This is a genomic window from Prosthecobacter sp. (assembly GCF_014879935.1).
Lineage (GTDB): Bacteria > Verrucomicrobiota > Verrucomicrobiia > Verrucomicrobiales > Verrucomicrobiaceae > Prosthecobacter.
Window position 1 is genome coordinate 57672 of the sequence record NZ_JACSRD010000241.1, and the last position, 57031, is coordinate 114702.

The following is a 57031-nucleotide window of genomic DNA, read 5'->3' on the forward strand; positions in this document are numbered from 1 at the left end:
CGCCGCCATGCTGCCAGGCACCGGGTCGGTGCCTTTCTGGTTCTCGTAGAAGTCCTTCATCAGAGGAGCGACACGGGCGAGGTCGAAGACCAGCGGTTTGCGGTCTTCAATGGTCTGCGCCTTCCAAAACTCGTCCAGCGTGGCCAGTGCGGCGGTCATGTCTTCTCCGCTTTCATTGAGGGGCAGTTCCTTGATGGAGGAGATCGCTGGCACGGGCGATTCACGCCGGGTCTCAGGGGCTCCAACCGGGGCCGAGGGGGTGCCGGCAGCAGGGGGATTGGAGACGGCTGGTGCCGGCGAGGCGATCTTTGGCAGGACTGACGCCGGTGCCGGCTCTGCTGCGGCCGCATCGACCGTGAGGCCGAGGTTTTCCAATTCGCGGGCACGAGTCTCGGCTTTCTGGGCGAGTGAAACCAGCGCCTTCCGGCTGGCGATGGAATCGAAATACCAGCGCCAGCCGACGAACAGGGTCAGCCCCAGGCACACGCAGAGCGTGAACGCCACGCCCATGAAGGCGCGATGGGAACCGATGGAGCCGGAGGACATTGGCATGACGGACGATTATTGAAAAAAGCAGGTCATCATGACGGGGAAACGATTGATTCTCAAGCACTTGGTTGCCCCACCCCGGACTCCGCTTACACTCGCCGGCCCATGAATTACCCGGAGAAGGCACGCCGCGTCATCCAGCTCGAAATTGACGAGCTGCAGCGGCTGCACGCACGGATCGACGACAGCTTCGCCCGGGCCATCGAGCTGATGCTGCCCTGTGTGCGGAACCGGGGGAAGCTGATCGTGTGCGGGGTGGGCAAAAGCGGGAATATCGGCCGGAAACTGGCCGCCACGCTGAACAGCACGGGTGCGACCACGGTGCTGCTCAACGTGGGCGACGCGCTGCATGGCGACCTGGGGGTCGTCGATCCTGGCGATCTGGCCATCCTGCTCAGCTACAGCGGGGAAACCTCCGAACTCCTGGACCTGCTGCCGCATCTGAAGCGATTCGACATTCCCATCGTCGCCATCACGGGTGGACTGCAGTCCACCCTGGCGAAAAATGCCGATGTCGTGCTCGATGTGCATGTCACCCAGGAGGCCTGCCCGCTGAATCTGGCCCCGACCTCCAGCACCACGACGATGCTGGTCCTGTGCGACGCGCTGGCGATGGCGCTCCTTGAAGCCCGCGGCTTCCAGTCGGAGGACTTTGCGAAATTACACCCGGGCGGCTCGCTCGGCCGGGCGCTGCTCACCCGGGTCAGCGACGTGATGCGCAGTGGCGACCAATTGGCGAAAATCACGCCGGACACGCACGTGCGCGAGGCGCTGGAGGCCATGACAAAGGCCCGCAGTGGGGCCGCGATCGTCGAAAACGACGACGGCACCCTGGCCGGCGTCTTCACGCATGGAGACTTTGTCCGCGCCTTCCAGAAAGACGACGCCATCGCGGCGAAAGCGGTGAGCGGTTTCATGACGCCGAGCCCCATCAGCATCCAGGCTGACAAACTCGCCGCCGAGGTGCTGGCGACACTCCAGAAGTATCGCATCGATGACGTGGTGGTGGTCGATGGAGATGGTAGAGCCGTCGGGATGATCGACACACAGGACCTGACACGCCTGCGGCTGATTTGAGGTTCCAAGTTTCAGGTTTCAGGCGGTGCGTGACGTGAAACTTGAGACCTGAAACCTGAAACGAACTCAGAAGTCCGTCACCTCGCGGTAGTGCCGCACGCGGTAGCCGCGTTGGCGGAAAAGCTCGATCAATCCCGTGTCCGAGGTGAAATGGCCGGTGCCGACGAGCACCATGACCTTTTCGCCATTCTTCAGCATCGGCTCCAGGTGCCCCATCCAGGCCAGGTTTCGTGCGACGAGGAAGAGATTCAGCAGGTCGGGATACTTCTCCGCCTCGCGATACAGCATGTCCTGCAGCGTCTCCAGATTGCCATGCCGCCAGGCCTGGATCAGCTTTTCATACTCCTGGGCCACGCCGCTGACCTCACCCAGCGTCTGCTCCAGGAGCTCGCGTTGCTGCTGGTCGGTCAGCGAGGCGAAAAGCTGGATCTGGAACTCCACGGTCTCCAGACCCTCCATCGGCTTGCCATCCTGCTTCGCCCGCTGCTCAAAGTGGGAGTCCACGCCCATGTCCGGCTTCGCACCCAGGTTCGCATACTCCACATTCGTCATCAGCAACGCCACGAACCAGGGGCGGTAGCGGTTCATGGATGACATGTCCAGACCGTGCTTCTCCGTCCACTTTTTGACAGCCTGCCAGGTTTCCTTGCTCACATGCGCCTGGAGGGAGGTGTCTGCGGAATACATGCCGAGCTGGGACATGCGGCTGGTCAGCTCCGCGCCGGAAGCCGCTCCTGGCGGCAGTTCCAGCACGAGCTTGTTGGAGTACATGTAGGCCGCCTCGTAGCCAGGGGCCAGCGGGTAATCCTTTTCGCGCAAGATGTGAATCGTGCCGCAGAGATAGAGACGGCCGCCGTTTGGCGCGTCCACCACCCACACGCTGCCGTCGCCATCGCCGTCTGGTACAAAAGCGGACGATTCGTCCATCCTGTCGGTCCTGGCCGCCTCACGTTCGCAGGCGCTCGCGCAAACGATGATTGCGAAGGTCAAAAGGAGGCGGAAGAAGGGCATTCGCGATCCAAACACGCGGCCAAGGAGGGTTGCAACTGGGATGTGAGTTAGCGATGCTTCTGATCGGACTCGTGAACGGCAGGGGTATAGAAAGGCCAGCGTGTGATCAGCACACTTTCCAGCGAACCGACGGTGATCAGGCGATTCTGGGTCCCTTCGTCATCCACATACTCGTACAGGTGCGCACTTTGCCAATGCTCATCAGTCCAGTCGGGGACGAGGGGGTGGGACAAGAATGGGGCTCGCTGGTGGTGAGGTTCCATCTTGAGCGCTTTTATAAGAGCCACAGTGCTCTGCTTCGAGCATCGGAAGGTAAACGCTTTGTTACCAGAGTACGCCAGTGTCGGCGCAGAGACATCCATTCCCTCTGCATCTGGCGGAATCTCGACTGCAAAGTATTCGACGAAGAGTTTCCGGATCCCGTCTTCCCTGGAATAGGTCGAGGCGTGGAACAGGGCTGAGACTAACATAAACGCCGATGGCAGCAGTCCTAGCCACGTCCGCCCATGCCATATGCGTCTCGACGCATAAACCAGCCACACGATCAACAACCAGATGCCAAGTATGAAAGCGGCCGGAATGGTGATAATCGCCGTCATGTAGCACGCAAACGCCAAGACTCCCTCGCTCGATGGGTAAAGGGTGAGATCCCAGAAACAACTGCCGATAAACGTCAACTGTGCCAGCACCACCACCCAGCCATAGTGGAGTCGTTTCGGGGCCTGTGAGGTGCTCATGCTGCTGTAATACAACGACCGAGCTTGTGAGATCAAGCCACCACCTGCCGCACCACATTCCCATGCACGTCCGTGAGCCGGAACTGGCGGCCTTGGAAGCGGAAGGTGAAGCGGTCGTGGTCGATGCCGAGCAGGTGCATCAGCGTGGCCTGAAAGTCGTGAACATGGACGCCGTCCTTCGCCACGTTGAAGCCGAATTCGTCGCTCTCGCCGTAGGTCATGCCGGGTTTTATGCCACCACCGGCCATCCAGATCGTGAACACATACGGATGATGATCGCGGCCCCACTGCTTCGTGTCCTCGATCTTGCCCTGCAGGAACGGCGTGCGGCCAAACTCACCGCCCCAGATGACCAGCGTATCCTCCAGCAGCCCGCGTTGCTTCAAATCCTTCACCAGCGCCGCGCTCGGCGCGTCCGTGTCGGTGGCTTGAATCTTGAGCTGCGTGTTCAGATTGCGATGCTGGTCCCAACCCGCATGCATGAGCTGCACGAAACGCACGCCGCGTTCTGCCAGACGCCGCGCCATGAGGCAGTTGTAGGCGTAGCTGCCCTGCCGCATCACGTCCGGGCCATACATGTCCAGGATGTGCTTCGGTTCGTTCGAAAAATCCGTCAGCTCCGGCACGCTGGCCTGCATCTTGTAGGCCATCTCGTATTGCGCGATGCGCGTGGCGATCTCCGGATCGCCGTAATCCTTCAGCTTCATCTCGTTCAGGCCGGCGATGCCGTCCAGAATGGTGCGCTTCATCTCGCGGCTCATGCCGTCGGGATTGCTCAGATACAAAACGGGATCGCCGCTGCCGCGGAACTTCACGCCCTGATACTTCGACGGCAGAAAGCCGCTGCCCCAGCAGAAGTCATAAAAAATCTGGCCACAGCTCGCCTCCTTGTCGCGCGAGGTCATCACCACGAAAGCCGGCAGATCGTCGCAATCGCTGCCCAGGCCGTAGCTCAGCCACGAACCGATCGCCGGACGCCCCGCCTGCTCGCTGCCCGTCATGAAAAACGTGATCGCCGGCGCGTGGTTCACCTGCGTCGTGTGCATCGACTTGATGAAGCACAAATCGTCAGAGATCGCCGCCGTATGCGGCATGAAATCGCTCACCGTCGCGCCACTGCGGCCGTGGCGGGAGAAATTCGTGATCTCGCCCAGCACCGGCCGCGCTGTCTGTCCGCCGGTCATCGTGCTGAAGCGCTTTCCTCCCACCACGCTGTCCGGAATCTGCGTGCCATGCATCTTCTTGAGCATCGGTTTATGATCAAAAAGGTCCACATGGGAAGGCGCACCGTTTTGCAGCAGGTAGATCACCCGTTTCGCCCTCGGTGCGAAATGCGGCAGCGCCGGAGCCATCGCATCCGCCATCTGCGCCGCGAATCCTTCCCGCGTCAGCAGCGATCCCAAGGCCGCTCCACCCAGCCCCATCGCCGTCTTCCCAAACAGGGCACGGCGGGTCAGATGCAGGCGGTTGGCGTCAAGCGGGTTCATGGAGTGGCGACGAATCGTCGCCATCCACACGGCTCTTTCAGCTCAAAGTGGTGCGCACAGTCCCCTGTGCGGCGCTCCGCCATCAAACTTCGCTCTTATCGTCCAAGAAGCGCCGGTCTCTGCGAGGTTCTGGTTCCGGAAGCGTGTCAGATGGCTGCGCACAACCGCACAGGGGACTGTGCGGGCCACTTTGCTGCCGCCTTTACGAAAAATGTGTTCCAACAGTGAGGTTTGATCCGCTACGATCTCCATCATCCATGAAATCGTTGCTCTTCCTCCTCACCGCGTTGCCCCTCAGTGCCGCCGAACCCATCGAGCTCAAGCTCTGGCCTGACGGCCCTCCGGGGAAAATGCAGCCGCATTCCAAGGCCACCGAGGACTTCATCCGCACCAAGGCCGGCAAAAGCACGATCACCGACATTCACGAACCAACGATCACCGTGTATCGCCCGGAAAAGCCGAACGGCACCGCCGTCATCGTCGCTCCCGGCGGAGGCTACGTCTTTCTCTCCGCCATTCATGAAGGCACGCAAGTCTGCGAATGGCTGAACACCCTCGGCGTCACCGGCATCCTGCTCAAATATCGAACTCCGACCCGCGATGAGGCCGCTCCGCATGAAAAACCGGTTCAGGATGCCGCCAAAGCCATCGCCCTGGTCCGCGAGCATGCCAAGGACTGGAGCCTCGATCCGAAGCGTGTCGGCCTGCTCGGTTTCAGCGCGGGTGGAAATCTGCTGGCTCATATCGCGTGTGATCGTCTGGCAAAGACCGAGTTGCCAGATTTTGGCGTCATGATCTACGGCGGCGGTTTTGTGGACTATAAAGAGCCGACCAAGCTGAAAGAAGGCTTCACCGTGCCTGGCGATGCGCCACCCATGTTTCTCGCTTGTGCCCACGACGACGGCCAGAATCCCACAGCGGCTACCGTGCTCTATCTCGAATACAAGAAGCACAAAATCCCCTGCGAACTCCATCTCTTCACCAAAGGCGGCCACGGCTTCGGGATGCGGGACAACAAGCAGCCCATCAATGCGTGGCCGCAACGTGCGGCTGATTGGATGAATTCGATGGGCTGGTTGCACAAGTGAAACGACCTCTGCTGTCATGAGCACCTCTTTGACTCATTCCGAATTCAGCCGCCGGCGTTTCATCGCTCTGGCTTCAGGAGCATTGATGTCAGGCTGTTCTCGTAACTCCGGCTCGTGGGTTCACACTCGAATCTCCTCAGCTCTCGGGGCTGCGGTGAAGATGACTGTCCTGCACGCGGACGAAGACATTGCCAATGCAGCGCTCGACGCGGCTTTCGCGGAACTGGAGCGTGTCGAGAGCGTGATGAGCCTCTACCGGCCTGAGAGCCAGATTTCGCGGCTGAACCGAGATGGAGCGCTCGAAATGCCGGACGCCTCCTTGGTCGAAGTGCTGCGATTCGCGGCCGAAGTGGCTGAAAAGTCGGATGGAGCCTTCGATGTGACGGTTCAGCCGCTGTGGAAGCTGAAAGGTGCGAAACCGGATGCTGACACACTCGCGCTCGTGGACTGGCGGAAGGTCGAACTCGATGCAAACCGCATCAAGCTCGCCCCCGGCATGGCGATCACGCTGAATGGCATCGCGCAGGGCTTCGCGGCGGATGCTGCGATGCGCGTGATGCGTGCGCACGGTGTGGAGCACGCATTGATCGACGCGGGCGAGTTCAGCGCACACGGAATGAACGCCGAGAACGCCCCTTGGCGCATCGGCATCCAGCATCCACGGCAGCGCAATGCCTTCGCGGCGCTCACACCGCTCGAAAACCGGTGTCTCGCGACCTCCGGCGATTACGAGACATCGTTCAGCCACGACTTCAGCCGCCACCACATCCTAGATCCTCACACGGGCGAATCACCTGGCGAACTGGCGAGCGTTTCAGTGCTTGCTCCAACGGCGATGGCCGCGGATGCGCTTTCCACGGCGCTGTTCGTGCTCGGTGCCGAACGTGGACTCGACTTGATTCACCGTTATCCGGACGCGGACGCTTTCTTGATCTTCAAAGATGGTCATGAGTTGCGGACAAAGAACTTCCCCGTCTGCGTTTAAGCCTTCATGAAATCCATTCTCGCCGCTCTTTTTGCCATTTCTCCGATCTTCGCCGCGGACGTGGCTTCGCTCGCGAAGGCCGAGCTGCCGTCGCTGGTCACGCTTTACAAGGAGCTGCATGGGAATCCGGAACTGTCCCTGCATGAGGTGGAGACTTCGGCCCGGGTCGCCAAGGAGCTGCGGGAGGCCGGATTCGAGGTCACGGAGAAGGTCGGCGGTCATGGAATCGTCGGCGTTTTGAAGAACGGCGACGGGCCGGTGATCCTGGTGCGCACGGATCTGGACGCCCTGTCGGTCAAGGAGCTCACAGGCGCCTCCTACGCGAGCACGAAGGTCGTGAAGGACGACCTGGGACGGGAGGTGAATGTCATGCACGCCTGCGGTCACGACATCCACATGAGCAGCTTCGTCGGCACGGCACGGGTGCTGTCCAGGACGCGTGATCAATGGAAGGGGACGGTTGTCATGATCGGGCAGCCGGCGGAGGAACGCGTGCTCGGGGCGCGGTTCATGCTGCGGGACGGCCTCTTCACCAAGTTTCCGAAGCCGGACAAGGCGGTGGCGTTGCATTGCTCCTCGGACATGGCGCACGGGCAGATCGGCATCGTGGAAGGGTTCGCTCTGGCGAATGTCGATTCGGTCGAGATCGTGGTGAAGGGCGTCGGAGGCCACGGCTCCATGCCGCACCTGTGCAGAGATCCGATCGTGCTCGCCTCGCACATCGTGCTGGCTTTGCAGACGATCGTCAGCCGCGAGGTCAGGCCCGGTGATCCTGCGGTGGTCACCGTGGGCAGCATTCATGGCGGCACGAAGAGCAACATCATCTCAGACGAGGTGCGCCTGCAGCTCACCCTCCGCAGCTACAGGAAGGAGACGCGGCAGCACCTCATCGATTCCATCAAACGCATCGTCAAAGCCCAGGCCGAATCCGCCAGCATGCCTGCCGACAAGATGCCAGAGGTCATTGTTTCCGATGACAGCGCCAATGCGCTCTACAACCAGCCGTCTCTCTGCGCCGAGGTGCGCACCCATGCCGGCGCGGCCATTGGCGAAGGCAACGTGCTCACCCGCGAGCCGGTGATGGGAGCCGAGGATTTCTCCGAATACGGCCTGACCAAGGAGAATGTGCCGCTGTGCATGTTCTGGCTGGGCACCCAGCCGCCCGAAGCCGTTGAGGAGGCGAAGGCCAAAGGCACGACGCTGCCGTCGCTGCATTCGCCGTTGTTCAAACCGGTGCCGGAACCGACCATCGAAACGGGAGTCAAGGCGATGGCCTCGGCTGTGATTGGCTTGTTAGGCAGACGATAGGTCCTGTTTGAAAGCTTGGTGTGACCGCTCATCAGCAGATCGCTGCCCGGAACAGCACGAAGCCCCTCCGGCAGCATGCCTCCGGAGGGAGAGGAGGGCTCCAACCACCTTCGAGAAGCCTTCACCAACAAGCACCTGGGCCTGGAGAGTGGCTCACTTCCGGCCCAGCTTGTAAAACAGCCAGCCACCGATGCCGAGGAAGAGTGCGTTTGGCAGCCACATCATGAGATGAGGCATCGCCGCCGGCTTGTCGTTGAAGTTGTCCGCCAGGATGATGAACACCATGTAAACCGTGGCTGTGCCGAGGCTCAGCGCGAAGCCTGAGGAGGTCTCACGTCGCTGGGCTGTCACCCCGAGTGGAATGCCGACCAGCGCGAAGGTGAGGCATGCCAGCGAGAAGCTGTAGCGCTTGTGCAGCTCCGTGCGGGAGAGCGAACGGGCCACTTCGGTCAGATGCTCGCCGGTGAATGTGTCCTTCCAGGTGCGCACCTCCTCATTCAGGGCCGCGGTGCTCTTCATGCTCGCATTCACCCGCACGGCGTCCTGCTGCATGTCGGAGAGCGGAAACTCGATGGGAAACTCGGTGAGGCTGGAAGGCTTCGGCACGATGGGCTGCCCCTCGGCTTTCGCGGCGGGAAGATGCTCGATGTGCACGTCTTTCAGCAGCATGTTGAAGTCGAGCTTTCCTTCCACCGTCTGGATCATGCCGCTGTCCGCGTGGATGTAGCTTTCGGCGTTGGCGGAGTTCCCAAGCTTGATGATGTGCAGATCCGTCAGCGCCTTGTCGTTCCGCTTGCCGGTGTAGATGCGGTAACCGGGCACACGCTCGAGCACCTGCCCCTCCTGGAACAGCGTTTCCGGATTCTTCACGGCCACCTGGTAAAACAGGCGCTTCATGTGGTCCTTCGCCGCCGGAGCCAGGATCACATTCACCCACAGGCAGATGCCGCTGAGCGCCACCGCCAGCACAAACACCGGAGCGCAGATGCGGGTCATCGACATGCCGGTCATCCGCAGGGACACCAGCTCGTTGTCGGCGGACAGACGGCCAAAGACCAGCAGGATCGCCGTCAGGAAAGCCCACGGAATGGTGAAGATGAGCGAGAAGGGGATCACCATCGCCACAAACTCCAGGATGACCGAGATCGGCAGTTCCGTGTTGCCGAGCAGTTCGTCGAGCTTCTTGTACACATTCCCCAGCACCATGACGCCGCTGAGCAACGCCACGCCGATCAGCGTGGCGGTTCCGACCTGGCGGCCGAGATAGCGGTCAAAAATGCGGGGAAACATGTCGTTTGGCGAGGCTAGCGAGATGTGAACGCCGGGCAAGTCGCGCGGGCAGTCCTGTCCGCGAAAGTACACCCTCACACAGGGGCAGGCTTGTCTGTGCTACACCACGGCCTTCTTCACCTTGCCGAAATCGGTGCCCAGGAAGCGTTTGGCCAGGTTCTCGGCCTGCTCGGAATGGTCGGTGAGGTAAATCTCGAGCGTGGGCTTCGATTTGGTCGTCCTCAGCAGGTTGTCCTGCTCCAGCTTCGCCTTCACATGCGCCGCACAAGTGCTGGCGGAGTCCACGAGGCGCACTTTTTGTCCGAGCATGCGTTTCAGCACCGGAACCAGCAGCGGATAGTGCGTGCAACCGAGCACGAGCGTGTCGATGCCTTTGTCGAGCATCGGCTTCAAATACTCCCGAAGCACCGATTTGAGCGCGGGATGATCCGTCCAGCCTTCCTCGACAAAGGGCACGAGCAGCGGCGTCGCTTTGGCCTCGATCATCACATCCGGGCGCCGCATCGCGATCTCATGCTGATACGCATGGCTCCGAATCGTCCCCGCCGTGCCGATGATGCCCACACGCTCGCAATTCGGCTCCGACAGCGTCGCCTCGACCCCGGGGCCGAGCACGCCGACCACCGGCACGCGAAACGTCGCCTGCAAAACCGGCAGCGCATGCGCCGTGGCCGTGTTGCACGCCACCACGACCGCCTTCACGCCATGCGAGACGAGGAACTGCGTGTCCTCCATCGAGAAGCGCCGGATGGTGTCCGGCGACTTTGAGCCATAGGGCACACGCGCCGTGTCGCCGAGATACACGATGGATTCGTTCGGCAGCAGATCCCGCAGCGCCCGCACGACCGTCAAACCACCCACGCCGGAGTCGAAGACGCCGAGAGGGCTATTGGCGCTGACGGAGGTGCTCATGAGATCGGTTTATGTTGGTATTGCCAAGGGTTGCAGTTCTTCACAGAATCGCGCAAGAAACCATCCGCCATCCATGACTGCAACGAAGTTCATCACCTTTGGCATCGGCTGCCTGCTGCTTCTCCCCTTTATCTGGTCGTTTGTCCTAATGGTATTGCCTCCATCAGAGCCCACGGAGGAAGCGAAGGCGATTTGGGAACACGAGAAAGCCAAAATGCTTCAAGAATCAGGCGATCAGAATGATCCTGACGGCATGGTGATCGGGGCGTCAGGTATGATCACTTATCGATGCGTAACCATTCATGAACGGTTGGCGGGTGTGTGGCTGTTGGCTCCACGCACTTGGGTAGGCGTGCTCGGGATAGCGTCTTGTGCGACCTTGCTTCTCTGCCTCTTTGTCAGCAGTTTCTATCATGTGGTTGATGACTCGTTTGGGGTCGAGATTCGCGTGCCGAAACCAGCTTCACATGAAGGGGATGCGCTGCTTCAGAGTGAGAGCAGCGACAATTCTTGGGTCAACCCGCCTCCAGCGAATACAAAAAGGAATCCCGAGTAGGTTCCATTAGGCCTTCCGCGTGATCTGCACGATCACCGCTTTCTGCGCATGGAGACGGTTTTCGGCTTGGTCGAAGATGACGTCGGCGTTGGCTTCCATGACTTCGTCGGTGATTTCCTTGCCGCGGTAGGCGGGGAGGCAGTGCATGACGATGGCGTTCGGTTTGGCGTGCTTGAGGAGCGCGTCGTTAATCTGCCAGGGCTTCAAAATTTCGATGCGGTCGGCGCTTTCGGCTTCTTTGCCCATGCTGACCCACACATCGGTGTAGAGCACGTCGCAGCCTTTCACGGCCTCGGCGGGATCATCGACGACGCGAATGGTTCCGGCGGGCACGTTGCGCATGAAGCTCTCCTGCGGCTGAAAAGCCTTCGGAGCACCGATGACGAGCTCGAAGCCGAGTCTGGCCGAGGCCCAGATCCACGAGCGGGCGACGTTGCAATCGCCATCGCCGAGGAAACAAACGCGTTTGCCCGCCCAGCCGCCGAGACGCTCCTGGATGGTCTGCAAATCGGCCAAAATCTGGCAGGGATGCTCGTCGTCGGTCAGTGCGTTGATCGTGGGGATGCCGCTGAGCTTGGCGAAATCGACCACGTCCTGCTGCGCGAAGGTGCGGATGACCGCGCCATGGATCATGCGGCCCAAAACGCGGGCGGTGTCCTTGATCGGCTCGCCACGGCCGAGCTGGATGTCGGCTCCCGAGAGGAACATGACCTGCCCGCCGAGCTCACGAATGCCGACCTCGAAGCTCACGCGGGTGCGCGTCGATGATTTCGTGAAGATGAGCGCCCACTGCTGCCCCGTGAGCACCTGTGGCGACGATTTGCGGTCCTTTTTCAGGACGCAGGCGAGATCGACGATCTTTTCGATCTGGTCCTTGCTGAGTTCTTCGATGGAAAGGAGATGATTCATATAGCGGAGGGCGGAGGGCTAAGAGCAGAGAGTCACAGCAACGAATCGAGCACGCCTTTGAAGATCGCGAGTCCTTCGTTGAGGTGAGCTTCGGTGATATTCAGCGGGGACAGCCAGCGGACGACGTTCGGACCGGCGGGCGTGACCATCATGCCGGCGTCGAGGAGCTTTTGCGCGAGGAAGATGGAGGCGGCTTTGTCACCTGCCTTGGCTTTGAAAGCCTCGGCGTTGAGTTCCCAGCCGATGAAGAGGCCGAGTTGGCGCACTTCTTGGATGAGCGGATGATTCCACGCACGACCGGCGGCAGAAATGGCTGCGCCGCGGGTCTTGGCGTTGTCACAGAGTTTTTCGTCGAGGATCGTGCGTAGCGTGGCAATGCCGACGGCGCAGGCGAGCGGCGAGCCGCCGTAAGTCGTGCCGTGCGTGCCTGGGCCGAGCACTTTGCCCGGTTCGCGGCGGTCGTTGATCCAGAAAGAGCCGAGCGGGAAGCCACTGCCGATGGCTTTGGCCCAACTGATGCCATCGGGCTGAATTTCATCGCCGGGAACGATGCTGCGCCAGCCGGCCATTTCGCCCGCACGGCCAAAACCGACCTGAACTTCGTCCAGGAGCAGCAGCAGATCCTTTTCGCGGCACAAGGCCTGCGCTCTGCGCAAAAACTCGGCGGTGACGGCATTCACACCGCTTTCGCCCTGCACGGGCTCGACGAGGATGGCGACGGTTTTGTCGGTGATCGCGGCTTTGAGGGCTTCGAGATCATTGAAGGGCACATAGACGAATCCGGGCGGCAGCGGGCCAAAGCCGCCGTGGATCTTCTCCTGCGCCGTGGCGGTCATCGCGCCGAAGGTGCGGCCGTGGAAGCTGCCGGTGAAGGTGATGATCTCGTAGCGACCGCCGGTCTGCTGGCCGTATTTGCGAGCGAATTTGATCAGGCCCTCATTCGCCTCCGCGCCGCTGTTGCAAAAGAAGCACTTGCCGGGAATCTCCACGCATTCCTCGACGATGAGACGCGCGAGCTCGGCCTGCTTGTCGATGCAATACCAGTTCGACACATGGATGAGCGTGCTCGCCTGCTCGGCGAGCGCCTTCACCACCGGCGGCGGGCAATGCCCGAGCGGGCAAACGGCCACACCGCCCGCGAAGTCGAGATACTTCTTCCCATCGCGATCCCACACATACGCGCCCTCACCTCGCACAGGCCACACGTCGTAACGGCCGTAGTTGCCGAGCACGTATTGCGAGAGCCATTGGGTTTCAGGGTGAGGAGTGGACATGGAGGGATGGAGTCTTGGAGTGGTGGTTTAGCGGTAGATGTCGCGACGGTGGCCGATTTTGAGCACAAGCACGATGAGCACTTGATCTTGGATACTGTAAATGACGCGGTAGTCACCCACTCGAATACGCCACGAGGTCGAACCAGACATTTTGATCGCTCCGGGCGGCCGGGGATTCGATGCGAGAGAATCGACGGCCTTTTGAATCCGTTTTTGCTCGGTTTGAGGCAATGATTCGAGTTCTTTCTCTGCCCGGCGATCAAAGATGACTTGATACGCTTTGCTCATCCCTCGAGTCCCAGGTTTCTTTTCACTTCCTCCCAAGGCACCGTCTCTGCCTCCCCGCGCTCGATCTCGCCAAGGATACGCTTCGCATCCTCGGCATCCTCAATGTCCTCCAGAGCCTCGTGAATCCCGAGCATGATCTCGCGCATCTCTTCGGGGGAGAGGGTGACGATGTCAGCAAGCTTTTCTTTGGCGATGGTGCTCATGGGAGCAAAGTAACGCTCTGTGCCGGGGTGAAAAGCAAATATTCACCCCAGTGCCTCCACCGCCCGCAGCGTGGCGGCGGTGCGGCTTTCGACGCCGAGTTTCTCGAAAATGTGGATCGTGTGCTTCTTCACGGTGGCGACGCTGAGGCCGAGAATCTCGGCGATTTCTTGATTGCCCTTCCCTTGTGCCACCCAGAGCAGCACCTCGGCCTCGCGGGGGGAGATGCCGAGTTTTTCGAGCGGCTTGGGATCGTCGAAGTTGGGTGTGAAGCGCTGCTGTTGCTTGGCGCGTTCCAGGCGCATGCGCACAGCTTTGAGCAGATCGTTTCGCGAGACGGGTTTCGGCAAATAGTCGTCGGCACCGAGATTCATGCCGGCGCGGATGTCTGGCGGTGTGCCTTTGGCGGTCAAAAAGATGAATGGCACGGCTTTCGTCGCCGCCGTGGCCCGCAAGCGCTGCAAGACCTCATGCCCATCCATGCCGGGCATCATGATGTCGCACAAAACGAGGTCAGGATGCTCGCGTGCGGCCAGTTCGAGGCCTGCGTGACCATTTTCGGCCGCCAGCACGCGAAAGCCCTCCAGCGCGAGCATCTCGCGTAAATTCTCACGCAGCGGCGCGTGGTCTTCGATGAGCAGAATAGTGGTCATACACGCAAAAAGATCGAAACATGCGTTCCTTGACCCTCTTCGCTCCAAAACGAGAATTCGCCTCCGCAAAGAGCCACACTCCTTTTGACGACTGTTAAGCCCAAACCTGTGCCAGACACGTCACCAACATTCGCTGCACGATGAAATGGCTCGCCAATTCGACTTTGATCAGCTTTTGGAATTCCGATGCCTTCATCGGCTACCAGAAATCTCAGCAAGTCACCCAAGTCTTGAGCGCCAAAAATGACTTTGGAGCCCGCATTCGAGTATTTGACCGCATTCGTGAGCAGATTCGTCAGCACGCTGCGCATCAAAGTCACATCAAACGTTCGCGTACCTTCGCATGGCTTCCATTCGATCTCGCAACGGTGCTGCGTGGCCGTTTGGACCTCTTCGACGATTTCGCGGCAAAACGCCGCGACATCGACAGGCTGCGGATTCGGCTTCATCGCGCCGGATTCGATGCGGCCGAGGAGGAGCACCTGCTCGACCATTTCGTTCATGCGGTTCGTCGAGGCTTTGATCTGCGTGAGCAGTTCGAGGCGGCGTGTTTCGCTCAAAGAGGCCGCGTGGGCCTCCAGCAGCTCGGCACTGGATAGGATGACACTCAGCGGCGTGCGGAACTCATGCGACACCGTGCTGACGAACTGATTTTTGAGCTGCTCGGCCTCCAGCGCCGCGCGGAGCTTTCCGGCGCGGGAGGCGAGCATGACGAGCAAGCTCAGCGGCACGACGCTCAAGCCGAGCGCGACGAAGCCGATCCAGGGCGTGGGCGTGCCGTATTCGCGGCTGAACTGCGGTCCGCGTGTGATCGTGGCAGCCCAGGTGACTTCGCCTTCGCCGCTGATTTCGACGCGATGGCCATCCGGGCCTTCGGTGGCGGCGTGGAGGATGTTTTGCGCGAGCAACGGCAGTGATTCGTCATGGCAGATCGAGTCCAGGTCGAGCCAGCCAATCATGAAGCCACGCATGCGTCGCAAATCGTCCGCACCAGGCACGAATTCGATGATGGCGATGCGGTTCACGCTGATGCGCGCGGCATAAGGCATGGGCGTGCCGATGCTGCGGGCACGTTCGAGCACGGGCGCGAGCGCAGGATCGGCGGCTAGGTTGTCGCCGGGCTGTTTTTGCAAGTCACGGCCTGCCTGCCAGCGCAGCAGGATGGTGCCTAGGCCTTCGTCACTGGCATAGGCGACGGCGAGGAGATGCGGAAGCCGCTTCGACCATCCCGAAGGCGGCAGCGCCGTGTCCGGCGGGTTCACAGGCGTGGTGACGGAGCGCCACTGATTGCGCAGCAGGCTGAGGAAGGAAACATGGCGGTAGGTGGCGAGCTTCAACTGCTCGCCAAGCACCTGCGTGGCGGTGTCGAAGAGTTTCGCATCGCGTTCACGCGCGGCCTTGAAGCTGATGAGCGCAAACGCCGCCGGCACGAGCGCAAACGCCAGCGTCAGCGCGGCGAGCGCACGCGGTTGTTCGAGCCAGCGCGGTGTTTTCATGCGGATTTGCGTTTCAGCCACAAAACGTAGCCGCTGAGGATTTGCAGCACCAGCGCCACACAGGTCAGAAAGGCCAGCCAGCGCCCCAACATGCCACCGATGCTGCCCATGTGCATCGCGAGCTGGTTTTTCTGATACACTTCGAGCAGCGAGCCTTCGCGCGAGCTGTTCATGCCTAGCACGCTGCCATCGAGTCGGCTGATGAAGACTACGCTGCGGCCCGCGGGCGATCCATCCTCCGGATAGGCGAGCTGCACGCGAAACACCGGCCTTTGCGGCGGCGGCATCTCCACGGCAGCGGCGCGTGCTCCTGGCAGCGCGGCTTCCGCTTTCACGATGGCTTCATCCACGCTGAGAAGCGGCTGATTGGGCTGCACGAACGGTACCTGCGGGTTTTGCGGGTGCTCACCATGCATGTAGCGCAGCGTGAGGCCGGTGATGCCGAGCACGAGAAGAAAAACGGACGAGTAGAGGCCGGCGACGCTGTGCAGATCGAGATTGAAGCGGCGGAAGTTTGAGCCGCGACGAATGCTAAAAATGCGCAGCGGCCACCACAGCCACAAACCCGTCAGTGCGAGCCCGAGCGTGATGCACGTCGCCACGACGATGATGGTGCCGCCGACGCTGCCTTGAAGCAGGTTGACGTGCAGTTTGAGCATCGTCTGCTCCCAGCCGCCCATGCGCTGACGCGTGCCGAGTTGCCTGCCATCACGCGGATCGAAGTGAACGGCCTGCGGTCCGGCAAAGAGCACCAGCGCATCGGTTTCATCGCGTGGAAGGCGGATGCCTTGTGCGCGGGGAAATTGCTGGAGCGCTATCGAGATGGGCGCACGCTCCGACTTCGCTGTGGCATGCTGCGGATACAATTCCGGCCGAAGCCAGCGCTGGATTGTGTTTTCAAACACCAGCGCACCGCCGGTGACAGCGATCACGAGCACGACGAGACCCGCGAGCACGCCAGCCCAACGGTGGAGCCACAAAAGAGCGCGTCGGAGATTCATTCGAGCATTTCAGCGTGGATGACCGCGATGGCAAGCTGGTGACGATGCACCGAAAGGAGCATCAGACCGCCGCGTGCCGAGGAATACATCCTCAGAGGTATTGGCGTCCGTGGCTGACGATGTAGGGTGCAGGTGATGAAAAAGGTCCGCTGGATCGAGCAGTCGCGTTTGCTGGCACTGCTGGCGCTCGTGTTTGCACTGGTGCCGGCATGGCTGGCTGTGCGGACGTATCGCGATGGGCGACAGAAGGATGCGCTGGTTTATCAGACGACCGTGAAGGTGCTGGCCGAGCAGCTCTTGCGCAGCTTTGAGCGCCACACCTACTTCCCCCGTGAGGTGCGGCAGCAGGCGCGGAATCTGGATGAGGCTGGTCTGCTGGTAGGAAAGATGCTTCCAGCGTTTTCCTGGCAGGAGCGACTGCCGCATCTTCTCGCCATGGGCTATGCACGAAGGGAGGAGGGACGCCTCATGTTGCGATGGCTGAGCGATCAGCGTATGCCGGTTGCGGCGTTGGGAGACGATCTGCGGCGACTGGACGGTGTCACTGACGCGCTCAAGGCTGCTCCACCGAGTGATCCGTTCGCGACCATGGGCTGCACGATTGATCACGACCGAATGTTGGTGTTGCTGACAATCCCGGGCGCTGCTCCAGCAAGTGAACCGCGTGGCTACATCGTGGCATGGGTTGATCTCGCCACGATGTGCCGAGATCGTGCTTTGGAATTGATCCGCGATGACGTGCTGGCGGCCACGCCTCAGGCGACGATGCTAGCCTCGTCTGACATCGCGAGTTTCGTGCCCATCAGCGATGGCGTGGCGACGTGGGTGGCCCGTATTCAGCGCGGCACAGGCTTTGACAAGTATGATGCCCCGACTCCGTGGCTGACCTTCATCGCGGTGGGTCTGAGCACGCTGCCGCTGCTGTTACTTGCATCACTGGCTGGCCGAGCCGCACGTCTCAACGCCTCACTAGAGGCCGAGCGCGAGGTGTTGCGGCAGCAGCGGTTCTTCACGCAGAGTGTGTCGCATGAGTTTCGCACACCGCTGGGCATCATCCAATCAGGCGCGGACTTGCTGGATCAATACGCGGGACATCTGACGACTGAGCGACGTCGCGAAGTGCTCGATGAGATCCGTGACAACACCCGGCAGATGACGGCGATGGTGGAGCAGGTGCTGCTGCTCGGACGCATGGAGGCCGGTGGAACGACGTGCCAGAGGGAGCGAGTGAGTCTTTTCGCCGTCTGTGAAGCAGCTGCGCAACGCGTGTCCAAGGCAGCCGGTGGTGAGCGCCGCATCGAGGTCCGTGCTCCAAAGTGCGAGGTGATGCTCGATCCGTTGTTGATCGGCAGCGTGCTCGAGAACGTGTTGGGCAATGCGGTCAAATACTCTGAGCCAGACCAGCCGGTGACTCTGGAAGCTGCCGCCGATGATGAGCGCACGACGCTTGTCGTTCGCGACGAAGGCATCGGCATCCCCTCCGCCGATATTCCGCGAGTGTGTGATCCATTCCACCGCTGCACCAATGTGGGGGAAGCTCCGGGGACGGGGCTTGGGCTGGCGATTGCGAGTCGATGCGCTGCTTTGCACGGAGGCTCGCTGAACATCGAAAGCGCAGAGGGCCAAGGAACCACGGTGACCATTTCGATTCCCACCAAAGCTGTATCATGACCACGATTCTGCTCATCGAAGACAATGCGAGCCTGCGGCGAAACATCGCGCAGATCCTCACCATCGAGGGCTATCAGGTGCTGAGCGCAGCCGATGGGGCCACGGGATTGCAGATGCTGCGTGAGTCGAAGCCTGGGCTCATCCTGTGCGACATCATGATGCCGGGCATGGATGGCTACGACATCCTCGCGCAAGTGCGTGCTGATCCTGCTCTCGCCTCGCTGCCATTCATCTTCCTCACGGCGAAGGGAAGCATGCCGGACCTGCGCACCGGCATGGCGCTCGGTGCGGACGATTACCTGCCAAAGCCCGTCTCCAGTGCGGATCTGCTCGCTGCCGTGCTCACACGTTTGCAGCGTCACTCGCAGGTTCGCGCGTTCACGCCAAGCTTCGAGGACGCCACACCGCTGGAGAAGCTGGGCATCTCGCCGCGCGAGGCGGAGATCCTGCTCTGGATGGCTCAGGGCAAGAGCAATGGCGACATCGGCACACTTTGTGGCATCAGCGTCGGCACGGTGAAGAAGCATGCGAATCACATCTTCGAGAAGCTGGGGGTCGAAGGCAGAACGAGCGCGACGCTGTGTGCTCTGGAAGTGCTGGCGGAGTCGAGATGATCGCGACTGCACGTCGATTACCACCTTCGATCCATTGTGAGTTTCCCTGGCCACGCGAGCCTTGGCCCTGTTATGAGAAACCTTCACGCCTTCGTTCTTCTCCTCTTCATTTGCCTGACGAATCGTGCGCTCGCCGCGACTTATGATGTGGGTCCCGGCCGACCGCTGACCATGCTGCGCGATGTGGCGTGGGCCAATTTGCAACCTGGTGATGTCGTCAACATTCACTACAAGCCAGGCGGCTATCATGAGAAGATTCAAATCTCCGCGAGCGGCACGGCGGCGCAGCACATTATCATCCGTGGCATTCCTGATCCGACGACGCACGCACTGCCGATCATCGACGGCAAGGATGCCATCGAAGATCCCGCGTTTGATCCCCGGCATCCCAAGTTCACCGAGTGGAGCGTGATTTTGGTGAGCCCGCGCCAGAGCACCTACGTTTACGGCGCTTACAACATCAGCTTCGTGGACATCGAATCGCTCGACGTTCGCAACGGCAGCTACACTGGCGACGGCAGCATCACCTACACGGACAAGTCCGGCGCCGTGCGCGGCTACGGCGCATTTGCTGCGGGCATCTACATCGAGTGGGCGCACGATCTCGCCATTCGCGGCTGCGAGGTCAGCAACTGCGGCAACGGCATCTACGCTAACTCCAAGAATCCGGGTTTTCAGGTCACGCGCCGCCTGCTGATCGAAGGCTGCTACCTTCATGACAACTCGAACCCTCCGATTCCCAATCCGGCCGATCCCAATGGCGTGCCTTTGAGCAATGGATTCGGCGAGCATCACATCTACGTCGAGTGCGCTGGCAGCATCATTCAATACAACCGGTTTGGCGGCTTGCGCCCCAATGCGCATGGCACCGCGATCAAGAACCGCTCGTCAGGCATCGTCATCCGTTACAACGAATTCGTCATGGACGGCCAGTCGAACGTCATCGCCATGCCCAACGCCCAAGCGGGCACGGGCGAGATCGATCTCCAGCCTGATTACCGCGACGCCTACGTCTATGGGAACCTCATCACCATCAAGGACTACCCAGGCAGCATCACGGCCTTCATGTGGGGCGCGTTCGATGGAGCCACTCTCTACGATCCCGTGTATCGCGGCACGCTGCATCTTTATAACAACACGATCGTGAGCCATCATTCCGGCGTGACTCTTCTGCTGCTTCCGGGTAGCAGCTACACCTCCAATGCGTCCATCACCAACCCGACGCATGAGAATGTCGATTGCCGGAACAACATTTTCTACACTGATCCCGCGCTCCAGGCCGGCATTTATGATGCCTTCCGTTTCATCAACAGCGGCACCACCGATGGCGGCGGCGATATCACCCTCGGCAAGAATTGGATCAGCCCCGGATGGCGCAAAACCGCGCCTTCTCAAACCTGGTCCGGTGAACTGATCGGCACCGGGAACCTCATCGTCGGCGATGCGCTCGGCGCGAATGATCCGCACTTCATCGACATGAATGCGCGCGACTACCATGTGCTCACGCCGTCAAACATTCTGGATGCTGGTGAAGCGATTGCCGGTCTGCCACTCGATTTCACGGTGACGCGCGAGTATGTTTTCCCGCAGGGATCTCAGGCACGCACGTTGCAGGGCATCGCGATGGATTTGGGCGCGCTCGAGAGCACCGGCCTCGCCAGCGTGCCGCCGCCTGGAGGCGCATTGCAGTTCAGCGTCGCTAGTTTCAGCCGCAACGAGTCAGGCGGCACGGCCACCATCACGGTCACGCGTCTGGGAGGCACGTCGGGTGCTGTCGGCGTGAGTTTTGCCACCGTCGCTGGTGGAACGGCCGCTGACGGTGCGGACTATGCAGGCAGCGTCGGCACGCTGGCGTGGGCAGATGGCGACAGCGCTTCGAAGTCCTTCATGGTGCCCGTCTTGAATGACGCCGAGATCGAAAACGCCGAGACGATCAGCCTCGCGCTCTTCTCGCCTAGTGGTGGAGCCGTGATCGGAGTGATCGACACCGCGACGCTCACGATTCAAGACGATGACACGCCACCGTCCACGCTCATGTATGCGCTGGGCCACACGAGCAATGCGCTGTTCCTTTTCAGGACCAGCGCGCCCGGCTCGCCACTGAGTTTTACGATCCCAAGTGGACTCGTAGGCGGTGATTCGCTGCGCGCCCTCGCCATGCAACCGGTGACGGGCAAGCTTTTCGCCGTCGGCACCGCAGGCGTGCTCTACACGATCAATCCATTCACCGGCGTCGCGATGGCAGTCGGCCCGGCCTTTGCGCCGACTCCGACGGGCGAGACGATGGATCTCGCCTTTGATCGACTCACGGGCCACCTGCGGTTGTTCACTGCTGGCGGACAAAATTTCGTCATCAGTCCCGCCACGGGCGGGACGATTTCCTCCGATACAACACCCGCCTACGCCGCTGGCGACGCGAACGCCGCCACCACGCCGCAGGTTGTGGGGGCTGACTTCGCCTGGGTCGGCGGATCGCAGATGCTCTATGGCATCGAGGCCGTTCGGAATGCGCTTGTGAGCATCGGCTCGCCGGCTTCCGGCCAGCTCGCGACCGTTGGCGGGCTCGGGTTCGATACGGAGACACACTCAGCCTTGGAGATTCCGAGCGGAGCCTCTTACGGCTGGGCGTGTCTCAGTCTGCCCGGTGCCACAGGGGCGGGTCTGTATGCGGTGAACCTCAGCAAAGGCAACGCCATCTTTCAGGGCGACATTCGCACGGTGGAGAGAGTCCGAGACCTCGTCATCGCTCCGCCGCGCGATGTTTGGAAACAAGCACGCTTTGGTGCGAACGCAGGCAACCCGCTGATCGGTGGCGATGACGCTGATCCCGACGGCAATGGCGTCAGCAACTTGATGGAATACGCGTTAGGCGCAGTGGCAGGCAGTGCGCCGCCAACATTCATGCCCGTGGCGGACTACTTCGGGGGCCATCTGTCCCTGAGTTTCACGCGCGCCGCAGCGGCCAACGATTTGATTTACACCGTTCAGGTGTCCGACGATCTCAGCGTCTGGCAGGATGGCTCTGTTTACTCTCCGTATGGCGACACACCGTCAAACGCCTTCACCACCGAGTCCACGCGAACGATGCAGAATGGCAACGAATTCATCACCGTTCGCGACAATACGCCCATAAGCACCACAGCCCATCGTTTCATTCGACTTCGAGTTACAACACCATGATAGGCATCACTCCGTGAAGCTTCTTTTCCTGCTTTTTGCACTGCCCCTTTGCGTCTCGGCCAATGACACAGCGCTTCATGATGGTCGATTTGGTCCAGGGCCGTTGGATATGGACGATGGACGGGAAAGTCCTGTCCGCATGGAGCGCGAGCACCTTCAGGTTGATTTTGGCTATCAGTTCACCGCCATGCACGCCATCTTTACCTTCCGCAATTCTGCACCGCAGGGCACTGTGGAGCATCTGGTTGGCTTTCCTGACATCGGCGCTGCCAGTGTGGAGATGAAACGCCGGGATCCAGAGCACGCCAGGGTCATCAGCGAGCGGGTGAACACGGCTCCGCTTCTCGACCTTCGAACCCTCATCGACGGCAAGGAGCGGAAAGCAGCACTCAGGCTCGGGGAGGTGAAGCCAGGAGGGGATACGGATCGGACAACAGTTTGGTCATTCGACAAGGCTTCCGGGATTCGCGCGTGGCACGTTGTGCGCGTTCAATTCCCTGCCGGCAAAGAGGTGACCATCGAGCGATACTACCGCGTCCAGAATGGCACCAGCGCACTCGGGGTCGCATTTTTTCATTACACTACGGCCACCGGCGGCGTCTGGCAGGGGCGCATCGGACGCCTGCAAGTGGACGCAACGCTCAGTAACGGCCTTAAAGTCGGCGAGATTGTGTGGCCCGATACCAAGCTTGGGCGCGGCAAAACCCTTGATGCTGCCGATGCCATTTACGCGACTCAACCTGCCCGAAGTGAGTGGCAAGTGATCGGCGATACGCATCTCCGTCTCGTTTGGACAGACTTTGAACCGCGCACTGAGAAACAACGCCGTGGCTTCAAACTCTCCCGGCCCTTCCACGGTTGGTAAAGCCGGGTTGTGCGCGAGTGAGTGATCTCATCGTGGTCCAGGGACGTGGCTACATGCTCCCGGAGGTGCATTGTTGGTTCTGCAGTCGTGTCCGACGATCGGCACATGAAAGCCAAACATGCTTCTTCGTTCATCTTCCTCGTGCTCACCACCACCGCCATCGCTGGCCCGATCCAGAATGGCGGCTTTGACAACAATCCGGCGAACGTTGCTCTCATCTCGCCGTGGCAGCAAAGCGGCACGACCGTCGGACTCTCCGTCACTCGCACTGCGTCTGCTTTTACGTCGTCGCCGCTGTCGCTGCGCGTGGCAGGCCGCGGCACGGCCACGGATGGCCCGGTGCAGCAGCAAAACGTGCTCGCGGCACTGACGAATGGTGGGACGTATGTCACGCGCTTCCAGATCAAGCTCGATGCGCCCGCGCAGGTGCGCTGCCTCATGTTTGTGGCCTCCAGCATCGGCCAGTTGCCCATCCTCCTCGCGGAGACGGTGGTGCGCAGTGATCGAGTCGGCCAATGGATCACGGTGGAGGGAATCGCGCCCGTTTCCTGGACCGGCACGCCGACTGCGGCGCGCATGTATTTCGCGGTCGAGCAGCTTTACCCGAGCACCGCGCCCGCGAGCGCTTTTCCGTCCTACAACCTCGACGATGTCCTCATGGAACTCGACAGCGATGGTGATGGTCTGAGCAATGCCGAGGAGACCACGACGAATCCCAACGCGAAGGACAGCGATGGCGACACGTTGACCGACAAATGGGAACTCGCTCAGGGCTTCAATCCAAACTCCAGCGCCGATGCCGCTCTCGATGCGGACGGCGACGGTCACAGCAACAAGATCGAATACTGGGCGAACACGAATCCGCTCAGCGCCGCCTCTTATCCAGGAATCACGAGCGATCCGGTGGCCAGCACCGCCACAAAAGCGCTGCTGTATTATCTGCAAACACGCGGCGCACGCGGCAATGGCCGCTATCTCACCGGCACCAACGCGCAAGACGTGCCAGGCGGCGATTACACGAACTATGTGGAAGGTCTGAACACACTCATGACGCAGGCTGGCTATCCGAGCTGGGTGTCCATCCTCAGCATCGCTGCGGAAGGCAATGGCACCGCGCTGCAAATACCCAGCAGCGCACCGGTGGGGCGTGCCTACATGGATGCGGGCGGGCTCGTGGTCCTGCATTACGCACCGCGCAATCCATGGACGCTCGGCTTCAACGGCGACAAGACCGGCGTGAACATTCCCGACCTGCTCACACCCGGCACGGTGGCGAATTTGCGCATGATCGGCTGGATGGATACCATCGCGGCGGAGCTGGCGCTGTTTGGTCCAGATCGCCCGGTGATCTTCCGCCCGTTTTCGGAGCAAAATGGCTCGTGGAACTGGTATGGGCGGCTGCAGCAGGATGAGTTCGTCGCGCTCTATCGCTGGTTCCGCGACTACCTGGTGAACGTCAAAGGCCTGCACAACATCATCTGGACCATCGAAGGCCACCTCGGCGTGCATCGCCCCTCGGGCACTGCCAGCGCAGGCGCGGCGATGGATTACTACTACCCCGGCGATGACGCGATCGACCTCGTGGGCTTCAGCGCCTACATCAGCGGCTGGAATCCTGGCTTTGATGCCGATGAGCAGTCACGCCTGCATCCGAAAGCCTTCGCCATCACCGAAGGCGGCCCGCCACCGAACGAGGACGACGTGCCGAACGCCTACAACTCGCTCTACCTCCCTGCTCTCGACACTTGGTATCCGCGCAGCGCCTTCTTCGTCATCTGGAACAGTTGGCCCACCGGCCCCTTCGTCGCCATCAAAGACAACGCGAACTACGTCCCGCTGCTCACCGATCCGCGTGTGACAAACCGCGAGCAACTCAACTATCTCCACACGACGGCGTATTGGCAGGCCGCGAACGGATTGACGAATCAACCGCTCAACGCCGATCCCGACCAAGACGGCCTCTGCAACGCCCTCGAAGCCGCCATGGGCCTCAATCCGCTCATTCCGTCCGCCACCTCGCCCACGCAGGGCTTTGTCACGCTCAGCGGTCAGACCTACGCCACGATCACCTTCACCCACGATCCAGCGATCCTCGATCTCGTCACCACCGTCGAATGGTCTTCCGATCTCATCAACTGGAACACCGCTGCGGTCACCGAAGTGTCACGCGTGCCACAAAACGGCCTCGAAGTCGTCACTGTGCGCTCCAACTCGCCCACGAGCACCGGACCGCAATTTCTGCGCGTGCGTGTCGTGGGGCCATGAGGCTCAAAGATGAATCTCCGTGCCGATGCCGCCATCGGTGAAGATTTCGAGGATGAGCGCATGCGGCAGACGGCCGTCGATGAGGTGCACTTTGCCGACGCCGCCGCGGAGGGAGTCGAGGGAGCTGTCCACTTTCGGAATCATGCCGCCGCTGATGACCTTTTCGGCCTTCAGTTGGGCGATGCTGGCCTCGTCGAGGCTCGGGATAAGCGTGCTGTCGTCTTTCGGATCGCGCATAACGCCACGCACATCGCTGAGGAAGATGAGCTTGGTGGCTTTGAGGCGCTTCGCGAGGGCGCAGGCGGCGAGATCGGCGTTTACGTTGAGCGTTTTGCCGCTGGCGAGCTCGCGTGCGACGGGAGAGACGACCGGAACGAACTCACCGGCCACCGCAGCTTGGATGAGGCCGAGTTTGCAATCACTCACCTCGCCGACCCAGCCGAGATCGCCCTTCATTTTCTCGCCGAGGAAGACTTCCGTGCCGGGAATGCCGACCGCTTTGCCGCCGAAGGCATTGATCTTGTTCACGATCTCCGGGTTGATCACGCGGGCAAGGGTCTCTTCGACTATCTTGATCGTTTCGTCATCGGTGACGCGCATGCCGTTGATGAACTTGGCTTCGAGGCCGGACTCGACCATCGCTTTCGAGATCGCCTTACCGCCACCATGCACGATGACGGGATTGATGCCGACGGCTTCGAGGAAAACGACATCGCGCAGGAACGAATCGACCTGCACCGGGTCCTCCATGGCGCTGCCGCCAACTTTGATGAGAAAGGTGCAGCCACGGAAGGACTGCATGTAGGGCAGTGCTTCGAGCAGCACCGCGGATTTTTGGATTTGGTCGGTCATGCCAGTCCTTTTTGGCGTTTCGCGTGAATGGCGGCCGAGTACTCGGCGCTGTTGAAATCGACGTATTCCTCGGAGAGGTCGCTGGTGTAAACGGTGTAGCCGCTGGTGCCGCTGTTGAGGTCGATGGTGACGGTGAATTTGGGCTCCTTCACGACCTTCTCCATCTCGGTGACAGGCGTTTTGGTGGCGAGGCCGCCTTTGCAGGCCATGAGGCCGCCGAAATAGATGTCGATGAGTTCCTCTTTGATGCGAGCGCCGCTGTAGCCGACGGCGTGAATGATGCGGCCCCAGTTTGGGTCGCAGCCGTGGAAGCTGCACTTCACGAGCAGGCTCTTCGCGACCGTTTCAGCCACTTTGCGAGCGTCGGTGAGCGTGCGGGCGTTGCGCACGCGGATCTCGACGAACTTCGTCACGCGTTCGCCATCGCACACGATCATCTTCGCGAGTTCGAGCATGACCTTGTGCAAAGCGCAGCGGAAAAGCTCGGCTTCGGGCGTGTTGCGCTTGATGGTCGGCAGGCCGCTCTGACCGTTGCTCATCACGATGACAGTGTCGTTCGTGGAGGTGTCGCCGTCGATGGTGATGCAGTTGAAGCTCTTCTCGACCGCATAGCGCATGCTGCGCTTCATCTCGTCCTTGGCCACCTTGGCATCGGTGGTGATGAAGCAAAGCATCGTGGCCATGTTCGGGCAGATCATGCCGGCACCTTTGCAAATGCCACCGATGCGGAAGCTGCCGTTTTTACCCACGGGCACCTCGACGGCGAAGGTCTTCGGCCGCGTGTCGCTGGTCATGATGGCACGCATGGCGTCCTCGCTGCCTTTGTCGCTGAGTTTGGCCACGGCATCCGGCACCTTGGGAAGAATGCGCTCAATCGGTAGCGGCATGCCGATGATACCCGTGGAGCACACGAGCACCTGACGCATCTTGACGCCAATCTCCTCGGCGACGGCTTTGGTCATCGCTTTGGCGTCCTGGATGCCTTGTATGCCCGTGCAGGCGTTCGCATTGCCGCTGTTGGCAATGATGGCCCGCGTGTCGGTCTCCTTGATGTGCTGCTGGCAAACACGCACACAACCGGCACGCACCTTGTTTGTCGTGAAGACAGCATCGGTGACGGTCGGCGTGTCCGAAACGATGAGCGCTAGGTCGAGACGTGTGGCTTCGGGGTTTTTGATGCCGCAGGTGACCGCGGACGCACGGTAGCCTTTCGCGGCGGTGACTCCGCCTTCGACGATTTTAAACGGCACGCGGCATTCGCGCTCTTCGGTGACTTTGGCGGCCATAAGGATCAGATGTTGAGGAGTCCGGCGGTCGGTTCAAAACCGCAGATGAGATTCATGTTTTGCACCGCCTGTCCGGAGGCACCTTTGCCGATATTGTCCTCGGTGCTCATCAAAATGAGCTGTCCGGCGCGTGCATCGAAGGCCCAGCCGATATCGACGAAGTTGGTGCCGGTGACGTTTTTGGTATCGGGAGACTGATTTGGGCCGAGAAGGCGCACGAAGGGCTGCGCATCGTAAGCAGCGTGCAAAGCGGCACCGACTTGCTCGATCGTCGCTCCGGGCTTGAGCAGCGCAAACGTGGTCGTGCAGATGCCGGAATGCGTCGGCATGAGGTGCGGGACAAAGGAGAGCTTTACTTCGCGACCGGCAGCGAGAGCAAGTTCCTGGCCGATTTCGCTCAGATGGCGATGCACGGGCACGGAGTAGCTGCGCACGCTGTTTTGCACCTCGCAGAAGAGCAGCGGGATGCTTTCCTTGCGTCCCGCACCGCTCGCACCGCTCATGCTGGCGACGGCGAGAGGCGAATCAGCCAGCAAACCGGCCTTCAACAGCGGAATGAGCGGCAGGAGGATGCTCGTGGGATAGCAACCGGGGCAAGCGATCAGCCGTGCGGTCTTGATTTGATCCGCACGCACCTCAGGCAGGGCATAAACAGCCTCGTCGAGCAGCTCGGGCGCAGGATGCGCATGGCCGTAAAACTCTTCATACAGCGCGGCGCTGCGCAGACGAAAGTCAGCGCTGAGGTCGATGACCTTCAAGCCGAGTTCGAGCAACGGTTTCGCATATTCCGACGCCACGCCATGCGGCACCGCGAGAAAGGCGATCTCCGCACCGGCGGCTTTCAATGCATTCGCATCCGGGGCCGTGAACGTGAGCGAATCTGCCACGCCGACGCCGCGAAAGCGCGGAAACTCTTTCGACAGCGCCTTCCCCGCCAGCGAACGCGAAGTGACAGCGACGAGCTCCACATTCGGATGACGCAGCAGCAGGCGCAGAAGCTCGGCTCCTGAATAACCACTGGCTCCAACGACGGCGACTTTGACGGTAGCGGACATGATGCGGGGGGCGGAGTATGGGAGGTCGCGAGGGCAGCGCAACCGTGAAATGGGTCATTTCAATGCCGGGACAGCATGCATCGTGCCGCTTGTCAGGAGGGGCCAGCTTGGAAAGACTTCGATCAAGCCGTGCAGGGGCTGAAGACGTATCACTTCCGGGTCTCATCTGCCTTGTTGCAGAGTTTCCGCTGTGCACTACGCCTATCCCAATCCCCCATGAGCGATCCCACGCCAGAAACGCCAGATGCCGACAAGCCGAAGACTCCCGCCTCCCCGGAAGAGGTCACGCGGAAGCTGGAGGACTTCATCAAGAACACGCTGGGCGGCCAGGTGCTCTTCACCCGCATCGACGGACCCGGCGCGAAGAGGTCCCAGCCCGAAGGCGATGAGAAAGCCCCCGAGGAGCCGGCGGAAGACAACGGCAAGGCTTTCGAGTTCACCTACAAGCCGGCCGACATCAAGGCGCACCTCGACCGCTATGTGATCCGCCAGGATGAGGCGAAGAAGGTGCTCGCCACGGCTGTCTGCGATCACTACCACCACGCCCGCATGCTGCGTGAGCATCACGCGGCCGACGAGCCGGGGCCGCGTCTCGAATTCTCCAAGCAGAACGTCATCATCATCGGCCCGACCGGCGTCGGGAAGACCTACCTCGTCAAACACATCGCCGATCTCATCGGGGTGCCGTTTGTGAAGGCGGATGCGACGAAGTTCAGCGAAACCGGCTACGTCGGCGCGGATGTGGACGATTTGGTGCGTGATCTGGTGGCGAAGGCCAACGGCGACATCGAGCTGGCGGAGCATGGCATCATCTACCTGGATGAAATCGACAAGCTCAGCAGCGGGCCGGAGCGGCTGGGGCGTGACGTGAGCGGTCGTGGGGTGCAAACCGCGCTGCTGAAGCTCATGGAGGAGACCGAGGTGTCACTCTATGCGCCCAATGACATCCGCAGCCAGATGCAGATGATGTTCGACACGCGCAAAGGCCGCACCGGCCGCGAGGTGGTGAACACGCGCAACATCCTATTTATCGTCAGCGGTGCCTTCAGCGGGCTCGAAAAGATCATCGAAAAGCGCACGAACCGGAAATCGATCGGCTTTGTCTCCGCGGAGGCAAAGGCCGCCGCGTCGGAGCACCTCTTCCGCGAGGTGCGCACGAAGGACTTCATCGATTTCGGCTTTGAGGCCGAGTTCATCGGCCGCCTGCCGGTTCGTGTCGTGTGCGACCCGCTCAGCGCCGACGACATGTTCCAGATCATGAAACAATCCGAAGGCAGCCTCATCCGCCAGTATGAGCGCGAGTTCGCCGCCTACGGACTCAAAGCTGTGTTTGAAGACGATGCACTTCGCGAGATCGCCAGCCGCGCCGAGGAGGAGCAAACCGGTGCCCGCGGCCTTGTCACGGCATGGGAACGCGTCCTGCGCGATTTCAAATTCGAAATGCCCAGCCTCGGGCTGCCGGAGCTGCGCATTGATGGAGCCTTGGTGAAACATCCGGAGACGGCGCTGATGAAGTGCCGGAGTGCCGCCGCCAGCCTCGCCATGGAACTCGGCACAGCGCACGCTGGCGAGGTGAAGGCGTTCGCTGAGCGCTTCCAGCGCGATCACGGCTTCACGCTCGATTTTGACGCGGCGGCCATGGCGGCTGTCGCCGCACGAGCCCAGCGTGAAGGCATGAGCGTGGAGGCCATGTGCGCGAAGCTGTTCAAAGACTACCCCTTTGGCCTGAAACTGGTCACCCGCAGCACCGGGACGACCACGTTCGTCATCACCGCCGACGCAGTGGCCAATCCGGACAAATTCGTCAGCGACCTCGTCGTCAACGCCTGCCGTGGCAGCAACACGGAAGCCCAAGTCACGGGCGGAGAATGAACTTCTCTTGAGCCGCCGCCATTCTGCATTCTGATTCGTCGTCCGTCCTTTCACCCTCCTGAACTTCCCATCTATGAGTCGTAACCACGCAGCCGCCATGTTCATCGGAGTGTTCGTCTGCATTCCTCTGCTGGCCCTGTATCACTTTGGCTATTTCCAAAGCACCGCCGACTGGTTCGCCGCGTTGTATGCGCGTGGATTCATCCTGCCACAGGGCGGCCTGAAGCGGCTGGTGTGGCTGCAATACGGTTACTACACACTGATGGCCTTCGCTGGCGCCTGGGTGTGCATCGAAATGCTCTCACAGTGGCGTCGTTTCGCTTTCCTGCTCGGCGGCACCTTCCTCACGGCCACGTTTGGCTGTGTCATGGCGATGAGCGGTGTTCTGTTCGAGCCCGTCTCGGGGATTCTGGCCCTGTGGTTCGCCGGCATCGCTGGCATCGCTGTCGGTGGCACCGTCGATGGCTATCGCCGTCACGTGATGCGGGAATACTTCGTCGGCAGGCTGTCCACGCGGCTGTTTGAGGAGCTGGCGGACCAAAACAATCCCGGGAAGATGACCGAGCGCCGTGAGATCACCGTGCTGACCTGCCGCCTGCTCAATCATGTCGAGATCGCCACCAGTGTGGAGCCCAAGTACTTCGAGGAGCTGGCCACGCACTTCCAGCGCAGCGTGTCCGAGTTCCTCATCTCCCGGGGCGCTTACCTGGATGACTGCGATGCACGGCAGGTGCGGGTGTTTTTCGGCTTCCCGCTCACAGACGAGCATCATGCCCTGCACGCCGTGCAGGTGGCGGCGGTCCTCCGGGCGCATCTGGTGACCCTCGGACGGGAAATGGAGACACGATTCGGCAAGAAGGCGCAGTTTGGCGTCGCCTTCAGCAGCGGACCGGCTGTTTGCGGCCTTTTCGGCGTGAGCCACTTCGAAAGCTTCAGCGCGGTGGGGGATGTGATCGATTTCGCCACCCGCCTGTGCAATCTGAACGCCGACTATGGCAGCACGGTGCTGGTCAGCGCCCGCACTTACGCCCTGGTGAAGGAAAATGCCGAGGTCCGGCCCATGGAGATGGTCAGCGTCGCCGGCTCCACCCAGATGAGCGAGGTGTACGAGCTCCTGGCGGAGAAAGGCACGCTGTCCGAGCAGGAAGGCCGTGCCCGGGATGCCTTCTGGCAGGGAGTCGTGCAGTACCGCAAAGGAGATCTCAAGCAGGCCCTCGAAAGCTTCAAGAGCGCCACGATCGAGGATCGCGAGGATCTGCCGCTGAAGTATTTCACGGACCGCGTGGAGGCAGCGTTGAAGGAAAAAGCCGCGCCTGAGAAGGGCACGCCAAAACACGCCCGCAAGCTTCCGGCTTCCTGATTCACGCGAGGTGCCACGGCTCCTCGACACTCGTTCTTTTCATCGTGCGCATCGACTACCCACCCGCGATCCAGCGTCTCGTGGCCCAGCTCAAGGTCCTGCCCGGCCTGGGGCCCCGCAGCGCGGAGCGTCTCATGCTGTGGCTGCTGCAGATGCGTGACGAGCGCATCTCGTCGCTCATGGCTTCGCTGGGCGAGGCAAAGGAGCGCATCGTGTCCTGCCCCGACTGCGGCTTCTTCATCGAAAGTGACAGCGCCTGCCTGCTCTGCCACGATCCACGACGCCAGCAGAGGCTGCTCTGCGTCGTCGAGCAGGCTGCTGATGTCCTGCGTCTGGAGCGCAGCGGTGCGTTTCAAGGTTTGTATCATGTCCTTGGCGGACGTCTCTCCCCGCTCGACAACGTCACGCCGGAAGACCTGCGCATGGAGTCGCTCGTGCGCCGGGTGGGCGAATTGCAGACGGAGGAAGTCATCCTCGCCCTCGGTTCCGATGTCGAAGGCGAGGCCACGGCCAGCTACATCGCCGATCTGCTGCGTCCCGCCGGTGTCTCCGTGTCACGTCTCGCGCAGGGCATGCCCGCCGGCGGCGGGTTGGACCATGTGGATGAACTGACGCTCTATCAGGCACTGCATGGCCGGCGGAAGCTCGGCTGACAAGAAACGCATGGAAGTTTCACTCGACAAACGGCTCGCGGTTCAGGAGAAAGTCGCAGCCGGAATATGAAATCATACCAAATCTCACGAGAGGGCCAGGTGTTGGGGGAATTTGTCGAAGCCCAGATCCAGGAGGGCCTGCAAACCGGCTACTTCCGCCCCTCCGACTGGTGCTGGAGCGATGGCATGGCCGAGTGGCAGGGAGTCGGTGCCGTGTTTCCCCGGCCGCCGCCCATGTCGCTGCCTTTCCAGCCATTGGCCGAGCCAGATCCAAGGCCTGTGGACACCAGCCCCGTGGATCTGAACCCCTACGCCGCACCCATGGCCAACGTGGTGCGCAGAATCGGTTCACCAGCAAAGAAACTCATCGAGCCCGCCAGCCTTGGTTCACGCTTCGTCGCGGCCTTCATCGACAGTCTTTCCTTGGTGGTCTGGACGATTCCCGTTTGGTTCGTGGGGCCGTCAGACCAGGCTGGTTCAGTCCACGTCATGCTCTTTGTCATGGCGGGTTTGTTTCTCATGATGCTGGTTCTGAATGTCATCTACCTCGTCTCCAATGGGCAGACGATTGGCAAAAAGATGGCTGGCATCCGCATCGTCCGGATGGATGGCGGTGACGAAAAGGCCGGCTTCTTCCGCATCGTGTTTTTGCGATCCTTCGTGGCCCAGGGGCTGCTGGGAATGATTCCACTGTGGAATCTGATCGACATCCTTTTCATTTTTGGCGAGGAACGCCGCTGCCTGCATGACAAGATTGCTGACACGCAGGTGATCAATGCCTAAAGTCCCTTTCTCACCTTCGCGCTCATGACCCATCACATCGCACGCAACGGCCAGCAGCTCGGCGTTTATGCCGAGGAGGAGATCCAGCCCGGCCTCATCACCGGCCGCTTTCTGCCAGATGATCTTTTCTGGACGGAGGGCATGGCTGAATGGCAGCCGCTCAGCACACGCTTCGCCGTGTCCGTTGCGACGCCTGCGTTTGCCGCCGCCGCTTCCGCTGCCCCTGCGTTCAATCCGTATGCCGCGCCGCAGGCCAATGTGGTGACTCCGGCCATGCTGCCGCAGCTGAATCTCGCCTCACGTGGCAGCCGGTTTGGTGCGGCGTTGCTGGATGGACTGGTCGGGCTGCTTGTCGTGGGTCTGCCATTGATCGCCGGCATCGCCATGGCCGACACCAAGGCGGATGATCCAGGAGATGCCTTCGCGACAGGCTCCTTTGTCTGTTTCGGCATCGCCGGCCTCGGTTTTCTGGGTCTCACGATCTACAACATCGTGCTCCTCACCACGCGTGGCCAGACGATCGCGAAGAAATGGCTCGGCATTCGCATCGTGACGCATCCGGACGCCCAAAGTCCGGGATTTGTGAAGGGTTTCCTGCTGCGCTCGTTCGTGAATGGCATCATCGGCCAGTTCGTGCCGCTCTACGGCATCGTCGATGCCTGTTTCATCTTCCGCGAGGACCAGCGCTGCCTGCACGACCTGATCGCCGACACCACGGTGATCACCGACAACCCGAAAAACTGATCACGCCAGCCCCAGGGCGGCGACTTGGTCCTCGTCGAGGCCGAGATAGTGGCCGAGTTCGTGGAGAAGGGTGATCCGGACCTCCTGGCGATAGGTTCGCAGGTCCGCATCGCAATCCGCCCACAGATTGTCGAGAAACAGGCGGATGCGCGGCATCTCATCGGGCGATTCCGGCAGCGGATCACCCCGAGTGTTGCCTTCAAACAAACCGAGAAGGTCAGGATCAAGATCCGGCCCGGTGTCGAGCAGAGCGCCGATCTCAGCCATCTCGATCACACAATCCGCCGCCTCCGCCCGAATCGCGGGCGGCAGCGATTCCAGCGTGGCCTTGACGACGCTGCTCGCGATGGATTCGAGACGTTCGAAGCGCATGCGTTCAGGTTGGCTGGCGGGTTACGAGGTCGAGCGAGCGGCTTACTTTTGCATGATCGTCGGCAGGGATGGGATTCGTCTCGTGAAGCTCGAGCAGTCGTTGCAGGCGGACGACTCCGGTCTCGATGATGCCGCGCACCCAGGCGATGTCCTTGGCGCGGCCTGCCCACAGCTTGTTATAGGCGATGTCGTGCGGATCGAGGAAATGACCGCGCAAACCGGGCGCGAGCTCGATGATCGTCACGCGTTCCTGCCAGCCCGGCGGTGTGTTGCGGAGGAGGGCCGGGGTGACGTAGTCCACAAAGAAGAGATTGGCGTCCGCAAAAGGACTGTCTTCACCGAGCTCCCGCTCAATGATTTGTCCGTCGTAGTAGAGCACTGGAGTGCCGATGGGCACCACATCCACGTCCCGGCTCATGCGGAGATTCCCTGGCAGGTCGGCATGTGCCGCAGCCACGGCTCCACTGCCAATGATCCAGATCTCATGAACGGCCACGGGAAGAAATCGCCGCAGCAGCGGGCCGAGCCGGAGAAAATCATCCAACCCAAGCTCTTTCACGAATCTCCTCCATCTGTGACGCTGTGACGAACGGTTGTCCTTTGAAGGGGGTGCCGGAACGCAGGCGCTGGCCGTCTTCACCGGGCGATTCGAGCAATGCGGCGATCTTTTCCACCGGCCAGGTTTCCAGCATGAGCAACCATTCCGCATCGTGTCCGGACATCTCTGCTTCATGCTTTCGCAGCCATGAAATGGCGAGCTGAACGTCCTCCGGGTGCTCCCGCAGCCGTCGGGCCACCAGCTTGCCCTTCTGCCAGGCGATCCAGTCGTTGACGATGTAGCCCGGCGGCAGATCAAGCCAGGGCGGGAAGGCCTGGATGACGTGCGTGGAGAGATCGCGCTCGACGACGGACATAGTCGGAGTGTCGCGTCAGCCCCAGGCTTTTTCAACCGCTCACTTCTTCGCGGTCTGCGGCTTCTTTTGGAGCTCCTCGATCTTTTTCTCCTGATCCTCGCTCTTCTTTTGAAGCTGCTGCACACGGTCCCAGAGGTTTTTGAGGTCGGCGGGGCTGTCGAGGGAGGCGCGGATGGTTTGCGCGGACTTGGCGGCGGCTTCGCGGACGGGGTCGATGCGGTCGCCAGTGCTGATGGCGAGCATGAGATCGAGCAGACCCAAAGCCTTCGGATCACGCAAGGTGCCGAGCGCCTTCGCGGCGGCGACGCGCCAGTCGCGGCGCGGATCGCTGAGCTTTTCAGCGAGGAAATCGCGCACGGTATCGCGATTCGGGTTCGTGGGACGGCGGGTGAGGAAGGCGAGCGAATCGAAGGCATCGCCGATGTCACGCCCACGCAGGTCGTGCGGCTGCTGCAGGCGGGCAAGGATGGCCGGGACAGCGGATTCGTCGTCCTGGGCACGCAAGGCCTTCATCGCAGCCAGTTCGAGGATGCTTTGGTAGCTGGAGGCGGCGAGATGCTTCTTCAGCGCTTCGTTGATCGCCGGCTCACCCGGGCGTGCGCTCCAGGATTCGAGGATGGTGGCGAGGATGAGCGGGTTTTTCTCCGTCTGGGCCATCTTCCAGAGCGCCTCACGGCTTTCCGGCACATTCAGGCTGGCGAGCGCCTGCGCCACGGCACGACGGGCGCGTGCATGCGGTTGATTGGCATTGCCGGCGATCAAGGCGGCCCGTGCTTCGGGCGTGGCGAGCTTGGCGAGGACTTTCGCGGCTTCACTCCGCACGGCATACGAACCGTCCTCGCGCAGGATCTTGCCGAGTTTCGCGATGTGGCGCTCGTTCAGCGTGCGCACGGCCACAAGCCGCCCGATCACGTCGGATTCGAGCTGTTTGTCTAGCATCGGCCCTGGTGGTGTGAAGCTGATCTTTGCCAGCACGGTGTAATCCGGGTCGATGCGCACGAGTTCGGGCTGTGCCGGCAGGGCGAAGTGAAAATCCTCGCTCTCCTGGCTCACATCCATCGTGAACCGCAGCAGTTCCTTCTTTCCGGCCACCTGGAAGCCGACCGGCAGCGGCACGCGGAAGAGGCGCACCTGCTCGCTGAGCTTCTGCGTCTGGCGGACGGTGATCTTCGCCAGTTTGGAGGCGGAATCCCATGAGTAATCGATTTTGAACTCCGGCACGCCGCCGTGGTGCAGCCATTGGTCGAAGAACTGGTCAAAGGACAGTCCGCTGACCTCTTCGACGACGTCCTGCAGATCGTCCGTGCTCACGATGCCGCTGCGGTGGCGCTCCAGGTAGGCTTTGATGCACTTGCGATACAAATCGGCTCCGAGCTGGCTGCGCAGCATGTGGAGAACCCAGGCGCCTTTCGGATAAGCACGGGAGTCGAACTGCTGCATCGGGTCGGCGTAATCACGCCAGACAATGGGGCGACTGTCGTTCGACTGGAACACATCCTCAGCCTCACGCCAAAGTGCCAGCTTCATAGCGTCGCTGCCGCTCTTCTGCTCCTCGTAAAGGATCGTGTAATAGCTGGCGAAGCCCTCATTGAGCCATAGATGCGCCCAGTCGCGGCAGGTGACGAGATCACCGAACCACTGATGCGCCGTCTCGTGCGCGTCGAGCTCATGCAGCGTGCGAAGCTGCTCCGTGTCCGAGTTGAACAGCATGCCGGCGGCTTCAAAGGTGCAGCTCGTGTTTTCCATGCCACCGGCGATGAAGTCGAGGCAATAGACCTGCCAGTATTTGTCCCACGCGAAGGGCACGCCGATCTCCTTCTGGTAGAAGTCGATGATCTTCCGGGTGTCGGCGAAGGCGTTGGCGGCCTGTTTTTCGTGCGAGGGCGGCACCAGCATGGCCAGCGGCAGTTTACCGGCCTTGTCCTCCAGCTTGTGGAAGTAACCGGCCGCCATCGCGATGAGGTAGTTCACGTGTGGCTTGTCCTGCAGCCAGTGGAAGGCCACGAGACCGTCCTTGCCGGGCTTTTCACTCTGCAACGTGCCGTTGGAGACGACGGTCATGCCCTTCGGCACGTGGCAGATCACTTCACTGGTGAAACGTTCGTTCGGATAGTCGTAGCTGGGAAACCAGAAGCGGTGCTCCTCGGCCTCTCCCTGGCTCCAGACCTGCGTGTCGCCCGCCTTGTAGCCCATTTCAGGCGTGCGGAAATACAGCCCGTGCTCCGGCTGCGCCGAATGCCGCACGGTCAGCGTCACCTCGCTGTCGGGAGCGACGGGTGATGCGAAGCTGACGATGAGTTTGTCGTTCGTGACCTCGTGTTCCGCCACCTTTGCCCCTTCCGCCTTCACTTCGGCGATGCTGAGATCGATCGCGTCGAGTTCGAGCTTCGTCAGTGGCAACGCGATGGGCTTGAAACGCAGCGTGGTGGTGCCTGCGACGGTGCGTTTGGCGAAGTCAGGCGTGACATCGAGTTTCACGTGCAGGATGTCCACGCGGCGGTCACGCGCGTATTTGCGGCCGGCGACGAGCTTCAGCGGCTGCGGCAGCAGATGCTTGTCGCAATGGCGGCAGTCGAAGGAGTCGGCCGAGGCGAGTGAAACGACGGCGAGGAGGGCAAAGAGGGGGCGCATGACGGGCGCGAGCTTCTTGAACGCGTCCGCAAATGGCAAGCGCAAAGCGGAAGGAGCGCCGTTTCGCCGCCGTATTGGCCCGGTCATGCTGACTTTTTCCGACCAGGGCCACGGCTCGTCGCACCTGCGACGGCGGGATTTCCTGCGCATCGGCGGATTGGGCCTGGGCGGCCTCGGTTTGGGCGATCTGATGGCCGCGTCGTCAAAAAAGCTGATCAAGGACAAGTCGGTCATCTTCCTGTTCATGCACGGCGGGCCGTCGCAGTTCGAGACCTTCGACCCGAAGATGGACGCGCCCTCCGAGATCCGCAGCGTGACGGGCGAGATCAAAACCACGCTGCCTGGCATCACGTTCGGCAGCACCTTCGAGCGGCTGGCGAAGCTGGCGCACAAATTCAGCATCGTGCGTTCTTTCGTCACCGGGGATTCGGTGCATGACATCAAGACGATCGTCGGCAAGGACACGCTGCAGGCGAATCTCGGCTCGCTCTACTCGCGCATCGCCGGACCGCTGCGGCTGGGATCTGCCATCCCGACGAATGTGGCGCTGTTTCCGCAGTCGGTGGATGCGAAGACAGGGCCGGTGATCAAGCAGTTCGGTGATTTCACCTCCAGCGGCGAACTGGGAGCCACCTTCAAGCCGTTCGTGCCCGGCGCGGGCGGCGGGGCGCAGGCGGACATGCGGCTGAACCTGCCGATGGCCCGTCTCGATGACAGGCGCCTGCTCCTCGACTCGCTGGACCTGTGGAAACGGCAGATGGATGGCGGCATGCTCGATGGCATGGCGGAGTTTCAAACGCAGGCCTTCGACGTGCTGCGCCGGGGTGTGTCCGACGCGTTTGATCTTTCCAAGGAAGATCCGCGCCTGATCGCACGCTATGACACCGCGCCCCTGCTGCCGAAGGACCGCATCAGCACCGAGTGGAGAAACCGCGAGCACTACGCCGACAACGCGGCCACTTTGGGCAAGCTGCTGCTCCTGGCGCGTCGTCTGTGTGAGCGCGGCTGCGGCTTTGTCACCGTCACCACGAGTTTCGTGTGGGACATGCATGCGGACAACAACAACGCGCCGGTGCGCACTGGCATGGATTACGTCGGTCGTCCGTTTGACCACGCGGTTTCGGCGCTGATCGAGGACATCGAAGCGCGTGGCCTGTCCGAGAAGATCCTGCTCGTCTGCTGTGGCGAGATGGGCCGCACGCCGAAGCTGAATGCCAAGGGTGGTCGTGATCACTGGGGAGGTCTGGCACCACTCATGGTTTATGGTGGCGGGCTGAAAATGGGGCAGGTGATCGGTCAGAGCGCCCGGAATGGCGGCGAACCGTCATCGCAGCCAGTTACGATTCCCGATTTGATCAGCACCATCATGCACACGCTGGTGAACGTGGCCGAGGCGCGTGTCACGGACGGCCTGCCGACGAACCTGCTCAATGTCCTATCCCGTGGAGAACCGATCCGCGGCCTCGTTTGAACCTCATTCCATGCGTTTCTTCTTCGTTTTTCCTCTCATCGTCGCCTTTTCATCCGTTCGTGCTGCGGAACCGGTCACGCGCACGTTTTACGTCTCCGGCATCGAGTGCGGGAGCTGCGTTTACATGGTGCAGCAGTCCGTGGCGGAGACGAAAGGCGTGCAGGATGTCACGGTCATCCAGATCATCGACGGGTATGCGAATGTCACCTTCGACCCCGCCGTGGTGAGCGACCAGCAGATCGCCCAGGCGGTGCGTGAGGCCTATCCGCTGCACGGCATGCCCTATCTGGCCACGTTGAAGCTCAGCGTGACCGATTACGCGGCAAAAGCAGCGAAGGTCGAGGCGCTGTTCGCCGCCTGGAAAGACGCGCTGAAGCTGGAAGTCATCGACAAGGCCAAGGGCGAGGTGCTGGTGCATTTCCTGCCGCTGGAGGCGGACAAGAAGAAGGCGGGACCGCAGGGCTGGAGATTCACGCAGCTCGTGGAGGCCGCGAAGAAGGAAGGCGTTGAGTTCAAGCTGGAGCGGGAAGGGGAGTGAGCGGTCACTCCGCCTTCTTCTTTTTCTTCTTTTTGCCCTCGGGCTGGTCTTTGCCCTTCTTTTTGTCGCCGGAGACCGACTGGATCTCTTCCTTGGGCAGTGCGGACGCGAGGCGGGCTTTGATGTCGCTCATGCCGACTTCTCCGGCAAGGTTGGTCCATTCGTACGGGTCCTTCGTGTGGTCGTAGAGCTCCTCCGTGCCATCGGCGTAGCGGATGTAGCGCCAGTTGGCATCGCGCACGGCGTGGTTGCCCTTTCCGTGAGTGCAGATCGCCACGTCGTCCCACTTGGCGGCAGGATCTTTCAGCAGCGGCATGAGGCTGGCGCCTTTCACGTGCTCAGGCACGGGCAGGCCGGTCAATTCGCAAAGCGTGGGGTACATGTTCGTGTAATCGACCGGCGCCTTGCAGGTGGTGTCCGGCTTGGTGATGCCCGGGGCCACGATGGCCATGCTGGTGCGCGTGGTTTCCTCCCACAGCGCAAACTTCCGCCAGTGCTGCTTCTCGCCGAGATTCCAGCCGTGGTCGGTCCACCACACAATGATGGTCTTGTCCTTGCGCGGGCTTTGGTCCAGGCCGTCGAGCAGGCGGCCGACTTGATCGTCGAGGAAGGAAATCGTCGCGAGGTAGGCCTGCACGCCTTTCTTCCATTGGTCGCCCTTCAAAACCGCGGCGTGATCCCCTTCGGGGCCAGCCATTTTCACGCCAGCCTTCGGGATGTCGTTGAGGTCGTCGTCCTTCGTCACGGGCAGCTTGATTTCGGCCAGAGGGAAGCGGTCGAAGTATTCCTTCGGCACATACCACGGCAGGTGCGGCTTGATGTAGCCGAGGGCTAGGAAGAGCGGCTTGTCGGTTGGCGCGGTTTTGAGGTGGTTGATCGCCCAGTCAGTGGCCTTGTAGTCGCCCAGGTCGGTCGTTTTGGCCTCCACCGCGCCCCAGTCGAAATGGCCGCGATCCAGGCCGTTCAGGTTCTCCTCGTGTTCCTTGATGGTGGGGAACAGTCCTTCCCACTTCGTCCACGAATCGGCGCGGCCCTCCGCGTTGTAGTTGTGGTAAATCTTCCCGCCGCCGAGGGTGTTGTAGCCGTTGGCGAGGAAGTGGCGGTTGATGGTGACGACATCCTTCAAGACGCCCTGGGCCGGGTCGCCATTTGTGTAGATGCCGGTCTTCCAGGGGCGCAGACCGCTCATCAGCGCCGCACGCGAGGGATTGCAGGCAGGAGCGGCGCAATGCGAGTTCGTGAACGCGGTTCCACGTGCGACGAGGCGGTCGATGTTCGGCGTTTTCGCCTGCGGATGACCGCCGAGGTAGCTCGTCCAGTCGTTCAAATCATCGACGGCGATGAACAGGACGTCCGGCTTCGATTCGGCGGCGAGAGTGGCCGTGGCGACGAGAAAAAAGGCGAGAAGGCGCTTCATGGTGCGCCTTGAACGTGAAGTTGCCCTGGCTCTTGCAGTTTGAGGCAGATCACGCCGGAGACCGACGTTGTAGGCAGCGCCATGAACTCGCTCCTCCGCTCCACCATGCACGGCTGTCTCGGCTTCGGCCTTGTCAGTGTGGCTGCCTATTCGATCTGGGCCTTCGTTCCCCGCATCGCGGGCAGCGAGACCGGCATGTATGCGCTGATCGCGCTGGTCTATCTCGGCGGTGCGGGGTTAGTGCTGTGCGGGCTGCTGGATGGGGAGAGGAGGCTGGGTCGATTCTACCGCATGTTTTTGCCGGCGTTCTTTGGTTATGCGCTGCTTTGGAGCCTGGCGTGGTTTTTGATCCAGGACCCGCCCGGCGTGAAGCTGCGCGAATGGCTCGGCGCGGCGGCTGGCACGTTGTTTTTCTCGTGGGTGTGCTGGAATTCGCTGAAAAGGCCCGCGGGCTTCTGGAGCGGGGCGCTGGTGCTGTTTGCCCTGCACACGGCGGGTTACTTCATCGGCGGGAAATGGATGTACGGCATCCTGGCCGGTGGAATCGAGGGCTGGACGAGATCACAAGTGGCCATCGTGGCGAAGCTCGGCTGGGGGCTGTTCCACGGTCTCGGCTTCGGGGCTGGAATCGGCTTTGCACTGGGTTTCTGGCAACGGTGCCGCGTGAACGCCTTGTGAATAACCAAGGACGCAAAAATAGCTCAGGAGAAACTGATTCCGCTGGTTGCACTCGCCGCGTCACTTGCCATGAATGGGCGCTCCTTACTGAATGAGCGACCCGATCCGGCACGAGTGCGGCATAGCCGTCGTGCGGCTGAAAAAGCCGCTTGGTTACTACTATCAAAAATACGGCAACGCCCTCTATGGCTTCGATGCCCTGCAGGCGCTCATGACGAAGCAGCGCAACCGCGGCCAGGACGGCTTCGGCATTGGCTGCTGCAAGCTCGGCATGCCCGCCGGCCTGCCTTACATGTTCCGCGAGCGCAGCACGGAGAGCGTGGACAAGATCGGCGCCGTCTTTGAGGAGATGCGAAAGGACATGAAGCGCATCGCGCGTCGCATCGACAAGCAGCGCAAGGAGGAACGTGACCAGGAGGGGAAGGAGTTCGTGCCCTTTGAGGAGGACCCCGAGGCCATCAAACGCGAGTTCGAGATGGCGGGCGAGATTTACATCGGCCACCTGCGCTACGGCACCAGCGGTGACTTTGGCAAAGGCTGCCTGCATCCTTACCTCCGCCGCACCACCTGGCCGACGCGCACACTGATGGTGATGGGGAACTTCAACCTCACCAACACCCGCGAACTCAACGAGATCATGATGAAGCGCGGGCAGCATCCCGTCTTCGGCACGGACACGCAGAGCGTGCTGGAGGAGATGGGTTTCCAGCTCGACGAGGCGCACACGCAGCTCTACCACGCCATCCGTGACTCTGGCGTGCCGGGCGTCGAAATCCCCACGCACATCAGCCAGCAGCTCGACGTGACCCAGGTCGTGCGTGATTCGGCGCGGCGCTGGGACGGCGGCTACGCCATCATCGGAGTGATCGGCAATGGCGACCTCTTCGCCATGCGTGATCCGAGCGGCATCCGCCCCTGCTGCTACTACGAGAACGACGAGATCTTTGCCATCGCCTCTGAACGCGTCGCGCTCATGTCCGTGTTCGGCGTGACCGAGGATGATGTCAAAAAGCTCCCGCCGGCGCATGTGGCGGTCATCAAGGCCGACGGCACGATGACCGTCGAGCCCTTCACCGAGCCGCGTGAGTTCAAGCCCTGCTCCTTTGAGCGCATCTACTTCTCCCGTGGCAACGACTCCGTCATCTACAAGCAGCGCAAGGCGCTGGGCGAGCAGCTCGTGCCGCAGGTGGTGAAGGCCATCGACAACGATTTCGAGCACACCGTGCTCAGTTTCATCCCGAACACCGCCGAGACGGCCTACTTCGGCTTCCTCGACGGTCTGCGCAAAGCCCGCCGCAACACGGTGAAGGAGGCGTTGCTGGAAATGCTGCGCGACGGCCATTTCGACGCCGAGGACGAGAAACGCCTCGACGACTTGGTGCTGCGCAACTGGCCGCGGGCCGAGAAGATTGCGCTCAAGGACATCAAGATGCGCACTTTCATCGCGCAGGAGAACGGTCGCGACGCGCTCGTCTCCGGCAGCTATGACATCACTTATGGCGTGGTCACGCCGCAGGACAATCTCGTCGTCATCGATGACTCCATCGTTCGTGGCACCACACTGAAGAAAAGCCTGCTGCGCATCCTGGCCCGCACCAATCCGAAGCGCATCATCGTCTGCTCCACCGCGCCGCAGATCCGCTATCCCGACTGCTACGGCATCGACATGGCCGAACTGGGCAAATTCATCGCCTTCCAGGCCGCCGTGGCCCTGCTGCGTGAGCGCGGCATGTCCCAGGTCGTCTGGGACACCTACGCCGCCTGCAAAGCCGAGCTGCGCAAGCCGAAGGAGGAGATGCGCAATGCCGTGAAGGCCATTTACGCGCCCTTCACCGACGAGGAGATCTCCAACAAGATCGCGCAGATGATCCGCCCGGAGGACACCTCCTGGGGCGGCGCTGTGGAGGTCATCTACCAGACGATCCCGGGCCTCCACGAAGCCCTCGGCGCCGAATTTGGCGACTGGTACTTCAGCGGCGACTATCCGACCCCTGGCGGTTACGCGGTCGTGAACAGCTCCTTCCTGCTGTATTGCGAGGCGAAGGATGGCCGCGCCCACGAGGCGCTGCTGTAAGTTGTCCAGGTCCTGGGGAACTGGAATCAGGCTACTTTGCCACCCCGAACGCGCACACCTCGTTCTTGTTCGCCGAAAGGCGTTTCAGTCGGAACTCGGCGCACAGCGATGGCGCGTCACGTTTCAGCGTTTCCAGCAGCTCATACTCATCGTGCCCCTTGAACTTGATCGTCACGATGAAGTTCCGCATGCGCTTCTCCCGCAGCCATTCGAGGAGCAGGTCGATGCTGCGTTGCGGAGCCGCGATCACATCGCAGACGAGCCAGTCCACGGTCTGTGGCGGCTTGTATTTGAAAGCGTCGGCCGTTTCGAAGCGCAGGCGCGGATTCCGCATCAAATCCTCCCGCAATTCGGAGCGATCCACCGCGATGACATGAGCGCCACGTTGAATGGCGACATAACTCCAGCTTCCTGGCGATGCACCGAGGTCCACACAGGTCTGATCGCGATCGATGAAACGGCCCAGACGCTGTTCTGACTCGACCAGCTTCGTGAAGGCACGCGACGGAGCGCTTTTGTCCTCTGCCCAGGGGACTTCACCACGCAGGAAAGGTGAGATCAAATCGCGCAGCGAATGAGGCTGCGGAGCCAGGCTTGCGGAAAGCCAGCCGGACTCCGGCGAGGTGAGAAAACACTGAACGAGGGAGGTTTCGGGGGTGAATGGAGCGTCATTGGGATGCCCCTCACCTAACCTCTCCCCGAAGTTGATCGTGGCTTCTGTTGGGCTCTCTCGACGGGGAGAGGGATGTTGTCTTGCGTGTCTCGAAGGCTCTCCCTGCTGCGATCTCTGATCCCTCTCCCCGCCCCAGGCTTGATTGTCTCCTCCAATCGGCTTCGGGGAGAGGTTAGGTGAGGGGCCTTCTTTCACCAACGACCTCAGCAAATGCCTGCGGCGTTTCTTCAACCGCTCGACCAAGCTGGCGCGAATCAGTTCACAGCGATTCACGCCCGCTCGGCCCTCGCCATACTGGGGCCACAGATGCAGACGCCAAGGCTGCTCATCCGGGAAATGGCCGGCAATAGCGTCGATGATGCGATCCGCCCACGCATTGATCGAAACAGCCGTCGTTTCGAGCGCGTCTGGCAACGTCTGCCGCGCAAAGGCCAGATGCAGGCCTTCGAGCTTTGCGTCTGACAGGATGCCGATGTCAGTGATCTCCCTTTGCGTCGATTCTGGGGCGCTACGACGCAGTTCGTCCGCCAAAAACGGGATGGAATCAGGATCAGCGAGGAAAAGATGCACGCGTGGCTCGGGCGATCACGGTTGAGCCGGCTTTGTGGCGGGCACGTTCTCTTTGAAAGGTGACACGACACCGAGTGTGGACGGCAGGAAGTCATCCGTGCGGAAGCAGGAGGCGGGAAGACCTTCCGCGTTCATGAGGTTGGCGCCTTCAGGCCAGCTCGCCCAGGCGTAACGTACCCCCACGGGCTCCGGCACCGCCTCGCTCCAGACCACGACTTCGCTGCCTTCGAGCTTTGCGTTGGCCCAGACCCACTTTTTATCCGCTCCGGCGATCTGGAAGTGCTTCGGCTCGCCGCCGTCGCGGGTTTTCAAGCCGGTGCCGGTGTGCGTGAACTGGATGCGCACTTTGTCGCCCTGGACGGCGGAGGAGAGGTAGAGCGGTCCGCAGTATTCCGGGCCGTTCTTGCCGTAGTCCTTCGCCAGCGCCCACAGAGCCAGACGGCGACCGACCTCCTGCTTGTTCTTCGGATGGATGTCGTTCTGCTCGCCGATGTCGTTGATGATGGCGATCCCGCATTTGTCGAGTGTCTGCGCCGTGAGCGTCTGCGCCTCCTGCAATTCCACCCAGGCGTCAGCGACGCCGGCATCCTTCGTCACCGGCTTGCCATTGCCGAAATTCGCGAGTTGCACGATGTAGAATGAGAACGCGTCCACCCATTGCTTGCGCCAGTCGTTGACCATGGTCGGCAGGAGCTCCTGATACTGGAAGGCACGTTTCTGGTTTGATTCACCCTGATACCAGATGGCTCCCTTGATGCCGTAAGGCACGAGCGGGGCGATCATGCCGTTGAACAGCACGCTGGGGTGATGCGGCGTCTTGGCGGGATCATCCGGCGGCCGTGGCGCCTGGGGCTTCGTCTTCTTTTTGCCGGCGGGCAGCTTCGCGTTCTCCTCGTCGATCTTCTTCACCAGCGTCTGCCACTCCGCCTTGCGCGTCTCAAAGGCGGCCTGCTCCTTCGCGGCGTCCCACTTGCTGACATGGTCTTTCCAGTCGGCGAGCATGTCAGAGGCGCAGGGGCGCTCTTCCAGGGCTTCGCGGCTCGTCCAGGCCTCGATTCGGGTGCCGCCCCAGGAGCTGTTGATCAGACCCACGGGCACTTTCAGCACCTGATGCAGGTGGCGGCCGAAGAAATAGCCCACAGCTGAGAAATCGCCCACGTTGGCTGCGGTTCCCTCCTTCCAGGCGCCTTTGCAGTCGGCCTGCGGTGCCATGTTTGGAATGCGCTCGACATTGAACATGCGGATCTGCGGATGCTTCGCCGCCGCGATCTCGGCATCGGCGTTGCCAGCCTGTTTCACGGTCCACTGCATGTTGGACTGGCCGGAGCACACCCACACCTCGCCGACGAGCACGTTTTTGATCGTGATGGAGTTCTTGCCAGCCACCACGAGGTCGGCGGGCGTGGCATTCGCGTTCATCGGATTCAGCGTGATCGACCACTTGCCGGAGGGATCGGTCACGATGCTGTGAGCCTGGTCGGCAAAGGCCACCTTCACCTCCTCGCCGGCTTCGGCGGTGCCCCACACGCGCACGAGCTGTTGCTGCTGCAGCACCATGCCATCAGAGAAAATCGCGGGCAGCTTGATCTCCGCGCGCAGGCTGGTGATGGCGAGGAAGAGACAGAGGAGGGGGCGGTTCATGGGGATAGGTGTCTTTTGGCCGGATGTCGGGCAAGTAAGCCAAATGTCAGAGAATCGTGCTGTCGTCGGATCGCTCGAGGCGGCCGATCTTCTTTTTGATCGTCTCCAGCAGCACGGTCATTTCATGCACGCAGCGGAAACATTCCTTCTGCGTCTCCTCATCCGCCAGACCGGGCACGGCGGGGTGGATCTTCATGAACTGGAGGGCGATGTTTTTGCAGGCTTCGCGGAGTTGGGCGATGGCGGCGGGGCGGTCCATGGGGGCAGCGTAGAGCGTGCCGCCTTCTGTGCAAACGCGGATCAGTCCTCGTGACGGCGGCGGATGCGCAGCGAATCCTTCAGGCTCACAAAGTCGGACAGCAGGAAGATCACGGTGAAAAAGGCCAGCACGACCTCCATCATCGTCACCAGCTTGGCCACGACGGTCAGCGGTGTCACGTCTCCAAAGCCGAAGAAGGAGAAATTCAGCACGCTGAAGAAGAAAAACTCGAAGATCAGCTCCGCCTGGCCCCAGGCGGGGTCGATCGAGCTGAAACTCGTCGGTTCGTCCGTTTCAAGACACCAGTAGTCCAGCGCGAAACTCAGCGTGATCTGCGCCATGTTCACCCCCATGAGGCCCAGCACCTTGTGGTAGGCCAGGTTGTCCCGCGTGGCCATCAGGATGTGCGTCAGGTTCTCCACGAAGAAGAAAACCGTCTTCGCAAAGGCCACGGCCAGCACCGCCAGGCAAAACAGCGGCGCCTGCATGCCGCTTCGCGTCCACAAAACCTGCAAAACGGCGGCGATGGCGATGATGACCGCCACTTCGCCGCCCTGGCGGATGACCTGACCGATGATGCGTTGTTCCTGGCTCATGCGTGGCCGATTTGAGTTCGCCTCCAGCGGTTCGTCGAGCGTAAAATCCACCACATTCGCCATTCGCTCATTCTGGTTTCGTCATTTACCCTCGCCCATGCCCGTCGTCTCCACCACGCTCCGTTATTCCACCTTCATCCTCGCCATCGCGGGTGTGCTCGCCATGGGCGTGGTGCTGCAGAAGATCCGCAGCCAGGAGTCAAGCATCCCGCCGCCACCGGTGGCCCCGCCGAAAAAAAACGCGCAGGACGATGTCGCCGCCACCGGCATCCTGGAGGCTCGCGGCGAAAACGTCGCCATCGGCGTTCCCATGCCGGGGCTGGTGAAGACGGTGCAGGTGGAGGTCAACCAGACGGTGAAGGAGGGCGATGATCTGCTGCAGCTCGACGACCGCGAGTTGAGCGCGTCCCTTTTGAAGCAAAAGGCTGCGGTCGGTGTCGCCGAGGCCGAACGGGTCGTTGCCCAGGCCCAGCTCGCGAAGGTCCAGGACATGCTCGACCGCCTGAAGTCCATTCCCGACCAGCGGGCCATCAGCCAGGATGACCTGCGCAACCGCACGAACGATGTCCTTGTCGCCAAAGCCCAGCAGCAGGCTGCGGAAGCCCAGCTCGCCTCCGCGCGGGCCGACGTGAACCAGACGGAGCTGCTCATCGAGCGACTCACCGTGAAAGCGCCCCGTGCCGGCACCATCCTCCAGGTGAACATCCGCGCCGGCGAATACGCCTCGCCGCAGAACAAGCAGCCAGCCCTCGTGCTGGGTGACATCGAGACGCTGCACGTCCGGGCCGATGTCGATGAGCAGAACGCCACGAGGATCGCCCCCGGGAAAGACGCCACGCTTTACCTCAAGAGCGACTCCACCCGCAAATACACCGTCAAATTCGTCCGCGTGGAGCCCTACGTCATCCCGAAGGTCTCCCTCACCGGCGCCAGCACCGAACGCGTGGACACCCGCGTGCTCCAGGTCATCTACGAGCTCGAAAAACCGAAGGGCGACAGCCTCTACGTCGGCCAGCAGGTGGATGTGTTTATTCCGAGAAAGTAGTCTTGTTGTCTGAACAGAACATGCTTGGTCAGTTCAGCAATACCAGCGTCAACCACACAGCAAAGCAGCCGTAGACAATGATGCGGCTGGCTTTTCGAAAGCCCGAACGAGTGGACCAGTCGGTGCCAATGAGCCAAGGCATTGCCAGAACTACAATGAAGGCGACAACCGCCAGAGGAAGCTCCACAAAGATGGAATAGTCGTTGTGACGGAACTCCGTCCACCAGCCTTTGAGGGCCTCAGCAGCCAGACCAATACATAAAAACGACATCCCGAACCCTAGAAACAGGCACTCAAGCAGTCCGGCGAAAAACAACAAATAGGCCTTCATAAGCCGAAGACTAGCCTGACCTGAACCTGGTGGGGAAGAACAAATTGAGTCTTCCAGATTCCCACGCATGAATGCCCGCCCCACTGATTCCGCCCATGCATTACATCTCCACTCGCGGCCAGACGAAGCCGCACACGTTCTCTGAAGCCGTTGAAGCCGGGCTGGCACCGGATGGCGGGTTGTTTCTGCCGGAGAAGCTGCCGAACATCGCGGACAAGCTGCCTGTGTGGTCGAAGTTGACGTATCCGCAGCTTGCGGCGGAGTTCTTCACCTTGTTCGCGCCGGAGATCAGCAACGCGGAGTGGCATCAGCTCACGGCGGAGGCGTATCGCCGCTTCGATTCGCCGGATGTGGCCCCGCTGAAGAAGATCACGGACAAAACCTACATCCTGGAGCTGTTTCACGGCCCGACGCTGGCCTTCAAAGACTTCGCGCTGCAACTGCTGGGCCTGCTTTACAAGCGCCAGGTCGCAAAGAGCGGCAAACGCCTCGCGGTGCTCGGCGCGACGTCGGGCGACACCGGTTCGGCGGCGATTCATGGCTGCATGGGCCAGGACGGCATCACGATCTTCATTCTCTACCCGAACGGCCGCGTCGCCCCGCTGCAGGAGCGCCAGATGGCCTGCACGGGCGCGGACAATGTCTTCGCCATCCCGGTTCCGGGCACCTTCGACGATGCCCAACGCGTGGTGAAAGACACGTTTGGCGACACCGAATTCGCCAGCGCGGTGAATCTCTCCGCCGTGAACTCGATCAACATCGCCCGCGTCCTGGCGCAGTGCGTCTATTACATCTGGGCATCGCTGAAACTGCCAGCGGAAGCCCGTGCGACGGCCGAATACGTGGTGCCGACGGGCAATTTCGGCAATGTGCTGGCTGGATGGCTCGCGCAGCAGATGGGCATGCCTGCGGGTGGTTTCCGCGTGGCGACAAACCAGAACGACATCCTGCACCGCTTCTTCAGCAGCGGCGAATACCGCCAGGGGGACGTGCATCCCAGCCATGCGCCGAGCATGGACATCCAGGCCGCGTCGAACTTCGAGCGATTCCTCTATTTCATCCTCGATCAGAATCCGGAGTGTGTCCGCGAGGTCATGGCCGGAATCAAATCCGGCACGCCGCTTCAGATCACGCTGCCAGAGACCAGCATGCGCTCCACCCGCATGGATGATGATCAGATCGTCCGCGTCATCGCGCAGATGTGGAAGGACTGGCAATACGTGCTCGATCCCCACACCGCGTGCGCATTCACCGACATGGCGCAGGATCGTGTCAGTGTCGTGCTCTCCACCGCCAGCCCGGCCAAGTTCCCCGACGTGGTCAAACAGGCCACGGGCAACGAGCCGACGCACCCGACCCTGGAGGCGCTCAAGTCCAAACCGCTGCAAACCTGGCCGCTGACGGCCGAACCTGCGGCGGTGAAAGCTTTCATCCGGCAACATCACTGACGCAGAAGCAGGGCTTGACGGGTGTGGAGGCGGCTTGGTTTAATCAGGCTTAGACCGTCATGAATCCTCCGCCCTCGCTCCTCGCCGCTGCCATCACCATGCCGGACATCTCTCCCTACCTCACCAAAGGGGCGGACGCGGGCAGCGGCGTGACGCTTCACGTTGGTGATCCGTATGTGTGGGGTCTGCTGGGCGGCGGACCACTGCTGATCCTGGCCGGGGTTGTGCTGATCAAAATCATGTTCGGACGCGTGAAGTTCTTCGCGCTCGAATTTGGCAATGACGGCTTCTTCGGACGCGCGAAGGTGATCGCGCCATTCATTTTCCTCGGTTCGCTGCTGTTTCTGGCCGGCGTGGCGGGAACTTGGCTCGGCTGGCAGGCACAAGGCTATTCGGTGACGCTGAATGCGAACGGCGTGACGGAGATCACCCGCGGGGAGACGCTGCGCTACTCCTGGGAGGATGTCAGCGGCCGTGCGGATCACATCAAATCGACCGATTTCTGGCTCGCCTTCACGAAAGATGACCGCCGCTGCCGGTTGCAGTTCCAGCAGCGCTTCATCGGCGAAAAGCTCCAGGACAAGGCCATCGCCATCGCTGAGAACTCGCTGAGTTTCACGAGTCCGCGTCGCTGAGGCGTCCGCGCGGCCTCAATACGACGTGCCGGTCACCTCGTTGGTGTAGGTGTTGATGGTGTCGATGACCTCGTCCGCCTCCGCCTGGGTCACGCCCATGTCCAGCAGGGTCTCGATCAGATGGCCGGTGAAGAGGGCGAAGTGATGTTTCGCGATGCCACGACCGTGATGGGCGTGGGCCAGGGAGCGCCCGGTGTAGGACACGGGGCCGCCAGTCGCCATGGTGAAGAATTCATGCTGCATGCTGTGGAGCATCTCGATCGAGGTGTGTTTGAAGAACGGCGAGAGTTCGGCATCCGCCAGCACACGGGTGTAGAATGCCGGGATCAGGCTGTCGATCATGTCCGCGCCGCCGAGCCGTTCGTAGAGGGAGGGTGAGGTTGTGCTCATGCTCCTGCCAAAAGCACAAAATCGGCCGTGTTGAAGCCGCAATTCCGTCACCGTCAATCGAGGCGCACCGAATCGCAGCAGAGGCTGGATCACATCACAAAATCGGCTCAGAAAAGCCGTGCAAGGCTGGCATTCTTCGTGCCATGGGAAACCCATGTCTTTTATCCAGCATTTGCAGGAAAGCTCTCCCGTGGCGCACGATCTGCTCGTCTTCAGCATCGTCGTCCTGGCGGGCATCGGGCTGGGGAACATTCGTGTGGCCGGTGTGCGGATGGGCGTGGCAGGCGTGTTGTTCACGGGATTGATGGCCTCTCACTTTGGCCTGCGACCCGAGGCCGGGGTGGCGCACTTCCTGAAAGATTTCGGTCTCGTGCTGTTCGTTTTCGCGCTGGGCATGCAGATGGGCCCTGGATTCTTCGCCTCCTTGCGCCGTCAGGGGCATGTGTTGAACGGGTATGCCTTCGCCCTCGTTCTTGGCGGCGCGTTCGTGGCGCTGCTGGGCGGCTGGCTGCTCGACATTCCGCTTCCTGCTGTGGCGGGTCTTTTCGCCGGTGCCACGACGAACACCCCTGCGCTCGGCGCCGTGCAGCAGGCGTTGCAATCAGCGCATGCCGATCCTGCCACGGTGACGCTTCCTGCCCTCTCTTATGCCGCGGCCTATCCACTGGCGATCGTCGGCATCATCGTTTCACTCATTCTGCTGCGTGGCGTCTTCAAAATCGATGTCGTCGCCGAGGCGGAGGCCTTTCGTGGTGAACAGGGCGCTGGCGTGGAGCCTTTGCAGCGCATGAACCTGCGGGTGGAAAACCCGAATCTGGATGGCGTCGCTATCGCCGATGTGCCTGGCATCCTGGAGACCGGCGTCGTCATCGCCCGCCATCGTCCGGCGTCAGCGGAGGATGTGCGGACCGCCATGCCTGAAACGAGGCTGCACACGGGCGATTTGATCATGGCCGTGGGCACCCAGCCCCACTTGGAGCAGTTCCGTCTCGTCATTGGCAGTGTGAGCGAGGAAAACCTCATGAAGGCACCCGGCAGCGTCACCTACCGTCGTGTGGTGCTGACGAACAAACGCATCCTTGGCAAAACCGTGCGCGAACTGGGGCTGGATCATCTTCACAACGTCACGGTCACACGCGTCAGTCGTGGCGATCTCATTTTCACCGCCCTGCCAGACCTGCGTCTGCAGTTTGGCGACATGCTGCAGCTCGTCGGTGATGAGGAATCGCTCAATGGTGCCACCAAAGCGCTCGGAAATGCCGTGCAGATGCTCCAGGAGACGAAATTCGCCGCCATCTTCGCGGGCATCCTCCTCGGAGTGTTGCTCGGACTGTATCCGCTGCACATCGAGGGCCTTCCGGCACCGGTGAAGCTCGGTCTTGCCGGCGGTCCGCTCGTCATGGCGATCCTGCTCAGCCATCTCGGCCGTCTCGGGCCGATGATCATGCACATGCCGCTGAATGCGAATCGTGCCCTGCGCGAGCTCGGCATCATCCTGTTCCTGGCAAACGTCGGCCTGCTGTCCGGGGAGAAGTTCGTGGAGACCGTCGTGTCCACCCAGGGACTGCAGTGGGTGCTGCTGGGCATCGCGGTCACGATGCTGCCGCTGCTGGCAGTCGGCTGGCTGGCCCGGCGCTGGCATCGGATGAACTTCATGTCCGTCTGCGGCCTCCTTTCCGGCGGCATGACCGATCCGCCAGCGCTCGCCTTCGCCACGACCATGGCGCGTTGTGATTCACCCGCCGTGGCCTACGCCACGGTCTATCCGCTGACCATGCTGCTGCGCATCGTCGTGGCACAGATCATCGCGCAGCTTGGATAAGTGCCAGGTTCCAAGTGTCATGTTTCATGTTTCCAGAGATCCACCGCGTGACTCATGAAACTTGGAACCTGAAACACCTTATTTGAGCGCCTTCACGAGCACCTTCGAATTCCGCCCGCTTTTGTCGTATTTCTCGCGACGGCTGGCAGGCAGCGCATCCGGCCCGGACACGGTGTAGCCCATTTTCTCCTCGAAAAAGCGGAATGCCTGCGTGCTGAGGGCGACGATAACCTCGCAGCCACGTTGCCGGGCCATTTCCTCGGCGTAGGCGACGAGCTTCCGGCCGTGATTCTGGTTCTTGTGGCTCCGGCGCACGAAGAGGCAGGCCAGCTCGGCGATCTTCCGGCCATCTTCTTCATAAGTATGAACCGCCACCGAGCCGATCGAATGGCCGTCCAGTTCGAGGATGAAGAAGTCTTTGATCTTCGACTGGATCTGATCCCGCGTCCGTGGCACCAGCGCGGCATCGTCCACGCTCTGCTGCATCATGGAAAGCAGGCCTGGCACATCGCTGGCGCGTGCCTTGCGGATCTGCTGGTAGTCGTCGGCATGGATCATGGTGCCCACGCCTTCGTTTGAGAACAGCTCGGCCAGCAGGGCCTCATCCTGCATGCCATTGACGATGTGCACACGCGGCACGCCTTCCTGGCAGGCGAGGGCGGCATAGCGCAGCTTTGAGAGCATGCTCACGTCATGCCGCGGGTCCTTCTTCCGGTACATGTCCCTGGCGTCCGCCACGGAGAGCAGGGCCAGACGGCTGCCGCTGGCTTCCGCAAGGCCGCTTTCCGCCACGAAGATGACTTTCGCGGCCTGCAGCGCGATGGCGACCTCCACGGCCACGGCATCCGAGTTCAGGCGGAGCGTCGTGCCTTTGCCGTCGTAGCCAAGCGGCGGCAGGATGGGGATGATGTCGGCCTTGAGCAGGGCGCGCAGCGATTCAGCGTCCACGCGCTCGATCCGGCCGGTGAATTCGAGGTCCACACCGTCGATCACGCCCGCTGGATGCACCGCGAGCGCGTTGGAAACCGCCACGGGCATCTCCAGCGCGGTCAAATCGGCCACCAGGTCACTGCATTGATGCATGATCGCATCCACGGCGATCTCGATCCCCGCTGCGTCTGTACGGCCCATGCCGTCGTCGTTGTGAAGCGTGACTCCGCGTTTCGTGGCGAGCGCACGGACCTGCGCGCGTGCGCCGAAGACCAGCACGACTTCGATGTTGAGCGACTGCAGCACCGCCACATCCTGCAGCAGGCTTGCAAACACCGGCTGCATCATCAATGCGCCGTCGAAGGCGATGACGAAGACCTTTTGTCGGAACTGCGGCACGTAGTGCAGGATTCCACGAAGGTCGTCGAAGCGGGGCTGGGGTTTGGCAGGGTCGTTGTTCAAGGATGCGGAGGATCAGGATAGCATAAGTCTGCCAGTGCCGCTGAAAGTTTGTCACCCCGCTCCAAAATGACCCTCGGCGGCATTCGTGCCGACGGTCGTTCCGGAAATTCGTGTCAGTGGAGCCTCAGTTGGTCAGCGCTGCGGCCACATTTTCCTTCAGGGCTTTCAGCGTGGGCGCTCCCTTGAGCTTTGCCAGCTCCGCAGCCAGCGCCTCGGCACGTTTCGCCCCTTCGGCGTTGCCTGCGGCGGCACGTTCCTTCGCCTTGGCCAGCAGCAGCTCGCATTGTGCGGAGCGCATCTTGGCCGCGGCCTCGTCGGCGGCGCTCGTAATGGTGCCGATCTGGCTGTTGTAGGCGTTGCGCAGAGTGGTGAGCACGGGCGGCCACGAGGGCTCGGGGGCGCTCAGAGGTTCACGGTTGGCCACATGCGAGATCTCGCTCAGGATGTGGTCGCGCTGCTCCGGAGGAAGGCCGGCAAGGTTGCGCTGGAGGGCGGGAATGTATTTGCCCGCCAGTTCCGCCGTTTCCGGCGCGGTGTCGATCTCGGCATTGGCGGACCACTCTCCGGCGAACTGATCCATGAGCTTCGCCAGCTCTGGATCGCTCTCCTCCAGCTTCTGAATGGCTTGGAGGGGATTCTCCGGCGGTGGCGGCGCATCAGGTAGATGGTAATTATTTTTTACAGATATTATATGATCAATTATGCTGGTTTTCGTTTGGCTTTCTGCTCAATCTCTTTTCTGCTAGCTTCAGGGTTCTTCTCTTGCAGCTTAGCCCAAAATTATAGCTCTTCTAACAAAAAAGCGATTCGCGCCTTTGAAGAAGGATATGACCTCGCTATGAAACGACAGGATGATAAAGCCATTCCGAAACTCGAAGATGCCATACGAATTGACCCCAAATTTGGAGAACCGTTTGCCCTGTTGGCCGAAATCTATTTTGACCAAAAAAAATATGAATTGGCTGAAAATTATTACTCCCTCCTCATTCAGATTAGCGAACGAAAATATGCCATATATTATTCAAATCTGGCCGACGTCCTCATGAAACTACAGCGCTTTGCAGATGCCGCTCTTGCCATCCGTAATTTTTTAGACAAAGGCGAACCCCGTCAAGCTTTGGCCGATAAATACCGAGCCCTTCTTCGCAAATGCGATGTGGCCGCCTTTCTGATGGCTCATCCCGTACCATTCTTGCCCGAAAATTTAGGCCCTGACATCAACAGCCCCTACTCCGAATATCACCCCTCCATGCCCGCTGATGGTTCGTTTTTGATATTTACAGTTCGCGAAAAAGCTACCAGCCAGTCGTGCCGATCTCAAGATGGCACTTTCGAGGACTTCTATATCAGCTATTATCAGAACGGGCAATGGACACCTCGAAAAAATTTAGGCGAACCCGTAAATTCTGACTGCAACGAAGGTGCTGCTAATGTTTCTCCTGATGGAAGCAGAATGTTTTTTGCCGCTAATAACAGATTGCCTCGCGACGAAAGTATGGACCTGTTTGTAACCCATCGCCAGGGAAACAATTGGGGCATCCCAATAAATTTAGGCCCTCCTGTTAATACTTCCGCTTTTGAATCACAGCCCTCTTTCTCCTCCGACGGAAAAACTTTGTATTTTGTTAGTAATCGCCCGGGCGGAATGGGCGGCAACGATATCTGGATTACCTCTTTGATGCATAATGACACATGGTCCGAACCCATCAATGCCGGCCCCACTATCAATACTTCTGCCAACGAAATATCCCCTTTTATTCATCCCGACGGACAAACGCTTTATTTCGCTTCCGATGGCCATGAAGGAATGGGCGGTTATGATTTCTTTGTTGCTCGTTTGGATCTGAATTCCCTCAAATTTTCTTCACCAATGAACCTCGGTTATCCCATCAATACCGTTGCCGACGAAAGAAGCTTAATCATCACTGCCGATGGCGGCACCGGATATTATGCTTCCACGCATCAAGATGGATTGGGGGGCTACGACCTTTACCGTTTTCGCATTCATGAAGCCGCAAGGCCACAACCCGTTTCGTTCTTAAAAGGTAAAGTGCTCGACAAAAAAACCAGATTGCCTCTGCAAGCTCTTTTCGAGCTGATTGATGTCGAAAC

General features: G+C 61.0%; 53 protein-coding genes (2 of these 53 only partly in view). 24 read left to right on the top strand and 29 right to left on the bottom strand.

Translation table 11 applies throughout. From position 1 onward, the window contains the following. A protein-coding gene (locus IAE77_RS27660; protein WP_294234012.1) for a hypothetical protein crosses the window boundary here: on the bottom strand, nt 1–552 show its 5' portion. It extends 480 nt beyond the left edge of the window; the window shows 552 of its 1032 coding nt (coding positions 1–552); the start codon lies at nt 550–552; its stop codon lies off the left edge, out of view. A 102-nt stretch (nt 553–654) separates the two neighbouring features. Between IAE77_RS27660 and IAE77_RS27665 the strand changes: the two genes are divergently transcribed. Continuing rightward, nucleotides 655–1626 (top strand): KpsF/GutQ family sugar-phosphate isomerase, encoded by a 972-nt coding sequence (locus tag IAE77_RS27665; RefSeq protein WP_294234016.1) that lies wholly within the window; start codon nt 655–657, stop codon nt 1624–1626. 66 nt (nt 1627–1692) lie between these two features. On the opposite strand, the gene IAE77_RS27670 is transcribed toward IAE77_RS27665, so the two are convergent. The 3 genes from IAE77_RS27670 to IAE77_RS27680 are packed head-to-tail and all read right to left on the bottom strand — an operon-like array spanning nt 1693 to nt 4861. Further along, nucleotides 1693–2637: a TraB/GumN family protein gene (locus IAE77_RS27670; protein WP_294234019.1), complete on the bottom strand. Its 945-nt coding sequence runs from the start codon at nt 2635–2637 to the stop codon at nt 1693–1695. Nucleotides 2638–2684: 47 nt separating this feature from the next. Further along, the gene (locus IAE77_RS27675; RefSeq protein WP_294234022.1) at nt 2685–3374 is read right to left on the bottom strand and encodes a hypothetical protein; all 690 of its coding nucleotides are present in this window, start codon (nt 3372–3374) and stop codon (nt 2685–2687) included. Between the two features lie 32 nt (nt 3375–3406). After that, complete coding sequence (locus tag IAE77_RS27680; protein ID WP_294234024.1) at nt 3407–4861, bottom strand: DUF1501 domain-containing protein; 1455 nt, start codon at nt 4859–4861, stop codon at nt 3407–3409. Between the two features lie 257 nt (nt 4862–5118). Here IAE77_RS27680 and IAE77_RS27685 point away from each other — a divergent pair, with 257 nt between their 5' ends. From IAE77_RS27685 to IAE77_RS27695, 3 genes are all read left to right on the top strand, one after another. Next, nucleotides 5119–5949 (top strand): alpha/beta hydrolase, encoded by an 831-nt coding sequence (locus tag IAE77_RS27685; protein ID WP_294234025.1) that lies wholly within the window; start codon nt 5119–5121, stop codon nt 5947–5949. An 85-nt stretch (nt 5950–6034) separates the two neighbouring features. Then, complete coding sequence (locus tag IAE77_RS27690; protein ID WP_345781027.1) at nt 6035–6934, top strand: FAD:protein FMN transferase; 900 nt, start codon at nt 6035–6037, stop codon at nt 6932–6934. Nucleotides 6935–6940: 6 nt separating this feature from the next. Next, entirely contained in the window at nt 6941–8242 is a 1302-nt protein-coding gene (locus tag IAE77_RS27695; RefSeq protein WP_294234031.1) for an amidohydrolase, read from the top strand. Between the two features lie 153 nt (nt 8243–8395). Here IAE77_RS27695 and IAE77_RS27700 read toward each other — a convergent pair whose 3' ends face one another. Next, nucleotides 8396–9532 (bottom strand): LptF/LptG family permease, encoded by a 1137-nt coding sequence (locus IAE77_RS27700; RefSeq protein WP_294234033.1) that lies wholly within the window; start codon nt 9530–9532, stop codon nt 8396–8398. 99 nt (nt 9533–9631) lie between these two features. Then, nucleotides 9632–10444 carry a glutamate racemase gene (gene murI, locus IAE77_RS27705; protein WP_294234035.1) on the bottom strand — a complete coding sequence of 271 codons (813 nt, stop codon included), beginning with the start codon at nt 10442–10444 and terminating at the stop codon, nt 9632–9634. Between the two features lie 73 nt (nt 10445–10517). Here murI and IAE77_RS27710 point away from each other — a divergent pair, with 73 nt between their 5' ends. After that, nucleotides 10518–11000, top strand: a complete 483-nt coding sequence (locus IAE77_RS27710) for a hypothetical protein (RefSeq protein ID WP_294234036.1) — start codon at nt 10518–10520, stop codon at nt 10998–11000. A gap of 6 nt (nt 11001–11006) precedes the next feature. On the opposite strand, the gene argF is transcribed toward IAE77_RS27710, so the two are convergent. From argF to IAE77_RS27745, 7 genes are read right to left on the bottom strand one after another with little or no spacing between them, the layout of a single operon-like run. Continuing rightward, nucleotides 11007–11909, bottom strand: a complete 903-nt coding sequence (gene argF / locus IAE77_RS27715) for an ornithine carbamoyltransferase (protein WP_294234038.1) — start codon at nt 11907–11909, stop codon at nt 11007–11009. A gap of 32 nt (nt 11910–11941) precedes the next feature. Then, nucleotides 11942–13183: an acetylornithine/succinylornithine family transaminase gene (locus IAE77_RS27720; protein ID WP_294234040.1), complete on the bottom strand. Its 1242-nt coding sequence runs from the start codon at nt 13181–13183 to the stop codon at nt 11942–11944. Nucleotides 13184–13210: 27 nt separating this feature from the next. Further along, nucleotides 13211–13471 carry a type II toxin-antitoxin system RelE/ParE family toxin gene (locus IAE77_RS27725; RefSeq protein WP_294234041.1) on the bottom strand — a complete coding sequence of 87 codons (261 nt, stop codon included), beginning with the start codon at nt 13469–13471 and terminating at the stop codon, nt 13211–13213. Continuing rightward, nucleotides 13468–13674: a hypothetical protein gene (locus IAE77_RS27730; protein WP_294234043.1), complete on the bottom strand. Its 207-nt coding sequence runs from the start codon at nt 13672–13674 to the stop codon at nt 13468–13470. The genes IAE77_RS27725 and IAE77_RS27730 overlap by 4 nt, the downstream gene beginning before the upstream one ends. Nucleotides 13675–13716: 42 nt before the next feature. Next, nucleotides 13717–14325 carry a response regulator transcription factor gene (locus IAE77_RS27735; protein ID WP_294234045.1) on the bottom strand — a complete coding sequence of 203 codons (609 nt, stop codon included), beginning with the start codon at nt 14323–14325 and terminating at the stop codon, nt 13717–13719. Then, entirely contained in the window at nt 14322–15821 is a 1500-nt protein-coding gene (locus tag IAE77_RS27740) for a HAMP domain-containing sensor histidine kinase (RefSeq protein WP_294234048.1), read from the bottom strand. Before IAE77_RS27740 ends, IAE77_RS27735 begins: the two co-directional genes overlap by 4 nt. Next, nucleotides 15818–16822: a PepSY-associated TM helix domain-containing protein gene (locus IAE77_RS27745; RefSeq protein WP_294234051.1), complete on the bottom strand. Its 1005-nt coding sequence runs from the start codon at nt 16820–16822 to the stop codon at nt 15818–15820. The genes IAE77_RS27740 and IAE77_RS27745 overlap by 4 nt, the downstream gene beginning before the upstream one ends. Before the next feature lie 135 nt (nt 16823–16957). Here IAE77_RS27745 and IAE77_RS27750 point away from each other — a divergent pair, with 135 nt between their 5' ends. The 5 genes from IAE77_RS27750 (at nt 16958) to IAE77_RS27770 (ending at nt 25417) form a co-directional block, all read left to right on the top strand. Continuing rightward, nucleotides 16958–18493, top strand: a complete 1536-nt coding sequence (locus IAE77_RS27750) for a HAMP domain-containing sensor histidine kinase (RefSeq protein ID WP_294234054.1) — start codon at nt 16958–16960, stop codon at nt 18491–18493. Then, nucleotides 18490–19107: a response regulator transcription factor gene (locus tag IAE77_RS27755; protein ID WP_294234057.1), complete on the top strand. Its 618-nt coding sequence runs from the start codon at nt 18490–18492 to the stop codon at nt 19105–19107. Before IAE77_RS27750 ends, IAE77_RS27755 begins: the two co-directional genes overlap by 4 nt. Before the next feature lie 72 nt (nt 19108–19179). Next, entirely contained in the window at nt 19180–22287 is a 3108-nt protein-coding gene (locus IAE77_RS27760; RefSeq protein ID WP_294234059.1) for a DUF4394 domain-containing protein, read from the top strand. A gap of 13 nt (nt 22288–22300) precedes the next feature. Then, nucleotides 22301–23152 (top strand): hypothetical protein, encoded by an 852-nt coding sequence (locus tag IAE77_RS27765; protein WP_294234061.1) that lies wholly within the window; start codon nt 22301–22303, stop codon nt 23150–23152. 105 nt (nt 23153–23257) lie between these two features. Further along, complete coding sequence (locus tag IAE77_RS27770) at nt 23258–25417, top strand: glycosyl hydrolase (protein ID WP_294234064.1); 2160 nt, start codon at nt 23258–23260, stop codon at nt 25415–25417. A 3-nt stretch (nt 25418–25420) separates the two neighbouring features. Here IAE77_RS27770 and argB read toward each other — a convergent pair whose 3' ends face one another. The 3 genes from argB to argC are packed head-to-tail and all read right to left on the bottom strand — an operon-like array spanning nt 25421 to nt 28610. After that, entirely contained in the window at nt 25421–26269 is an 849-nt protein-coding gene (gene argB, locus IAE77_RS27775; RefSeq protein WP_294234067.1) for an acetylglutamate kinase, read from the bottom strand. Then, nucleotides 26266–27555, bottom strand: a complete 1290-nt coding sequence (argJ, locus tag IAE77_RS27780; RefSeq protein ID WP_294234068.1) for a bifunctional glutamate N-acetyltransferase/amino-acid acetyltransferase ArgJ — start codon at nt 27553–27555, stop codon at nt 26266–26268. The genes argB and argJ overlap by 4 nt, the downstream gene beginning before the upstream one ends. A gap of 5 nt (nt 27556–27560) precedes the next feature. Continuing rightward, the gene (gene argC / locus IAE77_RS27785) at nt 27561–28610 is read right to left on the bottom strand and encodes an N-acetyl-gamma-glutamyl-phosphate reductase (protein WP_294234072.1); all 1050 of its coding nucleotides are present in this window, start codon (nt 28608–28610) and stop codon (nt 27561–27563) included. Nucleotides 28611–28826: 216 nt separating this feature from the next. Between argC and IAE77_RS27790 the strand changes: the two genes are divergently transcribed. The 5 genes from IAE77_RS27790 (at nt 28827) to IAE77_RS27810 (ending at nt 34022) form a co-directional block, all read left to right on the top strand. Next, nucleotides 28827–30482 carry an AAA family ATPase gene (locus IAE77_RS27790; RefSeq protein WP_294234074.1) on the top strand — a complete coding sequence of 552 codons (1656 nt, stop codon included), beginning with the start codon at nt 28827–28829 and terminating at the stop codon, nt 30480–30482. Between the two features lie 97 nt (nt 30483–30579). Beyond that, complete coding sequence (locus IAE77_RS27795) at nt 30580–31842, top strand: adenylate/guanylate cyclase domain-containing protein (protein ID WP_294234077.1); 1263 nt, start codon at nt 30580–30582, stop codon at nt 31840–31842. 44 nt (nt 31843–31886) lie between these two features. After that, the gene (gene recR, locus IAE77_RS27800; RefSeq protein WP_294234080.1) at nt 31887–32495 is read left to right on the top strand and encodes a recombination mediator RecR; all 609 of its coding nucleotides are present in this window, start codon (nt 31887–31889) and stop codon (nt 32493–32495) included. A gap of 66 nt (nt 32496–32561) precedes the next feature. Beyond that, complete coding sequence (locus tag IAE77_RS27805; RefSeq protein ID WP_294234083.1) at nt 32562–33278, top strand: RDD family protein; 717 nt, start codon at nt 32562–32564, stop codon at nt 33276–33278. 24 nt (nt 33279–33302) lie between these two features. Then, nucleotides 33303–34022 carry an RDD family protein gene (locus tag IAE77_RS27810; RefSeq protein WP_294234085.1) on the top strand — a complete coding sequence of 240 codons (720 nt, stop codon included), beginning with the start codon at nt 33303–33305 and terminating at the stop codon, nt 34020–34022. Here IAE77_RS27810 and IAE77_RS27815 read toward each other — a convergent pair whose 3' ends face one another. From IAE77_RS27815 to IAE77_RS27830, 4 genes are read right to left on the bottom strand one after another with little or no spacing between them, the layout of a single operon-like run. After that, a complete protein-coding gene (locus IAE77_RS27815) occupies nt 34023–34394 on the bottom strand; it encodes a metallopeptidase family protein (RefSeq protein ID WP_294234088.1) in 372 nt (123 codons plus the stop codon). It abuts the gene before it with no gap. A 4-nt stretch (nt 34395–34398) separates the two neighbouring features. Further along, nucleotides 34399–34953: a DUF6036 family nucleotidyltransferase gene (locus IAE77_RS27820; RefSeq protein ID WP_294234091.1), complete on the bottom strand. Its 555-nt coding sequence runs from the start codon at nt 34951–34953 to the stop codon at nt 34399–34401. Beyond that, entirely contained in the window at nt 34931–35308 is a 378-nt protein-coding gene (locus IAE77_RS27825; RefSeq protein ID WP_294234094.1) for a hypothetical protein, read from the bottom strand. The genes IAE77_RS27820 and IAE77_RS27825 overlap by 23 nt, the downstream gene beginning before the upstream one ends. Before the next feature lie 39 nt (nt 35309–35347). Beyond that, nucleotides 35348–37939: a M1 family aminopeptidase gene (locus tag IAE77_RS27830; protein ID WP_294234097.1), complete on the bottom strand. Its 2592-nt coding sequence runs from the start codon at nt 37937–37939 to the stop codon at nt 35348–35350. A gap of 85 nt (nt 37940–38024) precedes the next feature. Between IAE77_RS27830 and IAE77_RS27835 the strand changes: the two genes are divergently transcribed. Further along, nucleotides 38025–39410, top strand: coding sequence for a DUF1501 domain-containing protein (locus tag IAE77_RS27835; protein WP_294234100.1), 1386 nt, complete (start codon nt 38025–38027; stop codon nt 39408–39410). Between the two features lie 10 nt (nt 39411–39420). Next, nucleotides 39421–39948, top strand: a complete 528-nt coding sequence (locus IAE77_RS27840; RefSeq protein ID WP_294234103.1) for a heavy-metal-associated domain-containing protein — start codon at nt 39421–39423, stop codon at nt 39946–39948. A gap of 4 nt (nt 39949–39952) precedes the next feature. Here the strand turns inward: IAE77_RS27840 and IAE77_RS27845 are convergent, their stop codons facing one another. Beyond that, nucleotides 39953–41365, bottom strand: a complete 1413-nt coding sequence (locus IAE77_RS27845) for a sulfatase (protein ID WP_294234106.1) — start codon at nt 41363–41365, stop codon at nt 39953–39955. 81 nt (nt 41366–41446) lie between these two features. Between IAE77_RS27845 and IAE77_RS27850 the strand changes: the two genes are divergently transcribed. Together IAE77_RS27850 and IAE77_RS27855 are read left to right on the top strand one after the other, a co-directional pair. Continuing rightward, on the top strand, nt 41447–42043 hold the full coding sequence (locus IAE77_RS27850) for a hypothetical protein (RefSeq protein WP_294234111.1): 597 nt from the start codon (nt 41447–41449) through the stop codon (nt 42041–42043). A 91-nt stretch (nt 42044–42134) separates the two neighbouring features. Further along, entirely contained in the window at nt 42135–44117 is a 1983-nt protein-coding gene (locus tag IAE77_RS27855; RefSeq protein ID WP_294234114.1) for an amidophosphoribosyltransferase, read from the top strand. Nucleotides 44118–44148: 31 nt separating this feature from the next. Here the strand turns inward: IAE77_RS27855 and IAE77_RS27860 are convergent, their stop codons facing one another. The 4 genes from IAE77_RS27860 to IAE77_RS27875 are packed head-to-tail and all read right to left on the bottom strand — an operon-like array spanning nt 44149 to nt 47856. Further along, a complete protein-coding gene (locus IAE77_RS27860) occupies nt 44149–45360 on the bottom strand; it encodes an SAM-dependent methyltransferase (protein ID WP_294234117.1) in 1212 nt (403 codons plus the stop codon). A gap of 15 nt (nt 45361–45375) precedes the next feature. Then, nucleotides 45376–47001: a sialate O-acetylesterase gene (locus IAE77_RS27865; RefSeq protein ID WP_294234120.1), complete on the bottom strand. Its 1626-nt coding sequence runs from the start codon at nt 46999–47001 to the stop codon at nt 45376–45378. 46 nt (nt 47002–47047) lie between these two features. Further along, the gene (locus IAE77_RS27870; RefSeq protein WP_294234123.1) at nt 47048–47260 is read right to left on the bottom strand and encodes a hypothetical protein; all 213 of its coding nucleotides are present in this window, start codon (nt 47258–47260) and stop codon (nt 47048–47050) included. A gap of 41 nt (nt 47261–47301) precedes the next feature. Beyond that, nucleotides 47302–47856 carry an ion channel gene (locus tag IAE77_RS27875; RefSeq protein ID WP_294234125.1) on the bottom strand — a complete coding sequence of 185 codons (555 nt, stop codon included), beginning with the start codon at nt 47854–47856 and terminating at the stop codon, nt 47302–47304. A 97-nt stretch (nt 47857–47953) separates the two neighbouring features. Between IAE77_RS27875 and IAE77_RS27880 the strand changes: the two genes are divergently transcribed. Then, nucleotides 47954–48901: an efflux RND transporter periplasmic adaptor subunit gene (locus IAE77_RS27880; RefSeq protein WP_294234128.1), complete on the top strand. Its 948-nt coding sequence runs from the start codon at nt 47954–47956 to the stop codon at nt 48899–48901. Nucleotides 48902–48929: 28 nt separating this feature from the next. Here IAE77_RS27880 and IAE77_RS27885 read toward each other — a convergent pair whose 3' ends face one another. Next, nucleotides 48930–49232: a hypothetical protein gene (locus tag IAE77_RS27885; protein ID WP_294234131.1), complete on the bottom strand. Its 303-nt coding sequence runs from the start codon at nt 49230–49232 to the stop codon at nt 48930–48932. A 95-nt stretch (nt 49233–49327) separates the two neighbouring features. Here IAE77_RS27885 and thrC point away from each other — a divergent pair, with 95 nt between their 5' ends. Next, nucleotides 49328–50680, top strand: a complete 1353-nt coding sequence (gene thrC / locus IAE77_RS27890) for a threonine synthase (RefSeq protein ID WP_294234134.1) — start codon at nt 49328–49330, stop codon at nt 50678–50680. A 59-nt stretch (nt 50681–50739) separates the two neighbouring features. After that, nucleotides 50740–51315: a hypothetical protein gene (locus tag IAE77_RS27895; protein WP_294234137.1), complete on the top strand. Its 576-nt coding sequence runs from the start codon at nt 50740–50742 to the stop codon at nt 51313–51315. Nucleotides 51316–51330: 15 nt separating this feature from the next. On the opposite strand, the gene IAE77_RS27900 is transcribed toward IAE77_RS27895, so the two are convergent. Continuing rightward, on the bottom strand, nt 51331–51705 hold the full coding sequence (locus IAE77_RS27900; protein ID WP_294234140.1) for a group 1 truncated hemoglobin: 375 nt from the start codon (nt 51703–51705) through the stop codon (nt 51331–51333). 154 nt (nt 51706–51859) lie between these two features. On the opposite strand from IAE77_RS27900, the gene IAE77_RS27905 reads away from it, so the two are divergent. Continuing rightward, a complete protein-coding gene (locus IAE77_RS27905) occupies nt 51860–53527 on the top strand; it encodes a putative transporter (RefSeq protein ID WP_294234143.1) in 1668 nt (555 codons plus the stop codon). A 78-nt stretch (nt 53528–53605) separates the two neighbouring features. Here IAE77_RS27905 and argA read toward each other — a convergent pair whose 3' ends face one another. Next, nucleotides 53606–54919, bottom strand: coding sequence for an amino-acid N-acetyltransferase (gene argA, locus IAE77_RS27910; RefSeq protein WP_294234145.1), 1314 nt, complete (start codon nt 54917–54919; stop codon nt 53606–53608). A 124-nt stretch (nt 54920–55043) separates the two neighbouring features. Continuing rightward, a complete protein-coding gene (locus IAE77_RS27915; protein WP_294234148.1) occupies nt 55044–55499 on the bottom strand; it encodes a hypothetical protein in 456 nt (151 codons plus the stop codon). Nucleotides 55500–55610: 111 nt separating this feature from the next. Between IAE77_RS27915 and IAE77_RS27920 the strand changes: the two genes are divergently transcribed. After that, on the top strand, nt 55611–57031 hold the 5' portion of the coding sequence (locus IAE77_RS27920; protein ID WP_294234151.1) for an OmpA family protein. Its footprint extends 538 nt past the window's final position; 1421 of the gene's 1959 nt are visible here — the first part of the coding sequence; it begins with the start codon at nt 55611–55613; its stop codon lies off the right edge, out of view.

Bases quoted from the DNA above. Each gene is read 5' to 3' on its own strand.
- murI (WP_294234035.1), bottom strand. From the start codon at position 10,444: ATGAGCACCTCCGTCAGCGCCAATAGCCCTCTCGGCGTCTTCGACTCC.
- IAE77_RS27675 (WP_294234022.1), bottom strand. From the start codon at position 3,374: ATGAGCACCTCACAGGCCCCGAAACGACTCCACTATGGCTGGGTGGTG.
- IAE77_RS27905 (WP_294234143.1), top strand. From the start codon at position 51,860: ATGTCTTTTATCCAGCATTTGCAGGAAAGCTCTCCCGTGGCGCACGAT.
- IAE77_RS27830 (WP_294234097.1), bottom strand. From the start codon at position 37,939: ATGCGCCCCCTCTTTGCCCTCCTCGCCGTCGTTTCACTCGCCTCGGCC.
- argC (WP_294234072.1), bottom strand. From the start codon at position 28,610: ATGTCCGCTACCGTCAAAGTCGCCGTCGTTGGAGCCAGTGGTTATTCA.
- argJ (WP_294234068.1), bottom strand. From the start codon at position 27,555: ATGGCCGCCAAAGTCACCGAAGAGCGCGAATGCCGCGTGCCGTTTAAA.
- IAE77_RS27815 (WP_294234088.1), bottom strand. From the start codon at position 34,394: ATGCGCTTCGAACGTCTCGAATCCATCGCGAGCAGCGTCGTCAAGGCC.
- IAE77_RS27795 (WP_294234077.1), top strand. From the start codon at position 30,580: ATGTTCATCGGAGTGTTCGTCTGCATTCCTCTGCTGGCCCTGTATCAC.
- IAE77_RS27735 (WP_294234045.1), bottom strand. From the start codon at position 14,325: ATGACCACTATTCTGCTCATCGAAGACCACGCGCCGCTGCGTGAGAAT.
- IAE77_RS27680 (WP_294234024.1), bottom strand. From the start codon at position 4,861: ATGAACCCGCTTGACGCCAACCGCCTGCATCTGACCCGCCGTGCCCTG.
- IAE77_RS27805 (WP_294234083.1), top strand. From the start codon at position 32,562: ATGAAATCATACCAAATCTCACGAGAGGGCCAGGTGTTGGGGGAATTT.
- IAE77_RS27695 (WP_294234031.1), top strand. From the start codon at position 6,941: ATGAAATCCATTCTCGCCGCTCTTTTTGCCATTTCTCCGATCTTCGCC.
- IAE77_RS27690 (WP_345781027.1), top strand. From the start codon at position 6,035: ATGTCAGGCTGTTCTCGTAACTCCGGCTCGTGGGTTCACACTCGAATC.
- IAE77_RS27750 (WP_294234054.1), top strand. From the start codon at position 16,958: ATGAAAAAGGTCCGCTGGATCGAGCAGTCGCGTTTGCTGGCACTGCTG.
- IAE77_RS27865 (WP_294234120.1), bottom strand. From the start codon at position 47,001: ATGAACCGCCCCCTCCTCTGTCTCTTCCTCGCCATCACCAGCCTGCGC.
- IAE77_RS27760 (WP_294234059.1), top strand. From the start codon at position 19,180: ATGAGAAACCTTCACGCCTTCGTTCTTCTCCTCTTCATTTGCCTGACG.
- IAE77_RS27885 (WP_294234131.1), bottom strand. From the start codon at position 49,232: ATGAAGGCCTATTTGTTGTTTTTCGCCGGACTGCTTGAGTGCCTGTTT.
- IAE77_RS27895 (WP_294234137.1), top strand. From the start codon at position 50,740: ATGAATCCTCCGCCCTCGCTCCTCGCCGCTGCCATCACCATGCCGGAC.
- IAE77_RS27745 (WP_294234051.1), bottom strand. From the start codon at position 16,822: ATGAATCTCCGACGCGCTCTTTTGTGGCTCCACCGTTGGGCTGGCGTG.
- IAE77_RS27665 (WP_294234016.1), top strand. From the start codon at position 655: ATGAATTACCCGGAGAAGGCACGCCGCGTCATCCAGCTCGAAATTGAC.
- IAE77_RS27685 (WP_294234025.1), top strand. From the start codon at position 5,119: ATGAAATCGTTGCTCTTCCTCCTCACCGCGTTGCCCCTCAGTGCCGCC.
- IAE77_RS27845 (WP_294234106.1), bottom strand. From the start codon at position 41,365: ATGAAGCGCCTTCTCGCCTTTTTTCTCGTCGCCACGGCCACTCTCGCC.
- IAE77_RS27790 (WP_294234074.1), top strand. From the start codon at position 28,827: ATGAGCGATCCCACGCCAGAAACGCCAGATGCCGACAAGCCGAAGACT.
- IAE77_RS27755 (WP_294234057.1), top strand. From the start codon at position 18,490: ATGACCACGATTCTGCTCATCGAAGACAATGCGAGCCTGCGGCGAAAC.
- thrC (WP_294234134.1), top strand. From the start codon at position 49,328: ATGCATTACATCTCCACTCGCGGCCAGACGAAGCCGCACACGTTCTCT.
- IAE77_RS27915 (WP_294234148.1), bottom strand. From the start codon at position 55,499: ATGGATCAGTTCGCCGGAGAGTGGTCCGCCAATGCCGAGATCGACACC.
- IAE77_RS27720 (WP_294234040.1), bottom strand. From the start codon at position 13,183: ATGTCCACTCCTCACCCTGAAACCCAATGGCTCTCGCAATACGTGCTC.
- IAE77_RS27855 (WP_294234114.1), top strand. From the start codon at position 42,135: ATGAGCGACCCGATCCGGCACGAGTGCGGCATAGCCGTCGTGCGGCTG.
- argB (WP_294234067.1), bottom strand. From the start codon at position 26,269: ATGACCGACCAAATCCAAAAATCCGCGGTGCTGCTCGAAGCACTGCCC.
- IAE77_RS27835 (WP_294234100.1), top strand. From the start codon at position 38,025: ATGCTGACTTTTTCCGACCAGGGCCACGGCTCGTCGCACCTGCGACGG.
- IAE77_RS27730 (WP_294234043.1), bottom strand. From the start codon at position 13,674: ATGAGCACCATCGCCAAAGAAAAGCTTGCTGACATCGTCACCCTCTCC.
- IAE77_RS27810 (WP_294234085.1), top strand. From the start codon at position 33,303: ATGACCCATCACATCGCACGCAACGGCCAGCAGCTCGGCGTTTATGCC.
- IAE77_RS27840 (WP_294234103.1), top strand. From the start codon at position 39,421: ATGCGTTTCTTCTTCGTTTTTCCTCTCATCGTCGCCTTTTCATCCGTT.
- argF (WP_294234038.1), bottom strand. From the start codon at position 11,909: ATGAATCATCTCCTTTCCATCGAAGAACTCAGCAAGGACCAGATCGAA.
- IAE77_RS27850 (WP_294234111.1), top strand. From the start codon at position 41,447: ATGAACTCGCTCCTCCGCTCCACCATGCACGGCTGTCTCGGCTTCGGC.
- IAE77_RS27670 (WP_294234019.1), bottom strand. From the start codon at position 2,637: ATGCCCTTCTTCCGCCTCCTTTTGACCTTCGCAATCATCGTTTGCGCG.
- IAE77_RS27710 (WP_294234036.1), top strand. From the start codon at position 10,518: ATGACTGCAACGAAGTTCATCACCTTTGGCATCGGCTGCCTGCTGCTT.
- IAE77_RS27725 (WP_294234041.1), bottom strand. From the start codon at position 13,471: ATGAGCAAAGCGTATCAAGTCATCTTTGATCGCCGGGCAGAGAAAGAA.
- IAE77_RS27770 (WP_294234064.1), top strand. From the start codon at position 23,258: ATGAAAGCCAAACATGCTTCTTCGTTCATCTTCCTCGTGCTCACCACC.
- IAE77_RS27875 (WP_294234125.1), bottom strand. From the start codon at position 47,856: ATGAGCCAGGAACAACGCATCATCGGTCAGGTCATCCGCCAGGGCGGC.
- IAE77_RS27900 (WP_294234140.1), bottom strand. From the start codon at position 51,705: ATGAGCACAACCTCACCCTCCCTCTACGAACGGCTCGGCGGCGCGGAC.
- IAE77_RS27870 (WP_294234123.1), bottom strand. From the start codon at position 47,260: ATGGACCGCCCCGCCGCCATCGCCCAACTCCGCGAAGCCTGCAAAAAC.
- IAE77_RS27700 (WP_294234033.1), bottom strand. From the start codon at position 9,532: ATGTTTCCCCGCATTTTTGACCGCTATCTCGGCCGCCAGGTCGGAACC.
- IAE77_RS27825 (WP_294234094.1), bottom strand. From the start codon at position 35,308: ATGTCCGTCGTCGAGCGCGATCTCTCCACGCACGTCATCCAGGCCTTC.
- IAE77_RS27880 (WP_294234128.1), top strand. From the start codon at position 47,954: ATGCCCGTCGTCTCCACCACGCTCCGTTATTCCACCTTCATCCTCGCC.
- IAE77_RS27740 (WP_294234048.1), bottom strand. From the start codon at position 15,821: ATGAAAACACCGCGCTGGCTCGAACAACCGCGTGCGCTCGCCGCGCTG.